Origin of the sequence: Comamonas composti DSM 21721 (assembly GCF_000429845.1) — a bacterium.
Classification (GTDB): domain Bacteria; phylum Pseudomonadota; class Gammaproteobacteria; order Burkholderiales; family Burkholderiaceae_C; genus Comamonas; species Comamonas composti.
Map to the genome: position 1 here is coordinate 230,378 of NZ_AUCQ01000003.1, position 57,671 is coordinate 288,048.

Genomic DNA, 57,671 nt, shown 5'->3' on the forward strand with positions numbered 1-57,671 from the left:
GAACTCATCCCGATTGCGCTCCAACGCGGCAGCGTAGAGATCGTAAACACGTTCTTAGGAAAATAAGAGCTGCTAGCGCGCGTCATATAAGGATTTCAGGTGCTTATTAGCCTGAAATCGATTGGTAGAAGGCGCTTGCAGCTATGAATTTTGAATCAGTTCAAGCTGAAAAGATGCGGCCTGCTCTCGCAGCCAGGCCTCGCTCTTGGCGCGCGTGCAGCGCTGCAGCTGCATGAGCAGCGCATGCCCGCAGGCCGCAAGCGCATGGCGTTGGCAAAGGTCTTGCTGCATGCGTGCGAGCAGGGCGGCCGTCACCTCGGCATCGGCCAGGGCGCGGTGGGCGCGGCCCGTGAACTCCAGCCCCAGGTGCTCGGCCAGCCGGCCCAGGCTGTGGCTGGGTGCTTCGGGGTAGATGCGGCGCGACAGCAGCACGGTGCAGGCAAAGGCCTGGGATGCAGGCAGGCCGGCCAGGGTCAGCTCGGACTGCCAGAACTTGCTGTCGAAGGCCGCGTTGTGAGCGACCATGGGCGCCTCGCCCACGAAGCGCAGGGCCTCGCGCATGACCTCGGCCGCAGGCATGGCATTGCTGATGCCCGTGAGCGCAATCACCATCGGCGGTATGCGCACGCCGCTGTGCATGAGGCTCTGGAAGCGGTCCACGATCCGCCCGCCCTGCAGCAGCACGATGCCGATTTCGGTCGCACGTGCGCCCTGGGCCGGGCTCATGCCCGTGGTCTCGAAGTCGATGACGGCAATGGTGGAAGACATGGCGGCATTGTGCCGCCTGTGCTCACTCGTCCTCGGCACAGCCCTCGGCCGGACCCAGGCGCTGCACTACCTGCTCCAGCAGGACATAGAGCTGCTCGACCTGTTCGTGGCCGACCAGCTTTTCGATCTCGGCATAGGTGGCGGAGAAGTCGGGCGCGATCTGGGTGCCGATCGCATGGCCGGCCTTGGTGAGCTCGAACTCGGCGCCGCGCAGATCGCTTGCATGGCGCGAGCGCGCAATCAGCTGGCGCCCCTCCAGGGTCTTGAGCAGGCGCGACAGGCTGGGCATGCTGATGTAGGTGAGCTGGGATAGCTCCACCGGACGCAGCTTGCCCCTGGAGGCAGCCATGGCACGCATCACGCGCCATTGCTGCTCGGTCAGCCCGTGGTTGCGCAGCAGCGGTCGAAAACGCACCATGACCGACTCGCGCGCGCGCATCAGGGCCATGGGCAGGGAGCGCGAGAAGGAGCGCAGCGGTTCCGAAGATGAAAGCGGTGTCTGGTACATGGTCGGCGGCTCAAAGGCGAAAAATTTTATGCCCTCCTGACTGGTAATCCGCCTTGGATGCGATGTATCAAGAAAGTGTGTAGTAACTATCAGTAAGTTTGGCCTTGAGGTGCAGGCGCCACGGCCTGCTTGAAGCGCGCGGCCAGAGCACTCGTGGCCTGCACGAGCAAACCGGTGTCCAAACCCACGGCCACAAAGGCACAGCCCTGCACCAGGTACTGGCGTGCCAGCGCTTCGTTGGGCGTGAGAATGCCTGCGGCTTTGCCCGCATAGCGTATGCGGGTAATCGCATCGGCAATCGCGGCCTGCACTTCGGGGTGGCCGGGATTGCCCACATGGCCCATGGAGGCCGAGAGGTCGGCCGGGCCGATGAAGACGCCGTCCACGCCCTCGGTGGCAGCGATGGCATCGAGCTGCTCCAGCGCCTGCACGGTCTCCACCTGCACCAGCACGCAGATCTGGGCATTTGCCTCGTGGTAATAGCTGGCGCGTCGGCCCCAGGCCGAGGCGCGAGCGCCGCCCATGCCGCGTATGCCGCCCTGGCCGTCGTTTTGCGGATAGCGCGTGGCACGCACGATGCGCGCGGCCTGCTCGGCCGTATCCACCATGGGCACGAGCAGGGTCTGCACGCCGATGTCCAGGTATTGCTTGATCAGCATCTCGCCGATCTCTCCATGCCCCATGGGGACGCGTGCGATCGGGTGGCTGCCGGGATAGGCGGCAATCGCCTGCAGCTGGGACAGCAGGGTGCGCGTGTCATTGGGCCCGTGCTCGCCATCGATGAGCAGCCAGTCAAAGCCTGCGCCTGCGCAGATCTCGGCCGTATACGGGCTGGCCAGGCCCAGCCACAGACCTATCTGTGCCTGGTTCGCCGAGATCGCAGCCTTGAAGGGGTTGATGGGGGTGTGCATGTTCTTTCCTTGTCTTTGAGCTATTCGTGATTTGGCAGACCGCGCAGGCAGGAGCCTGCCTGCGCCCCCATCCGGGGTTGATGGGCGCCAAATGAAAGCGCCAAATGCAAGCCCGAAATGGGGGCGTTAAGCGCAGGTGCTAAAGGCGGGCAGGGGGAATCAGTAGCCCATGCACAGGTACTTGCTGCTCAGGTACTCTTCCATGCCAGCGGCTCCGCCCTCGCGGCCCATGCCCGATTGCTTGACGCCGCCAAACGGGGCGACCGCGGTGCTGATGATGCCGCTGTTGATGCCGACCATGCCGTATTCCAGCGCATTGCCCACGCGCCAGACGCGACCCACATCGCGCGAGAAGAAGTAGGCAGCGAGGCCGAACTCGGTGTCGTTGGCCATGCGGATCGCCTCTTCCTCGGTCTGGAAGCGGAACACCGGAGCCACGGGGCCGAAGACTTCCTCGCGCGCAATGCGCGCCTGCAGCGGCACATCGCAGAGCAGGGTGGGCTCGTAGAAGGTTCCGCCCAGCGCATGGCGGCGTCCGCCCAGCACCAGGCGCGCACCGCTTTGCAGCGCGTCGTCCACAAGCTCCTGGACCTTCTCCACGGCAGCCGTATCGATCAGCGGGCCCTGGGTGGTGCCGTCATCCATGCCATTGCCCACGGCCAGCTTTTCCACGGCGGCCTGGAGCTTGGCCATGAACGCGTCATAGATGCCGTCCTGCACCAGCAGGCGGTTGGCGCAAACGCAGGTCTGGCCGGTGTTGCGGTACTTGGAGGCCATCGCCCCCTCCACCGCCGCGTCCAGATCGGCATCGTCAAAGACGATGAAGGGCGCATTGCCGCCGAGCTCCAGCGACATCTTCTTGAGCGTAGGCGCGCATTGCGCGGCCAGCACGCGACCGACCTCGGTGGAGCCCGTGAACGTGAGCTTGCGCACGACCATGCTCGCCGTGAGCACGCCGCCGATGGCGCGCGAGGAGCCCGTGAGCACGCTGAACACGCCTGCAGGCACGCCTGCACGCTGAGCCAGCTCGGCCAGCGCCAGGGCCGACAGCGGGGTCTGCTGGGCCGGCTTGACGATGATGGTGCAACCTGCGGCCAGGGCCGGAGCCACCTTGCGCGTGATCATGGCGGCAGGAAAGTTCCAGGGCGTGATCGCGGCGCACACGCCCACGGGCTCCTTGGTGACCACGATCTGCTTGCCGGCCCAGGGGGAGGGCACGGTCGAGCCATAGACGCGGCGCGCCTCCTCGGCAAACCACTGCACATAGGAGGCCGCATACGCGATCTCGCCGCGCGACTCGGCCAGGGGCTTGCCCTGCTCGGCCGTCATGATCAGGGCCAGGTCCTCCTGGTGCTCCATCATGAGCTCGAACCAGCGGTGCAGGACAGCGGCTCTGGCCTCGGCCGTCTGCAGCTTCCAGCTGGCAAAGGCCTGCCCGGCGCTGGCGATGCAGCGCTCGGTCTCTGCCTGGCCCATGTTGGGCACACTGGCCAGCAGCGCGCCCGTGGCGGGGTTGCACACATCCAGGCTGGTGCCGTCATCGGCAGCTTGCCATTGGCCGTCGATCAGGCAGTTTGTCTTGAGCAGGGCAGGGTCTCTGAGTGCGAGTGTCATGTGAAAACCAGCGTTGGCTGTGAATGGATTTTGTTAACTTGTTAAATATTAAATCAGCAAAAGCCAGAGTCAACCGGGCAGGGGCTTTTGCTTGCGGATCAAAAAAGCCAGCCGGGACGGGCCTGGCTGGCTGGTTGATGATGCAAGTGCGCCGTCGGCTTATGGGTACAGGCCGCGCATTTCGCGCGCATGCAAAATGCGCTGGCAGGCCACGATGAAGGTGGCCGTGCGCAGCGAGACCTTGTGCTCGTGTGCGACCTGCCAGACGCCTGCAAAGGCCTCTTGCATGATGCGCACCAGGCGGGCATTGATCTCGTCTTCGGTCCAGAAGAAGCTGGAGAAATCCTGCACCCATTCGAAGTAGGACACGGTCACGCCGCCGGCGTTGGCGATCACGTCGGGCAGCACCAGCACGCCCTTGTCGTTGAGGATGTCGTCGGCTTCGGGCGTGGTCGGGCCGTTGGCGCCTTCGATCACCATTTTGGCCTTGATCCTGCCGGCGTTGTCCTTGGTGATCTGGCCCTCCAGGGCCGCAGGGATCAGGATGTCGCAGTCCACGCCCCAGAAGTCGTCGCTGTCCATGACCTCGGCACCCGCAAAGCCGCCCACGCCGCCGCGCTCGGCCACATGGCTCAGCAGGGCCGCCACATCCAGGCCGCTGGCGTTGTGGATGGAGCCCGTGTGGTCCTGTACGGCCACGATCTTGGCGCCGGCATCGGCGAACAACTTGCCGGCCGTGCCGCCCACATTGCCAAAGCCCTGCACGGCAACGCGTGCGCCCTGCACCGGCAGGCCGGTGAGCTTGGCCGCTTCGACTCCCACGGTGAACACGCCGCGACCCGTGGCCTCGACACGGCCCAGCGAGCCGCCAAGGTCTATGGGCTTGCCCGTGACCACACCCGTGGCCGTGGCGCCCACGTTCATGGAGTAGGTATCCATCATCCAGGACATGATCTGGCCGTTGGTGTTCACGTCGGGAGCGGGAATGTCCTTGGTGGGACCGATCAGCAGGCCGATCTCGCTGGTGTAGCGGCGCGTGAGGCGCTCCAGCTCGCCGCGCGACAAGGTCTTGGGGTCCACGCGGATACCGCCCTTGGCACCGCCATAGGGCACGTTGACGGCCGCGTTCTTGACCGACATCCAGGCCGACAAGGCCATGACCTCGGACAGGGTCACATCCTGGTGGAAGCGCACGCCGCCTTTGCCCGGGCCACGGCTCAGGTTGTGCTGCACGCGGTAGCCCTCGAAGTGGGCAATGCGGCCGTCATCCATCTCGATGGGGACGTCCACGATCAGGATGCGCTTGGGACGCTTGAGCGTCTCAACCCAGCGTGCGAGGTGGCCGAGGTAGGGGGTGACGCGCTCCACCTGCTGCAGGTAAATGCCCCAGGGCCCCAGATGGTCGGCCTGCAGGTAGGAAGGAATGGCATGTTGGCCAGCGGTGGGAACAGGTGTTTGCATGGGAATCTGCGAGCAGAAATGAATCTAGAGATTTCAGCTTAGAGGCGGGCAAAAGTGCTGTCCAAGGCTGTATATGGCGCACCTTATGCAAATAAAGCATAGTGAGCTACTGCGCGCCCTGCAAGCCCGCTGAGGCCTGAAAAGGCCACTCATCCGAGTAGCTTTTTCAGGTTTTATTCGACCTGGATATCCTGCAGGTCCGGATCTCCGGGGGGGTAGCGCAGCTCCAGATTGCTCATGACCTCGCGCACCAGGGTGGCGATCATGAGGTTGCGGTGGGTCTTGGAGTCGGCCGGCACGATGGTCCAGGGTGCCCAGGGCTTGTGCGTGGCGCCCAGCAACTGGCCATAGGCCTGCTGATAGGCATCCCACTGGCTTCTGGCGCGCATGTCGCTGGCGTCGAACTTCCAGTGCTTGGCCGGATCGTCGAGCCGCTCCTGCAGGCGCTGGCGCTGCGTGTCCTTGCCGATGTGCAGCAGAAACTTGAGCACGATGGTGCCGGTCTCGCTGAGCATGCGCTCGAAGTCGTTGATATGGGCCAGGCGCTGCAGATGCTGCTCGGGTGTAATCCATTCGTTGACCACGGGCACGAGCACGTCCTCGTAATGGCTGCGGTTGAACAGCACGATCTCGCCGCTGCCCGGCACTTGCTGATGGATGCGCCACAGGTAGTCGTGGGCTTTTTCCTGTTCGGTTGGCGCCTTCCAGCCCACGGAGCGCAGGCCCAGGGGGCTCATGCCGCCGAACACGCCACGTATGGTGCCGTCCTTGCCCGAGGTGTCCGTACCCTGGAGGATGACGAGCAGCTTGTAGCGGCGGTCGGCATAGAACAGGTTTTGCAGGCCGTCGAGCTCCTGTGCCAGGGCCTCGACCAGCGCCTTGTCCTCGGCCTTGCCCTGGCCCTTGGAAAAGGGCTTGGCTGAATGATCGAAGTCCTTGAGTGCGATGGCCTGGTCATTTTCTTCGGGCCTGGGCTGCCACTGGCTCCACAAGGCCTGCAGGTCGGCATAGCGGCTAGAAAATGGCGTGGATGATGGTTCCATGGATTCTCCGATCAGGATGTCGCTCTTCTTTCGGGAGCTATTGGCGCTATTGCGGGAGCGATGGCAAGCGAGGGAATCTGCCTGCGTGTGGCAAGGCATTGTGCAGGAGCTTGCTACGGCGGGAGGGCTGGCTGGCATACAACTGCTTTCAATTTCCACCCAGCTGTCATGTGCCAGGCGGATTGGGTTTCATAAGCTTGGGCCTGGCCAAGACCTGCGGAGCAAGCTCCACCGCCATACCCATGATGACCCATCTCTTGCGTCTTTTGCTCTCCGGCTTCCGGGCCTTTCTGGCCATATGCTCATGTGCGGCCCTGACGGCCTGCGGCGGCGCGCAGAAGCTGGCTGGCCATGCCGGTGCGCACTATTTGACTCTGGATGGCAACGCGCCGCAGGTGATTGCCCACAGAGGTTTCTCGGGAAGATATCCGGAGCAGACGCAAATGGCCTACGAGGCGGCGGCCGATGCCGGGGCCGACATGCTGGAGTTGGACATGCACATGACGCGCGACTGCCAGTTGGTCGCTCGTCACAATGCCTGGCTCAGTGACAGCACCAACGTCGCCCGTGTGGCGGCGACCAACCCGGATGTCGCCCGCCGCCGACGCATGGCCGAGGGCATCTGGGTGAATGTGACGTATCCGGCCACGCCGGCGCACGGGCCCACTCAGTATCTGAGCGATCAGCTCGTTCCAGGCGACCCCCGCTCCGTGCTTCAGGCCCTGGTCGTGGATGGGGAGGATCACCGCAACGACTGGGCCATCAGCGACTTCAGCATGCAAGAGCTGCGAGATCTGCTGCGGGGCCGTATTCTGGACAATGCCGCGGACCGCTCCTCGGAATGGAATGACAAGCTGCCGTTGATCAGCGCCCAGGAGGTGCTCGACATCGCCGTCGCCAAGGGCAAGGCACAAGGCCGTGTGATTTTGGTCTATGCGGAAACCAAGAATCCTTACTGGAACAACCAGCAGGCGATTGCCAACGGCTGCGGCGTTCCGGGCTCACGCCCTTTCGAGCAGGCGGTGCTCCAGTTGCTGGGGCAAAACGGTCTCAATACGCCAGATTCGGCCATTTACATACAGAGCTTCGACCCCGACAGCCTGAGATACCTGCGCAGCGCCGGCATGAAGGCCAAAGCCGTGCAACTGATAGATGGCAATGACATCGACTACCGCGACGGCTCGGTGATCTACATCACGCAGGATGCCTCGACCTTTGTCAGCGGCCGGCCTTATAGCTGGACTCTGGCCGGTGATGCACGCAGCTTTGGGGCCATGCTCACCCCTGAGGGGCTGGCCGAGATCAAACGCTATGCGGATGGCATCGGCCCCTGGAAGCCCCAGGTGCTCGCGCATGCAGTGCGGCCTTACGTGCAAGGCTCTGGCTTGAAGGATGTCAATCAGCTCAAGGACACCGGCTTGATTGCCGCAGTGCACAAGGCGGGTCTTGTGGTGCACAGCTTCACTTTCCGCAACGAGCCTGCGCGCCTGGCCGGTATGTTCAACAACGATCCGCAGCAGGAGTACTTGGCTTATTACCGTCTGGGTATCGATGGGGTGTTCACCGACTTCACAGACACGGCATTGCAGACCCGCGCGACCTATGCGTGGGAGTTGAAGCGTTGACGAATCAGCGTGCTGCTCCACAGCGGGTCTTGGGCTGGCTCTCGCTGCGCCCAGAAGAGCGCTTCAGTCCAGCCAAAGCTCCAGGACTTCATCGCCCAGGCCATCGACCTCTCCCGTGGGCTTCCAGCCCAGGTGGCGGTAAAAGCCATGCGAGCGCACGCCGGGGTCGCTGGAGCAGCCCAGAAACAAACGCTTCAAACCCTGCTGGCGGAAGGCATCAACCATGTGCTGCAGCAAGGCCTTGCCGAGGCCCAGGCCCTCATGCTCAGGCAGCAGGGCCAGCACCACGATCTCTCCACTGTCGCGATCGCCAAAGCAATAGCCGGCCATATGCCCATCCATGCAGGCCACGACGCCTGGGAGGCTGCCGTCTGCAATGCCTGCGCTCCAGGACTCCTGGGTAATGCCCAGGGCTGCCAGCGCCTCGGCAGAGAACGCGTTCTCGCGCGTCATCCCGCGAATCCGGATGCACAGACTTGCGTCCTCCGGGATTGCGGGTCTGAGAGTCGGTGCTGCCATATCCTGGCTCAGCCGAGGTTGGGGGCAAGCAGGCGGCGCAGCTCTTCACGGTCCATGCCTCGGCGCGCGGCCATGTCTTCCAGCTGATCTTCGCCGATCTGACCCACGTTGAAATAGCTGGCCTCGGGATAGCCGATGTAAAAGCCGCTGACGCTGGAGGCCGGGTTCATGGCCAGGCTTTCCGTGAGGCTCATGCCGATCTCGCCGGCATCCAGCACGGCGAACAAATCGGTCTTGGCGCTGTGGTCGGGGCAGGCCGGGTAGCCGGGCGCGGGCCGTATGCCCTGGTATTGCTCCTTGATGAGTTCTTCGTTGCTGAGCTGCTCTGCGGTGGCATAGCCCCACAAGTCCTTGCGCACGCGTTCGTGCAGGCACTCGGCAAAGGCTTCGGCCAGGCGGTCGGCCAGGGCCTTGAACATGATGGAGCTGTAGTCGTCCAGAGCATCCTGGAACTCCTTGTCCTTCTTCTCGGCGCCAATGCCGGCGGTCACCGCAAACAGACCGGCGTAGTCCTTGATGCCCGAGTCCTTGGACGCCACAAAGTCGCTGAGGCAGCGGCTGGGGCGCATCACGCCATCGATCATCTGCTTTTCGGTCTGCTGGCGCATGCCGTACCAGGTCATGAGCACCTGGGTGCGCGACTCGTCGGCATAGAACTCTATGTCGTCGCCCACGCGATTCGCGGGAAACAGGCCCATTACGCCATTGGCCTGCAGCCAGCGGCCCGTGATGATCCTGCCCAGCATGGCCTGGCCGTCGGCCAGTACCTTGCGTGCTTCCACGCCCACGATCTCGTCGTCGAGTATGGCCGGATAGGGCCCGGCGAGATCCCAGGTCTGGAAGAACGGTCCCCAGTCTATGTAGCGCGCGATCTCGGCGAGGTCGAAGTTTTTGAAGATGCGCCGGCCCAGGGCGCGAGGCACCACGGGAGCGTGGGTGGAGAAATCCACAGGCGTGTCGTTGGCGCGTGCCTGCTCCAGGCTCCAGAGCACGGTCTTCTTCTTGTTCGCATGCTGGGTGCGCACCTTGTCGTAATCGGCCTGTACCTCGGCCAGATAGTTGCTCTTGTTCTCGCCCAGCAGGCTTTGCGCCACGCTCACGCTGCGCGAGGCGTCGGGCACATAGACCACCGGGCCTTCGTACTTGGGCGCGATCTTCACGGCCGTATGCACGCGTGAGCAGGTGGCGCCGCCGATCAGCAGAGGGATCTTCTTGATGCGGAAATACTCGTCCTTGTCCATCTCGCCGGCCACATACTGCATCTCCTCCAGGCTGGGCGTGATCAGGCCCGACAGGCCGATGATGTCCGCTCCCTCGGCCTTGGCACGTGCCAGGATCTCGTGGCAGGGCACCATCACTCCCATGTTGATGACCTCGAAGTTGTTGCACTGAAGCACCACGGTGACGATGTTCTTGCCGATGTCGTGCACATCGCCCTTGACCGTGGCGATCACGATCTTGCCCTTGCTGGACACGTCCAGACCCGCGGCCTCCTGGGCCTTTTTCTCTTCCTCGATATAGGGAATGAGATGGGCCACGGCCTGCTTCATCACGCGCGCGCTCTTGACCACCTGAGGCAGGAACATCTTGCCCGCGCCGAACAGGTCGCCGACCACATTCATGCCATCCATGAGCGGACCTTCGATCACATGCAGCGGACGTCCTCCACCCTGGACCACGATCTGCTGGTAGGCCTCCTCGGTGTCCTCGGTGATGAAGTCGGTAATGCCGTGCACCAGCGCATGCGACAGGCGCTGGCCCACGGAGACCGGCTTGTCGGGCGTGCCGCGCCACTCCAGCTTCTTGCTGTCATCCTTGGCCGCGCCCTTGGCTTCCTCGGCGACCTCCAGCAGGCGTTCGGCCGCATCGGGGCGGCGGTTGAGGACCACGTCCTCCACGCGCTCGCGCAGCCGGGGTTCGAGATCGTCGTACACGCCCACCATGCCGGCGTTGACGATGCCCATGTCCATGCCGGCCTTGATCGCGTGGTAGAGGAAGACCGTGTGTATGGCCTCGCGCACGGGGTCGTTGCCGCGAAAGCTGAACGACACGTTGGACACGCCGCCGCTGACCTTGGCTCCGGGCAGGTTCTGCTTGATCCAGCGCACGGACTCGATGAAGTCCACCGCATAGTTGTTGTGCTCTTCTATGCCCGTGGCCACCGCAAAGATGTTGGGGTCGAAGATGATGTCCTCGGGGGCAAAGCCCACCTCGTCCACGAGGATGCGGTAGGCGCGCTCGCAGATTTCTATCTTGCGCGCAAAGGTGTCGGCCTGGCCTTTCTCGTCGAAAGCCATGACCACGGCTGCGGCTCCATAGCGCTTGATGAGCTTGGCGTGGTGCTTGAACAGCTCCACGCCCTCCTTCATGGAGATGGAGTTGACGATGCCCTTGCCCTGCAGGCAGCGCAGGCCTGCCTCGATGACTTCCCATTTGGAGCTGTCCACCATGACCGGCACCTTGGCGATGTCGGGCTCGGAGGCGATCAGGTTCAGAAAGCGCACCATGGCTGCCTTGCTGTCCAGCATGGCCTCGTCCATGTTGACGTCGATCACCTGGGCGCCGTTCTCCACCTGCTGGCGCGCCACGGACAGTGCCTGCTCGTACTGCTCGTTGAGAACCATGCGCGCAAAGGCCTTGGAGCCCGTGACGTTGGTGCGCTCGCCCACGTTGACGAACAGACTGCCCTCGCCAATGAAGACGGGCTCCAGGCCCGACAGGCGCATGGGAGGAAGGTTTGCAGCCTTTGCTGCAGCAGCGGAAGTGGCTAGGGACATAGGCTCACCTGGGTTGGGGCAGCGCCGGACAAGTCCCTCATCGTGCAGACCGGTTCGGCGTCGCCTTCAAGGACGACGACAGGTGAGCGTCGTTGTACTGGCCGCAAGGCAAAATCCAGCATCCGAGCCTGACGGTCTGTTGGAGTTGACCGCTGCAACGCTCCTCGGAAAAATGGTGATTTTACCGGCCCCGGGCGCGATCGGATCGAAGCGCGCCCATGCATGGCCGGCTCCGGCGGCCAGGCTCACACCGAGAGATAGGCCTTGAGGCGCTGCACATCGGTATCGGCGCGCGCCGTTTCATGCATGAAACGGCCACCCTCGAGAACCAGCAGGCGGTCGGCCACGTCCAGCGCAAAGGACAGCACCTGCTCGCTGACGACAATGGTGATGCGCCCCATCTTGCGAGTCTCTTTGAGGGCGTGTGCTATGTCCTTGATGATGGACGGCTGAATGCCCTCGGTGGGCTCGTCCAGCAGCAAGACCGTGGGCCTGGTGACCAGAGCGCGGGCAATCGCCAACTGCTGTTGCTGGCCGCCCGAGAGGTTGCCGCCCTTGCGTTTTCGCATCTCCCAAAGCACTGGAAACAGAGTGTAGATTTCTTCGGGGACATGCGTGCTCGCCGAATGCTCCAGCCCGGTGCGGATGTTCTCTTCCACGCTCAGGCTGGAGAAGATCATGCGTCCCTGAGGGACATAGGCTAGCCCCTTGGTCACCCGCCTGAAGCTCTCGAGCTGGGTCAGCTCCTGCCCCTGCACCCTGATGCTGCCCCTTTGTGCTGGCAACATGCCTATCAGGCTTTTGAACAGCGTGGTCTTGCCCATGCCGTTGCGGCCCATGATGGCCAGGGTTTCGTTTTCCCCGGCCTGGAAGCTCAGCCCATGCAGGACCTGGCTCTGGCCGTAGGCCACGCATAAGTTCTCGACTTGCAGCATCTGCAACTCCATTCGCATGTGTTCAATGCCCTAGATAGACATCCACCACTCTGGGGTCGGCCTGCACCTTGCTCATGGAGCCCTCGGCGAGGACTTTTCCCTGGTGCATGACCGTGACCTTGTGGGCAATGCGGGCCACAAATTCCATGTCGTGCTCGATCACGATCACCGAGCGGTTCTTGCAGATACGCTGCAGCAACTCGGCCGTGAGCTCGCGTTCGCGCGCGCTCATCCCGGCAATGGGCTCGTCGAGCATCAGCAGCGCAGGGTCCTGGATGAGCAGCATGCCTATCTCCAGCCACTGCTTTTGACCATGGCTGAGCAGGCATGCATCCTGCTTCAGTTGCTCTTCCAGGCCTATTTCGTGGGCCACGGCATGCACTCGTGCGCCCACCTCCTGGGTGCGGCGGTAGCTCAGAGCTCCAAGAACCGAGCGGCCAGACGGATAGGAAACTTCAAGGTTCTGGAAGACCGACAGATTCTCGTAGATCGATGGGGTCTGGAACTTGCGCCCCATGCCCATGCGCACGCGCCGGTGCTCGGCAATGCGCGTGAGCTCCTGATTTCTGAACTTGATGCTGCCGCTGCTGGCGCGGATCTTGCCGCAGATCAGGTCCAGCAAAGTGGTCTTTCCAGCCCCGTTGGGGCCTATGACCACGCGCAGCTCGTTCTTGTCCACATACAGCGTCAGCGCGTCTATGGCCTTGAAGCCGTCAAAGGACACGCTCAGGTCTTCCACGGCAAGGATGAAATCGGTCTCGCTCATGACTTGCTCCAGGCCTGGACGTGCAAGGCATCGGGCATCGGGCGTGTCTTTCTTGGGGTTGGCTCGGGTGAGGATGTGTCTGGCCTGGAGGGTATTGCCGGCGGTGGGGCAATCCTTTGGCGCCAGCCGCGCCACCAGGGACGTGCATGGCTGTGCCAGAGGCCGGCAAGACCCATGGGAAAGAACAGGGTCACGCCGATGAACAAGGCAGCCATGAGGAAAAGCCAGAGCTCGGGCAGGCTCTCGGAGAAGTAGGTCTTGCCAGCATTGACCAAGAGCGTGCCGTACACGGCGCCAATGAGACTCATGCGCCCGCCGACCGCAGCAAAAACCACCATTTCTATCGAAGGCACAATGCCCACGAAGCTGGGCGACATGAAGCCGACCTGCAGTGTGAACAAGGCTCCGCCCAGGCCGGACAGGGCGGCGGCCAGGCAGAACACGAAGATCTTGAAGCTGGACACGTCATAGCCCGAAAAGCGCACGCGGTCTTCCTTGTCGCGCATGGCGAGCAGCAAGAGGCCCAGCTTGCCGGTCTGCACCCGGCGACACAGCCCGATGGAGACGAGCAGCAGGCTCACGCACAGGTAGTAGAGGAGGTATTTGGCGCTGTCGCTGCGTATGTCCCAGCCCCAGAGGGTCCTGAGGTCGGTGATGCCGTTGATCCCGCCCGTATAGCCCTGCTGGCCGATGATGAGCACCGAAAGAATCAGGGCTATGGCCTGGCTGATGATGGCAAAGTAGACCCCGCCCACGCGGCGTTTGAACAGCGCAAGACCCATGATCCAGGCCAGCAGCATGGGCATGGCGATGACGGCCAGCAGTGCAAATGGCAGGTGCTGAAACGGCTGCCAGAGCAGGGGCAGTTCTGTGAGCTGGTTCCAGTCCATGAAGTCGGGAATGCCTGGCGTGGACTGCATGCCGGTACTGGCCTTGTCCGAGGCTTCCAGCTTCAGGAACATGGCCATGGCATAGCCGCCCAGGCCGAAGAAAATGCCCTGCCCCAGGCTGAGCACGCCGCCATAGCCCCAGACCATGACCAGGCCTACGGCCACGAAGGCGTAGCAGAGATATTTGCCCACAAGATTGAGCCTGAAGATGTCGAGCCCCAGTGGAAGAACCAGCATCAGCAGGATGGCGAGCAGCAGCAGGCTGGCGAGCTGGTAGCGCCGGGCCCAGGCATAAAAGGCGTGCATGATTCAACTCCGGTGAACTGACAGAGGCTGTGGATGCGGCAAAGCGCAGAGACTGTCCCGTCTTCGCAAGGGGTTCAGCGTCTGAGCCTGGAGGCGAACAGGCCCTGGGGCCTGAGCATGAGAATGCAGACGATCAGAAAAAGCGTGAGCACTCTGGCCATGGAGCCGGCCAGAAAGAACTCGGCAATGGACTGCGCCTGGGCAATGCCAAAGGCCGATGCCACGGTCCCCAGCAGGCTGGTTGCGCCGCCAAAAGTCACGACCAGGAAAGAGTCCACGATGTAGAGCGAGCCCGTGGTCGGGCCCGTGGAGCCGATGGTGGTGAACGCGGCGCCAGCGACACCGGCAATGCCGCAGCCTATGGCAAATGTCAGCCGGTCGGTTTTGCGGGTGTTGATGCCTATGGCATTCGCCATGGGGCGGTTGTTGACCGTGGCCCGCACGCGCAGTCCCCAGCGGCTTTGATGCAAGGCCATGAGTACGGCGGCCGTGACCAGCAGCGTCAGCAGCAATACGAACAGCCCGTTGATGGGGATGTCCAGCCCCTGCGCCGGAGCCCATGAGCCCAGCAGCCATTCTGGTAAGACCGGGCTGACTTCCTTCGGGCCGATGAGGCTGCGAAAGCATTGCTGCAGGCCCAGGCTGAGCCCCCAGGTGGCCAGCAAGGTGTCCAGGGGACGCTGGTAAAGGTGGCGGATCAGCGCCCATTCCACAAGCCATCCGAGTGCAAATGCAAGCCCGAAGGCCGCTGCAATCGCCAGCGGGAAGTAGTAGGCCACAAGACCCGGGGTGTGCTGGCTGACGAAGGCCGAGCACAGATAGATGGCATAGGCCCCGAGGGTCATGAACTCGCCATGGGCCATATTGATCACGCCCATCTGACCAAAGATGATCGCCAGGCCCAGGCCCATGAGCAGCAGAACGGCAAACAGGCTCAGACCCGCAAAGCCCTGCATGAGGCCAATGTTCAGCATTTCGGAAAGCGTCATGCGAGAGCTCCTGCGTGCAAACCAGCCGGGAATCTGCCAGGTAGCCGAAAGGCCGCCTGGCAAGGAGTGCTTCAATACCCCTTGGGAAAAGGGTCGGGCCGTATGAGATCGGGTGACTCGGCCACCACCTTGAAGCTGCCGTCGGGCAAGCCCATGGCAATGCGCGACTTGCTCCACAGGTGGTGGTTGGCATCGAGCTTCACATAGCCTTCGGGTGCGATCTTGAGCTCCAGGCCGGGCGAGGCAAGCACGACCTTGTTCACATCGAAGCTGCCGGCCTTTTCGACAGCTGCCTTCCACAGCCAGGGAGAGAGGTAGCCCGACTGGGTGGTGTCGCCTATGACGGCCTTGGTGCCGTATCTGGCCTTGAAGGCTTTGACGAATTTCTTGTTGTTGGCGTTGTCCAGGGTCTGGAAATACTTCATGGAGGAGTAAAAGCCCGCGAAATTTTCTCCGCCTATGCCCGTCATCTCGTCTTCGGTGACTGCCCAGGTCAACAGCAACTGCTTGGCCGAGGTGATCCCGGCGGCCTTGAGTGCTTTGTAGAAAGCCACGGTAGAGCCACCGACCACGGCAATCAGCAGGCAGTCGGGCTTTTGCAGCTTGATCTTGTTCATCAGCGGGCCGAAGCTCGTGCTGTCCATCGGGTAGTACTCTTCGCCGACGATCCGGCCTTTTTGCACACCCTCTATGTGCTTGCGTGCAATCTTCATCACGGTGCGGGGCCAGATGTAGTCCGAGCCCACAAAGAAAAAATTCTTGGCGTTTTTTTCCTTCTTCGCCCAGTCCAGGCTGTAGAGGATTTGCTGGGTGGCTTCCTGGCCTGTATAGATCACGTTCTTCGACTGTTCGAGGCCCTCATAGAAAGTGGGGTAGTAGAGCAGGCCGTTTTCCTTCTCGAAGATCGGCAGCACGGCCTTGCGCGAAGCACTGGTCCAGCAGCCGAAGACGGCCGCGCAGCGGTCGTTGATCAGCAGCTTCTTGGACTTTTCGGCAAACGTGGGCCAGTCCGAGGCACCGTCCTCCTTGATGAGCCGGATCTTGCGGCCCAGAACGCCGCCTTGGGCGTTGATCTCTTCTATGGCCAACTGCTCGGCCTGCATGGCTCCGGTCTCGGAAATCGCCATAATGCCCGTGGCCGAGTGCAGTTGCCCCACCACTACCTCGGAGCTGCTCACGGCCAGCCCCGTGGTGTTGACCAAGGCCTCTGCCAAAGACCAGGCAGGGAAGCCGGCCATGGATGCGGCTCCCAGAGTCTGTAGCAGGCGGCGCCGATCACGGGCTGTGGCCTGCCCCGAGTCGAATTCGGATGGTTGCTTCATGAAACGCTCCTTGTACGAGTGGAGTTAATGCACTGCAGCAAGACTAGGTACAAGAAAGAAGGCTTCCCATACGTTAATTGCCGTAGCGGGCTCGGGCCGTGCATGCCCCGTGACTCTCCCCTGGCAGGAACGTTTTTTGCATGAGCGCCGGCATGATTTTCATCAAGGCTTCACATCGACTTACAGGCTGCCACTGACTTGGGCCGTATGCACAAGTCATAAGGAGAAGAGGGCGGGAGGCGGGATTCGGGCAGGAGTGCCCGCTCTTGGTGCCGACTGGCCAGTGTTCTGAGTATTTACTCCCCAATTGAGGGCAAAGAAGCCTTTCTGCCCTGTCCCTGCGCGTGAGGGCTGGAACAGGCTTGAAGGCACGTAGGTCATCACTTCAAACCTGAGTTTCTGGCCATGCAACTGCGTGAAAAATGCGAGTCATTTGCGCGAGCAACCGGAGTCCGAGTCATATGAACAGGCAATACAGCATTCTTGTGGTGGACCAGGCTGCGGAAAGCCTGCGCATGCTGGGCAATGCGCTCGGCGCCGACGGCCATGCGGTGATGGAAGCCAGGAGCGGGCAGGAGGCCCTGCAACTGCTCAAGCGCCGTGTGCCGGACGGGGTGCTGCTGGATGCCTGCATTCCCGGCATGGACGGCTTTGCGCTGTGCCGCGAGATCAGGTCCATGTCGCCCTGGTCCCAGGTGCCTGTGCTGTTCATGACCGATTCGCCGGATACCGAGCAGGTCCTCAAAGGCTTTGCGAGTGGAGGCGTCGACTATGTGCCCAAGCCCGTGCGCCTTCCAGAGGTCCTGGCCAGGCTCGCGACCCATTTGCGCAATGCGCAGGCCATCAGGTTGGCACGTGAAGCCGTGGACCTGGCGGGTCTGGGGGTCGTGGTACTGGATGCCCAGGGGCAGGTCGTCTGGCACTCTCCCCGGGCCGAGCGCTGGCTGACCCAGGCTTTCGAGCAGGATCAGGCCTCAAGCTGGCTGGTGCAGGCCTGGCAGCAAGGCCGGGCGGTGCTGCGGCTGGCGGACGGCAGGCAGTTGCAGGCGCAGTACATGGGGGATTGCGGCCAGGCCGAGCCCATGTTGCTGTTGAGCCTGGCTGATTCCGCAAATGCATCCTGGCTGGAGCAGGTGGCACTGACTCCGCGTGAGGCCGAGGTCCTGTCCTGGCTCAACAAGGGAAAGACCAACCGCGACATTGCGGACATTCTGGGCATGAGCCACCGCACGGTGAGCAAGCACCTCGAACACATCTTCGAGAAGCTGGGTGTCGAAACCCGCACTGCGGCAGCGGCCCTGGCAAGCCAGTTGCTCAAGGCCTGAACATGATTGCGAGCCTGCTTTTAGGCAGCAACAGACCTGGCCGAGGCCGGCAGCCCGAAAACACTGTCGAAGCCCCAGTTGAACACATAGGTGTAGGCCAGAAAGAACATCAGCAACCAGAGCTGCGTGACCATTGCCTCCCACAAGGAGATGCCAAACCACCAGGCCATGAGCGGGATCAACATCAGCGCCAGGCCACCTTCGAAGCCCAGGGCATGGATCACGCGGCGTAGCACGGAGCGGCCCTTGACGCTTTGGCGAGCCTCCCATTTTTCGAACAAATGGTTGAACGTCAGGTTCCAGATGATGGCCAATACAGATGCGGCCACTGCCATGGCGCCAGAGTGGCCGGCACTTTGGCCTATGGCGATGAACAGCAGGCTCGCGGCAATGATGGCAAACAGCTCATACAGGGAAACGAAGACGATTTTGCGCATGGGGCCTTGAAGCCCCTTGTTTTTTTGAAAAGTCATGGGCGCAGTGTATTTCCTTGAAATTGAACGTAAAAGTTATATTCTTTCAGTTTTATTGATAAATGAACTGCGGGCGTCATGGCTTTTCCTGTAGAGCAAGTTGCCTTGTTTCTGGCCGTTCTGGATACGGGCTCGTTTTCGGCCGCAGCCCGTAGGTTGGGGCGTGTGCCTTCGGCCGTGAGCATGGCTGTAGCCCAGCTTGAAGCCGAGCTCGACCTGCAGCTGTTTGATCGCAGCGGGCGCGAGCCCACAGCCACGGCTGAAGCCAGGGCGCTTGAGCCGCTTGCGAGGCAGCTGGCGGCCCAGCTTCAGCAGCTGAATACCCAGGCCCAGGCCTTGAGCCAGGGCCTGGAGACGCGATTGACTCTGGCGATCGCCCCCGAGCTGCTGTCCACGGCTTGGGCTGACGGGTTGTGTCCGCTGGTGGAGGAGTTCCCTGGCCTGACCGTCGAGGTGCTAGCAGCGCCTCAGGCCGATGCGCTGGAGTTGCTGCATGCGGGCCGTGCTCAGCTGGCTCTGGTGTTCGAGCGTCCGGCCTTGGATGGACGTGAGGACTTTCAGGAGATGGGGCAGGAAACCCTGGTGGCCGTGCTGTCGCCCCAGTTCCCGCCCTGGCGCGCGGGCTGCGTTGGCTCGAGTGCACCACGTCTGAGCGTGGACCAGCTGGCGGCTTCCCGCCAAGTGCTGGTTGCCAGCCGTGATCCTTTGCAGACCGATACCCGCTTCGTTTTCTCTCATCAGCAATGGCGCTGCGACAGCCATCAGGCAGCGCTTTCCATGATCAGTGCAGGCCTTGGCTGGGGCTGGCTGCCCAAGGGCCTGGTCGAGCCGCATATCGCAGCAGGCAGCCTGCTTGAGATCCCGCTGCAGAACATCAGCAACGGTACACGCCTGTTCGTCGACTGGGTCTGGTCCAAAGAAAGGCCTCTGGGGCTGGCCGCACAGCGCTTTGTGCAGTTGCTGGGTCATAAAGCACCTGACGGTGCAGGGGTTGCGAGGCGGCGCAAGACCTGAGCTGCGCGCGTTTTCTTGGCCTGTGAGCACGCTCCGGGGATGGGCCGAGCAGGCCCGGCTGTTGTACAAGCCATGTGGTTTGCAGGGTAATGAGATGCCGGCTTGCTCTGCTCAAGAGGGGCTGCAATAGTGGCACTGCACGTTCTGCTAGCTCAAAACAAGCTCTTTTGAAGAGCGAAAACTCAAAGGCGGCCTCATGCTTTTCCATCGTTTCCAGGGGGCGGTGAGCATCTTTTTTTTGTGTCTGTGTCTGTCGGCCTGCGGCGGTGGTGAAAACAGCAGCACTGTGGCGGGCTCCGGCGACGTGGTCAGCGTGTCGCTGGAGACGGCGTGCAGCGGCGATAACGGCGATTCATGCGGGGCTGCGGGTGCGACCAGCTATGCGGGCCAGGGTATCGGTGTGTGGAGCTACAGCAATACCTCGCAAAGCGAGCAATTGGTCTCGGTCTCGCTCAGTGGTTTGGGCAGCAAGCCGGTGACTCTTATCTACACCAATACCGGCGACAGCTATCAACCCATGCCAAGTCTGACGCTGACGCCTCTGTACACGCAGCGCAGCCAGAGTCAGCAGGAGCTGCCGGAAGCGCGGCCATCTGCAGCGGTCAACCGCATTCCTGCGCTGGTGCGCAATTTCAAGCCTCTCCTACCAGCCCTGACCACCGAAGGCGCTCGAAAGCAGGTTTTGGGCGATACGAGCGTCACTCCCCAAGCCATTGGAAGCGAGCGCAGCTGGTATGTCTCCGTTGACGACAACCTGATCCAGAGCCGGCAGGCCACCTTGCGCCGCCAGGCCACGGTGGGCGACCGCACCATCAACCTCTGGCTGGAAAACACCGAATACGGGGCTGACAAGGTCAGTGATGCCATGCTCGATACGCTGCTGGAAAAGGTGGCGAGCGGCAGCAATGCGGTCTATACCCAGGTCTCGGACCTCATCGGTCAGCCCTGGGGTGAGCATGCATACACCTCCTTGATCGCTCCCAGCCAGCCCCTGGATGTGGTTTTCGTCAACTTCGTGCCTGATGGCGCCGCATATGGCTTGTTGGGCTATTTCTGGTCTGCCAACAACTTCAAGAAGGATGCGCAGAACGACTTTCTCAAATACAGCAACGAGTCGCTGTCCGTGTTCATCGATACGGAAACTCTTTATCTGGTCGGTAGCCTGGGCATGACGGACCAGGTCAGCACACTGGCCCATGAGCTGGTTCATGCCGTCAACTTCTATCAGCGCAATGTGCGTCAAGGGTCGAGCTATGCATTCGAAACCTTTCTGGAGGAAATGAGCGCGGTCATGATCGAGGACATTCTTGCGCAGCGCATCACGCCGGGATCGAACTCCGTGAAGGACAGCCGCATCGCCGGCTGGTTCGCCAACCCCGGATTCAACTGCGACTTTGCTTTCTGGATCAACGATGCCGGTGCCCAATGTTTTGGCTACAACCAGGCGGGTAGTCTGGGAGCCTATCTGGTGCGTCAGCATGGTGTGGGCTTTTATCAGAAACTGCTGCAAAACACGTCTTCAAGCAATTCTCTGGACGTGCTGACCAATGCCATTGCGCAGGCTGGAGGGCCTTCGCTTGCGACCACGCTGGAGCGCTGGGCTGCCAACGCGGCCTTGTTGCCGCCTCAGGCGCCGGCCGGCTTTGGCTGGCCGGCGCGCACGGACCAGGGCATCAATCTCGAGGCCATCGATGGCCAGATTTATGCAAGCCTGCGCAATCTCCCGCTCACGGTGCCTAGCTCGCTTGCCCCGCATGGAGGAAGCTTTCCGTTTCAGCGCAGCCCCAACTGGCAAGGGGTCTATGAAGAGCAGTTCAGCCTGCCGCCCGGGGTTGCGCTGACGGCCGTGGTGCAATGATGCACGGGCGGACATGGGTACCGGCCTGGCTGGCGCTCTGGGCCCTGCTTGGTCTTTCAGCGGTCTGTGGTGCATGCAGCAGCCCGCAGCAGCCGGCACAGCAGGACATTCTTTTGCAAGGCCAGGTCTTGCTGCGTGGAAGCGAGCCCCACATCCAGGCCCTGCTGCAGACCCCTGATGGCCAGCTGTGGACGTTGCGCGGCCTGAGCACGGCACAGGCTCTGCAATGGCAGAGGCAAAGCGTTCTGGTTAAGGGGCGGCGACTGGAGGGGAGCGCTCCCAGTAAAGAGCCTGTTGCGGAACCTGCATGGCTGCAGGTGGAGTCGATCCGTGCGCTGGATTGAGGCGCTCACAGCCTGCGGCCGACCCGGTCCGCCCTTTTCATGACCAGGCACGCGATGCCGCGCCTACGAAACGCAGGTCGCACAGCGTGCCCGCAAAGTCGGGGCCTGGGCGGGCTCAGTCGGTGTTGCCTTCAATTCCCAGCACCTTGGCCACGTAGTCGGCATCCTTGTCGCCACGGCCCGAGAGGTTGACGAGGATGTGCTGTTCCCGCGGCAGCCTGGGTGCAGCACGCATGGCCCAGGCCACGGCATGGGCGCTTTCCAGCGCCGGGATGATGCCTTCCACACGTGAGAGCTGCATGAAGGCATCCAGGCACTCCTGGTCGGTCACGGTGTCATAGTCCACGCGCCCCAGGTCCTTGAGATAGCTGTGCTGCGGCCCCACGCCAGGGTAGTCCAGGCCCGAGGCAATGCTGTGCACGGCGGCGGGCACGCCCTCGGCCTCTTCGAGCACATAGCACTTCATACCGTGGATTTCTCCGGGCTTGCCCATGGTCAGCGTGGCTGCATGACGGCCAGGGACATGCGTGCCTTCGCCCGAAGGCTCAACACCCACGAGGCGTACGGATGCATCATCGAGAAAGGCCGTGAACATGCCCATGGCATTGCTGCCGCCACCCACGCAGGCCACCACCTGCTCTGGCAGGCGGCCGTGCCGTGCCTGAAACTGCTCACGCGCCTCGCGGCCTATGACGGACTGGAAGTCGCGCACCATCATGGGAAATGGATGAGGGCCGACCACCGAGCCTATGGCGTAGATGTAGTCCACAGGGTTGGTCAGATATTCTTCAAAGGCGCTGTCCACGGCTTCTTTAAGCGTGGCTGCACCACGTGTCACTGGTACGAGCTTGCAGCCCAGAATGCGCATCTTGGTGACGTTCGGATGCTCTTTTTCCATGTCCACCCGGCCCATGTGGATTTCGCAAGGAATGCCCACCAGGGCGCAGGCCGTGGCCAGGGCCACGCCATGCTGGCCGGCACCGGTCTCGGCAATCACCTTCTTCTTACCCATGAACTTGGCAAGCAGCGCTTCGCCCAGGCAGTGGTTGATCTTGTGTGCTCCAGTGTGGTTGAGATCCTCGCGTTTCAGGTGGATCTGGGCGCCGCCCAGTTGTGAGGACAGGCGCCGGGCATGAAAGATGGGGCTGGGCCGGCCCACATAATCGGCAAACAACTGGGCCAGCTCGTCCTGGAAGTCCTGACGTTGGGCAATCTCCGCATAGGCGGCCGCAATCTCGTCCATGGCCTGCTTGAGATGCGGGGGGACGAGCTGTCCGCCATAAGGACCAAAAAAGCCGTTCGCATCGGGCATGGCGGTTGGGGGCAAGGGCATGGAAGTCTCCGGTTTATGGTTATGAGAAAACAGCGTTCATACCACAAGGCTGGTGCAGTTTCGTGCAGCGCACTCTGGCGTTTGCTTCAAAGGCTGCAGCCTTTTCCAGAGAGCCGACCTGAGGCCTGCATCGGCGCGACGCAGAGTCGGTCATCAACATGTTCCGGAGCGCGTTGCAGAGCAAGACCTTCTGGCAACTCATGAAAAGCAGCCTCGGGATGACTCCTCAATTGCCGAGGGGCCCGCCTTATGTCCGGCCGGACTGCTGCAGCAGTGGGTCTCTGCTTTAATCGAAACACAAATGCAAATCGTTTTCGATTGTGGCGCAAACATCTGCGCGGCTGGCGCAAACCACAGAGAGGGAGGCAGGTGCTGGAATCGACGGTTGTCATGCCGGGCCGTGGTGGCCCGGCGCACTCATGGCCTGGAGTGGGGCCATGCAACAGCGCGTGGAACAGCTATGCAAGCAAAGAAAAAAACGGCAGCGACAGCTGCCTGGGGTCTGAGGGTCGGAGCGGTGACCTTGGCGGGAGCCGCAACAGCGGCATGGGGGCAGCAGGCGCCGCAGGCCGATGCCCAGCTGGAGGCCGTGGTGGTCACGGCCAGCGGGGTGCAGCAGCGCATCAAGGATGCGCCGGCCTCGATCAGCGTGCTCACCCAGGAAGACCTGCAAAAGGGCAACTACCAGTCGGTGGCCGATGCCGTGCGCCATGTGGAGGGCGTGGCCGTGGTCGGGGACGGACCCAACAGCACGGACATCATGATCCGCGGCCTGCCCGGCGAATACACGCTGATCCTCATCGACGGCCAACGCCAGAACACGCGCGAGACCATGAACCGTGGCACCACGGGCGTGCAGGCCAATCTGCTGCCGCCGCTGTCGGCCATCGAGCGCATCGAGGTGGTGCGCGGCCCCATGTCTTCGCTCTATGGTGCCGATGCCATGGGCGGTGTGATCAACATCATCACCAAGAAAGTGCCTGCGCGCTGGAGCGGCAGCGTGGGCGGCTCCGTGACGCTGCAGGGCGACCATGACTACGGCAACACCCGTGCTGGCGAGTTCTGGCTGGGTGGCCCCATCCAAAGCGATGTGCTGGGCCTGCAGGTTTGGGGCAAGACCGAAAACCGCACCGAGGCCGGCAACCATTACCCGGCGGCCGAGAGCGCCTTTGGCCGCGAAAATCGCAGCCTGGGCGCCAAGCTCACGGCGCGGCCCGACAGCCGCCAGGAAATCGTGCTCGACGTGGGTACCGAAGACACCACCACCGAAACCACACCGGGCCGCTCCATCCTGCCCAGCCAGAGCTGGAGCAAGACGCGCCATACGCGCGAGCACTACGGCATCACCCACAACGGACGCTGGAGTTTTGGCCAGAGCAAGCTGGCGCTGTACCGCGAAGTGGGCAAGAACGAGAGCTGGCCCCAAGACCAGAACTACAGCCAGCGCGAGGTGACCAACACCACCCTGGATGGCAATCTGACCCTGCCCGTGTCCAACCACCTGGTGCGGCTGGGCGGGCAGTACCAGCGCGTGGCCCTGGATGGCATCCGCAACGAGGCCACGGTGGGCGGCTACCCGGTCAACCTCAACAGCGTGACGCTGAACAACTATGCGCTGTTCCTGGAAGACGACTGGCTGCTGACCGAGCGCCTGACCCTCACCGGCGGCGTGCGCATGGACGATGACGAACGCCACGGTCGTCACTGGTCACCGCGCCTGTATGGCGTCTACCATGCCAGCGATGCGCTCACGCTGCGCGGTGGCGTGACCACGGGCTTCAAGGCCCCCTCCATACGCCAGAGCACGGCCGGCTATTGCATGAGCACGGGTGGTAACTCGGGCTTCCGTGGCCCGCTGTGCGGCAACCCCGACCTCAAGCCCGAAACCAGCACCACCCAGGAGCTGGGCCTGGGCTATGAATGGGCGCCGGCCAGCCGTTTCACGGCCACGCTGTTCAACACCAATTTCAAAAACAAGGTGGTGAGCTTCGACACCGGCAAGCCCGATCCTCTGAATCCCAACGTCGCCAACCAGCATCTCTATGTCTACGACAATGTGGACAAGGTGCGCATACGCGGCCTGGAAATGGGCCTGCAGCTGCCACTGGCCAAGACCTTGAGCCTCAACGCCAACTACACCTACACCCAGTCGCGCCGCAAGGGCGGCACGGAGACGGCGTTCGACGGCTCCTCGCTGGACGGCAAGCCGCTGGAAAAAACGCCCAAGCACATGCTCAACGCCCAGCTGGACTGGCAGGCCACGGAACGCCTGACCACCTTTGCGCGTCTGAACTTCATGGGCAAGGCCTCTTACGCGGGTTTCCGCAACGGCGCACGCGGCGTACGTGAGCGCGGCAGCTCGGCCACGCTGGACCTGGGCGGCAGCTACCAACTGGTCAAGGATGTGTCGCTGCGCTTTGCCCTGCTCAACCTCACGGATCGCAAGGTGCCGGTGGACCTGCGCGAGCGCAACACCGGCCTGAGCGGCAACTGGATGGCGGATGAGGGCCGACGCCTGTGGGTCGGCGTCAACGCCAGCTTCTAAGAACGTGTTTACGATCTCCTCGGTGCCGCGCCAGTGTCTGTGCGGGATGGGATACAAGGCGCGATACCGCAGCAATAGCCGTGCTATTGCGAGGATTCGCAACGCTGTAGACCACCCGCAAAGACACTGCCCCAAAGGGTTGGAGCGAAATCGGGCTATTTTCTAGCGCTGTGGCTTGCTTGCACCCCGGTGCAAGCTGCGCCCCATCGCTTTGAGCTCATCCCGATTGCGCTCCAACGCGGCAGCGTAGAGATCGTAAACACGTTCTAAGCCATCCCAATCTATGGAGAAAGAATGGAAACGACATTGCTGAAAGCCCAGACCGTGGTGCTGCAGGAAAGCGCCGGGCAGGTCCTGGCGCATATCGTGGAACACATGCAAGAGCACGACCTGGCCGTACGCCAGGAGGGCGAGCTCTGGCTGGTGGACTACGAGCAGGGCCAAGGCATTCTGTGGCACGAAGCAGACGGTGTGCATGCGATTGCCAAGGCGCCCAGCATGGAGGCTTTGCAGGACATGAAGCTCATGCTGGCCCACCTGATTTTGGAGGCCTCGGGCGCTGCCGACGAGTCGCTGGCATGGGAAGGTGATGGCGCGGCCCTGCAACGCCCGCCGGCCTTCAGGCTGCTCACGGTGCTGCAGGTGCGTGACCTGACCCCGCATATGCGGCGCGTGCGCTTTGGCTGCGACGACCTGGCGCGCTATGCCCAGGACGCCAACATCCACTGCAAGCTGTTGTTTCCCCAGCCGGGCGAGCAAGCGCCCGAATGGCCCACGCTGTCGGCCAGCGGCATGCTCAAGCTGCCCCAGGGCAGCAAGCGCCTGGACATGCGCACCTACACCATACGGGCCATCGATGGCGCTGCGGGCTGGCTGGATGTGGACTTTGTGCTGCACGAAGACGCCGGCCCCGGATCGGCCTGGGCTGCCAACGCCCAGCCAGGGCAGCTGGTGGGCATGAGCGGTCCGGGCGGCCGCACGGCCACACCTGCCGACTGGATGCTGCTGGCCGCCGACGATACCGGCCTGCCCGCCATGCTGCGTGTGGCCGCCAGCCTGCCGGCCCATGTCTGCGGCCATGTGTTTGCGGAAGTGCAGGACGGGCGCGACGAGCAAGCCGTTGTCGCCCCTCCAGGCCTGCAATGGCACTGGCTGCACCGTGGCCAGGCCAGGGCCGGCTCATTGCTGCTGCCCGCGCTGCGCAGCGTGGCCTGGCCCGCCCAAGGAGAGGGTGAAGGTCACAGCCGCTTTGTCTGGGCCGCAGGCGAGTTCGAGGCCGCCCAATCCATACGCCAATGGGCGCGTGATGAGTGCGGCCTCGAAAAAGGGGAGCAACTGGTCGTCGCGTACTGGCGCCAGGGGATGAGCGAGGCAGAGTTCAAGCAGGGCTCATGAGCTGCGGCCTGGCATGGGCGTTGAAAACAAGGCGGCCCGTGCTTTTCAGCACGGGCCGCCGGCTTTCTTCAGAGAGCCGGCGGCAGTAGCCGGCTCTTTTGCATCGATCCTCAGGGCTGGGAGCGGGCCTCGGGCAGCTCGATCTTGACCTCGAGCACTTCGAGGTTGTCCTGGCGTTCGAGCTGGACCTTGATGTCATCGGGATTGATATCCACATATTTGGAGATTACCGCCATCAGCTCTTTTTGCAGAGCCGGCAGGTAGTCGGGGCTGCCGAGATTGCCCACGCGCTCGCGCGCCAGAATGATCTGCAGACGCTCCTTGGCCACAGAGGCCGTCTTCTTTTTTTCTCCCAGCAGAAAAGACAACATGGACATGGGCACTTACCTCCCGCCGAAGATGCGCTTGAAGAAGCCGGGTTTCTGGGCTTCGGTGAAGCGCATGGGCTTTTCTTCACCAAGAAAGCGGGCCACCACATCGTCATAGGCCTCGGCTACGTCCGATCCCTCCATGTGGATGGCGGGAATGCCCTGGTTCGAGGCCTGGAGCACGGTTTCGGATTCTGGGATCACGCCAATCAGCGGGATCCGCAGGATGTCCTGGATATCCTCCAGCGACAGCATTTGCCCGTCCTGAACACGGTTCGGGTTGTAGCGCGTGATCAGCAAATGCTCCTTGATGGAGCCCTCACCGGCGATGGCGCGTGCGGTCTTGGAACTCAGCATGCCCAGGATACGATCCGAGTCGCGCACCGAGGACACTTCAGGGTTGGTCACCACCAGGGCCTCGTCGGCAAAGTGCATGGCCACCAGGGCCCCGCTCTCTATGCCGGCGGGGGAGTCGCAGATGATGTATTCGAAGTCCATGGCTGCGAGGTCGTCGAGGATCTTCTTCACGCCCTCCTGGGTCAGGGCTTCCTTGTCCCGTGTCTGCGAGGCTGCCAGAACGAACAGGTTCTCGCACTGCTTGTCCTTGATCAGGGCCTGGTGCAGGTTGGCCTCGCCCTGTATGACGTTGATGAGGTCGTAGACCACGCGGCGTTCGCAGCCCATGATCAGATCCAGATTGCGCAGGCCCACGTCGAAATCGATAACAGCGGTCTTGTGTCCGCGCAGGGCCAGGCCCGAGGCGAAGCTGGCACTGGTGGTGGTCTTTCCCACACCTCCCTTGCCGGAGGTCACGACGACGATTTTGGCCATGTTTGCAGGGTTCCTTAAAGGCTTTACAGGGGTTGTTCGGTGCCGGTTCACACCGGCTCGATGAGGATCTTCTCGCCATCGAGCCTGACCTTGGCGGCCTTGCCCGCGAGCTCCGGGGGCAGGTCGGTCTCGATTGTGCGATAGATCCCCGCAATGGACAGAAGCTGCGGTTGCATGCAGGTGCTGAAGATGCGCGCCTCGGTATTGCCGCGCGCCCCGGCCACGGCCCTGCCGCGCAGTGGGGCGTACACATGCACATTCCCGTCGGCGATGACTTCTGCCCCATAGCTGACCATGGCAAGCACCACGATGTCGGTACCGCGCGCATAAACGCGCTGGCCGGAGCGCAATGGCTTGTCTACGATGAGTGCATCGGCCGGGGGGGCCGAAACTTCGCGCACCACCTCGATCTCGCGCACCACTTCCTGCACCTCGGGTGCGGGCCGTGCGGCGGGCGCCTGAGGCACGCTGGTGAGCCCTGCTGCGCGGGCGGCCTGCATTTGCGCAAGGCTTCCTCCGCGTACGGCCACGGGCACGGTGTGGTGAAGGCGCAGCGCATCCACAAGCACCGCAAAGTCTATGTCCTCCTCGGCTTCGCTGACATGACTCAGATCTATCAGGACCGGATCGTTGTCGAAGAAGTCCGGGTCATCGGCAAGTCGCTGGGCCAGGTCGGCGACGAGTACGCGCACGTCCGTATCCCGCAGCGTCACGGCCAGAACGGGCAGTTGCGCGCTCTTGAGGTCAAAGCTGGGGCGCGTCGCGCCGGTCTGATCAAAAGCCATGGGTGGACAAAGGCGCTTTGAGGGCGCTCGATAAAGATCGGCAAAGTGTACCCGCCTCGGCCAAGGCCGCTGCTCCAGGCGGGTACCGCAGCTGGTCGTGGCTGCACCATTCAGATGTTCGCGCAGGCGGGGCTGGCGCAGGCCCGCGCCTGAGGCAAGAGGGCGCGGGCAGGAGGCTGGCCTCTTCTTGCCCGCAGCGTGCGGCGTCTCAGGCTGAGGCCGCCTTATCCCTGCGCTGCTGGTGGGCTTGAGCAAAGCCCTGGTACCAGTCCAGGCAGCCGGGGTTGGCCATGGCCTCCTTGTTCACGACCTTGTCCAGCGGCTGGCCGAGCATGAGCTTCTTGATCGGCAGCTCCTGCTTCTTGCCGCTGAGCGTGCGCGGGATCTCCGCCACTTGGACGATCTCGTCGGGCACGAAGCGCGGCGACAAGGCTTGGCGTATGGCTGCGTTGAGGCGCGCGCGCAAGCCTTCGTCGAGCTCGAAGCCCGGGCGCAGCACCACGAACAAGGGCATATAGCTTTCGCGCCCCAGGTATTCGAGGTCAACGACCATGGAATCCAGCACCTCGGGCAGGCCTTCGACGGCGCTGTAGATCTCGCTGGTGCCCATGCGCAGACCATGGCGGTTGATGGTGGCGTCGCTGCGGCCGTAGATGATGCAGCCGCCGTCGGGCAGGACGCGTATCCAGTCGCCATGGCGCCAGACCGGACCCATCTCGGGGCCGGCATCTCCGCCGCCGGGCTTTCTGCCATGGCCTGCGGGGTACATGTCAAAGTAGCTGGACAGATAGCGCTTGCCGTCGGCATCGCCCCACAGGAACAGGGGCATGGAGGGGATGGGCTGGGTGCAGACCAGCTCGCCCACTTCATCGATCACGCTCTCGCCCTTGTCGTTCCAGGCCTCCACGGCTGCTCCCAACTGGCGGCACTGCATGATGCCGGGCCGTTGTGGCAGCTCGCGGTGGCCACCGATGAAGGCGCCTGCAAAGTCGGTTCCGCCGGAGAGGTTGTTCCACCAGATGTCCTGGCCAGCCCGAATTTTTCTGAATTGCAGCGTGCCCCATTCCTGGACTTCGGGCGACAGTGGCGAGCCCGTACTTCCCAGGCCGCGTATGCGCGAAAGGTCGCCGCAACTGCTGAGGTCCAGGCCGGCCTTCATGCAGCCTGCATAAAAGGCTGCGCCCGAGCCAAAGCTGGTCACGCCGGTCTCGGCCGCCATGCGCCACAGCACGCCCCAGTCGGGCTTTTCCTTGCTGCCGCCGGGACTGCCGTCGAAGATCACGCAGGTCGTGCCGCCCAGAAGACCCGAGACCTGGGCATTCCACATCACCCAGCCCGTGGAGCTGTACCAGTGGTAGCGCTCCCCCCAACTGTTGGGGTCGTAGCTGCAGCCCACGTCGTTGTGCAGCGCCTTGAGCTCCAGGGCCACGAGCACCATGCCGCCATGGCCGTGGACGATGGGCTTGGGCAGGCCCGTGGTGCCGCTGGAGTAGACGATCCACAGCGGGTGGTCGAACGGCAGCCAATCGGGCTCGAAGGCCGAAACATCGGCATCATTTCTGGCTGTAACGCTTGTGTAGTCAGCGGTATCAGCTATCTTTTTGGATGCATCGAGGTTGTTTACCTGCACCACGTGTTCGAGGCTGGGCAGGCCGGAGCGCAGCTCGGCGAGCACGCTGCTGCGGTCGAGGTCGCGCCATGCATAGTGCACGCCATCGACGGCGATCAAGGCCTTGGGCGCTATCTGGCGGAAGCGGTCGAGAACGGCATTCGTGCCCATGTCGGGGGCGCAGACGCTCCAAACTGCACCCAGGCTGGCCGTGGCCAGAAAGGCGACCATGGTCTCTGGAATATTCGGCATGTAGGCGGCCACTCGGTCACCCCGGCCCACACCCTGGGCACGCAGATGCAGGGCCAGGGCTGCGACCTGGCGGCGCAGCTCGGGCCAGGAGAGCTCGCGGTGCAGACCTTGCTCGTTGCGGCTGATCACGGCCGGCATGCCCGCTGCATGGGCGGGGTCTACATGGCGCAGCACCTGGCGTGCGTAGTTCACCTGAGCGCCGGGGAACCACTGTGCGCCGGGCATGGTATTGCGCGCCAGCACGGCCGTATGCGGCGTGGGCGACTGCATGTTGTTGTAGTCCCAGATGCTTTGCCAGAAGGCATCGAGATCGGTGACCGACCAGCGCCACAGCGCGTCGTAGCTGTCGAAGGTCAGGCCATGCTTTTCACGCAGCCAGTCCTGGTAGAGGCGGATTTGAGGAATGTAGGCAGGAGTAGAGCTCATGGGCGGCCACGGTACGCTCAAGCGGCACGTCAGCCCAGAGGGGAAAGCCATTAGGCAGCCACCTTGGCGACAATGAGGTGCTCGCTTGAGCCAGTGCAAGCCCCGGTGGCCGGGCCGGCGTCACAATGGCCGCAGCCTTTTGTACTCGACCTCTCTTGTTCTCTACCAATGCCCATGCACGCTGATGTCCTCATCGTGGGCGCGGGGCCCGCAGGGCTTTCGCTTGCCATCTCCCTGGCCCAGGCCGGACTCCAGGTCACCGTGATCGAGCAGCAGTCTCTTGAGGCGTTGCAGCAGCCCCGGCCCGACGGACGGGAGATCGCCCTGACCCATCCCAGCGTGCAGACGCTGGAGCGTTTGGGCAGTTGGCAAGGGCTGCAGACCCATGAGGTGAGCCGCATCCGCGAGGCCCAGGTCCACGACGGTCCCGTCGGCCAGCGTCCGATGCTGGCCATCGAGGCCACGGGCAGCGGCCTCGCGCAACTCGGCTATATCGTGCCCAACCATGCGTTGCGCCGCACGGCCTGGGAGGTGGCCAGCCGCACACCGGGCGTGCAGATCGTGACCGGGGCCCAGGTTACGGGCGTGAGCCTCCACTCCTCCCATGGCGAGGTGCGCCATGCGCGCACCGATCAGCATGGCAGGCGTAGCGAAGCCGCGCCGCTGAAGGCTGCGCTGGTGGTGGCTGCGGACAGCCGCTTTTCCGCCATGCGCCGCATGCTGGGCGTGGGGGCGCAGATGACGGATTTCGGCCGCACGGTCATCGTCTGCCGTCTCTCGCACAGCCTGGCTTTGCAGGACGTGGCTCATGAGTGCTTTGGCTACGAACGCACCCTGGCCATACTGCCGGTCCAGCCCGACCTCGCTACCGGGGAGCTGCTGTGCTCGGCCGTGATCACCACCGACTCGGCCGATGCCCAGCAACTGCTGGAACTCGCTCCCGAGGAGTTCGCAGCCCACGTGGAGCGTGAGTTCCGCGGGCGTCTTGGTCCCATGGCCCTGGTCGGCGAGCGCCACAGCTACCCGCTGGTCGCCACCTACGCCCATCGTTTCAGCGGAGCGCGCTGGGCCTTGTTGGGCGATGCCGCCGTGGGCATGCACCCGGTCACGGCCCATGGCTTCAACCTGGGCCTGTCCGGGGTGGAGCGTCTGACTGCTGCAGTGCAGGCTGCGCGCCAGGCCGGTCAGGACTGGAGCAGCGCTCCGGTGCTGGAGCGCTATGCCCGGGACCATCATCGCCATGCCTTGCCGATTTTTGCAGGCACGAATGCCGTGGTGAAGCTCTATACCGATGCCCGGCCCCTGCCCAGGCTGGCACGCCAGGCCGTGCTGCAGGTCTCGCGTCACCTGCCGCCGCTCAAGGCTGCGATTGCAGCCCAGCTCACGGGGCGCAGCCCCTGGCCCATGATGCGAGCGCAACTGCCAGGGGCATTGGGCAAGACCATGTCCTCAAATGGAAAGTGCTGAGCGTCGACCATCCTCAAACCCACTAATATCGCGCTAATTTTTTGAGGAGCGCTTCCAAATGGGGTTTTTTCAATGGACGGAGAAGTCCGCCGACCAGTTGCAGTCGGGCGGCGTCATAGGGCCGGACGAGCGTCTGCCCTGGCCGCAGACCGGACTCATGGGCATACAGCACGTGATCGCCATGTTCGGCTCCACGGTGCTGGCGCCGATTCTCATGGGCTTCGACCCCAACGTGGCCGTGCTCATGAGCGGCATAGGTACGCTGATCTTTTTTCTGATCACCGGCGGCAAGGTGCCCAGCTATCTGGGCTCGTCCTTTGCGTTCATCGGCGTGGTGATCGCGGCCACGGCCTATGGTGGCACGGGCCCCAACACCAACATTCCCGTGGCCCTGGGCGGCATCATCGCCTGCGGCGCGGTCTACATGCTGATCGGCTTCATCGTGCAGGTCGTGGGCACAGGCTGGATAGAGCGCTTCATGCCGCCCGTGGTCACGGGGGCCGTGGTGGCCGTGATCGGCCTGAACCTGGCTGCCATTCCCGTGAAGAACATGGCTGCCAATAACTTCGAGGCCTGGATGCAGGCCCTGACCTTTGTCTGTGTGGGCCTGGTGGCCGTGCTCACGCGCGGCATGGTGCAGCGTCTGCTGATTCTCGTCGGTCTGGTCGTGGCCAGCCTGCTCTATGCGCTGTTCACCAATGGCCTGGGCTGGGGCAAGGCCGTGGATCTGGCGGGCGTGATGAATGCACCCTGGTTCGGCCTGCCCCAGTTCCATGCCCCGGTGTTCAGCGCGCCGGCCATGGTGCTGATCGTGCCCGTGGTCATCATTCTCGTGGCCGAGAACCTGGGCCACATCAAGGCCGTGACGGCCATGACGGGCAAGAACCTGGACCAGTACATGGGCCGAGCCTTCATCGGCGACGGCGTGGCCACCATGGTCAGTGGTGCAGCTGGCGGCACGGGCGTCACCACCTATGCCGAGAACATCGGCGTGATGGCCGCCACGCGCATTTATTCGACGGCCGTCTTCCTCGTGGCCGCCGTGCTGGCCGTGCTGCTGGGCTTTTCACCCAAGTTCGGCGAGCTCATCAAGGCCATTCCCCTGCCCGTGATGGGCGGCGTCTCCATCGTGGTCTTCGGGCTGATTGCCGTGGCTGGCGCCAAGATCTGGGTCGACAACAAGGTCGATTTTTCGCAGAACAAGAACCTCATCGTGGCCGCCATCACGCTGATCCTGGGAACGGGAGACTTCACGCTCAAGTTCGGCGACTTTGCGCTGGGCGGTATCGGAACCGCGACCTTTGGCGCCATCATCCTGTATGCCTTGCTCAATCGCCCGGGTGAAGATGGCCCTTCGCAAGCCGGGCATTGATTTTTGACCAGGGGAAAACCCTTTACGGGAAAACCCGTGATCTTGTTTCGAGGCTGTTACCATTGCGGCCCGGAGAAATACACCGCCTTTCGGGGCGGTTTTTTTTAGACCCGGTCGCCATGCATGGATGCCGGGCCCTCAGTCGGAGTCTTCCATGTCCCTTGCAGACCGCGTACGTTTTCCCGAGTTTCTGTCCCGTGCCATGACGGCCCAGCAGGCCGCCGCCCTGATTCCTCATGGCGTCAATGTGGGCATGAGCGGCTTTACCGGGGCAGGTTATCCCAAGGCCTTGCCTCAGGCCATTGCCGAGCATGCGAGGCAGGAGCATGCCCAGGGGCGGCCCTACAAGATCAATGTCTGGACCGGGGCTTCGACTGCGGCCGAGTGCGACGGCGTGCTGGCCGAAGCGCAGGCCGTCGCCCAGCGTCTGCCCTTCAATACCGACCCCAAGGCCCGTCAGGCGGTGAATGCCGGCGAGATCGACTTCATCGACATGCACCTGTCGCATGTGGCCCAGCATGCCTGGTTCGGCTTTTTGGGACCGATGAACGTGGCCGTGATCGAGGTGCTGGGTGTGACGGCCGACGGCCTGCTGATTCCCTCCACGGCCGTGGGCAACAACAAGACCTGGCTGGAGATTGCGGACAAGGTCATCCTCGAGGTCAACACCAAGCCGCCGGGCAAGATGGAGGGCATGCACGACATCTACTACGGCACGGCGATTCCGCCGCGGCGCATGCCCATCAACATGACCCATGCGGATGACCGCATCGGCGATGCCTATCTCAAGGTCGATCCGGCCAAGGTGATTGCCGTGGTCGAGACCCACAAGGGCGACCGCGACAACGTGTTTGCGGTGCCCGACGAGAACTCCAACAGGATTGCGGCCTACATCATTGATTTTCTCTCCCACGAGATGAGGATGGGCCGTCTGCCCAAGGACATGCTGCCGATTCAGTCGGGTGTGGGCAATGTGGCCAATGCGGTGCTCGCAGGTCTTTTGACCGGGCCGTTCGAGAACCTGCTGGGCTTTACCGAAGTGCTGCAGGACGGCATGCTGGACCTGCTGCGCGCGGGCAAGATGCGCAAGGCCTCGGCCACGTCGATCTCGCTGTCTGCCCCTGCCTACAAGGACTTCGAGGACAACATCGACTTCTATCGCGAGCGCATCATCCTGCGCCCCCAGGAGATCAGCAACCATCCCGAGCTTGTACGGCGTCTGGGCGTGATCGCCATGAACTCCATGATCGAAGCCGACATTTACGGCAACATCAACTCCACCCACCTCATGGGCTCGGCCATGATGAATGGCATAGGCGGCTCGGGCGACTTTGCGCGCAACGGCTATCTGTCCTTCTTTGTTACCCCCTCGGTGGCCAAGAATGGCGCCATCAGCTGCATCGTGCCCATGTGCTCGCATGTGGACCACACCGAACACGATACGCAGATCATCGTCACCGAGCAGGGGCTGGCGGATCTGCGCGGCCTGGCGCCGCGCCAGCGGGCCAGGGTCATCATCGAGCGCTGTGCCCACCCGGATTACCGGCCCATGCTTGAGGACTATCTGGAGCGCGCCCAGCGCAAGGGCCCGCAGCATACCCCGCATATCCTGACCGAGGCCCTGAGCTGGCATCAGCGGTTTGTGGATACGGGGAGCATGAAAGCCCCCTGAGTCGCTTCGCGCCTTCCCCCGCTCTCTTCGGGCGGGGGGACAGCAGCCTCGCGGCGGGGCGGCCCTTGCTCGCTGCCTCTGGTGTTGCGGCGCGCCAGTTTTTGAGGCAGCGCGCAGCTATGTCCGACCGGGGACAAGCCTTTCCCCCGTGGGTACGCGACGCTGACACCCCTGGCTGGCCTGCTTCTTGGGCCTGCCATTCCACGTTGTGGGACGGTGAGGCTGTCGCCTGTGCGCTGCGCGGGGATCTGCAAACCGGGCATGATGCCTTGATTGCTCCCAACGAATCCGTTTTATGTCGATCTGGAAAAAGCCCATCAGCGTGGAGGCGCTCAACGCCCATAGCGCCAATACCGCCGTCAGCCATCTTGGCATCGAGATCACCGAAATCGGTGACGACTTTGTCTGCGGCCGCGTACCTGTGGACGAGCGCACACGCCAGCCGTTCGGCCTGCTGCACGGCGGCGTCAGCGTCGTGCTGGCCGAGACCCTGGGCTCGCTGGGCGCCTACTATTCAAGTCCCGAAGGCCATACGGCCGTGGGTCTGGACATCAATGCCAACCATTTGCGCTCGGCGCGCAGCGGCTGGGTCACGGCCAAGGCAAGTGCCGTGCACATAGGGCGCACCACCCAGGTCTGGCAGATCGACATGAGCAACGAGGCTGGTGAGCTGACCTGTGTCTCGCGCATCACGATGGCGGTTCTCGCCCCCCGATAGCCGCAAGGCATTTACCCGGGCGGCTCCATCTTGCCGGCCTCTTGCAGCAGCCAGCTTCTGAGTGCCCTGGCCAGCAGGCCGCTGCGCTGGCCGCGCGGGCGCAGCAGCCAGTAGCTGCGCGCCGTATACAGAGGACGCTCAAAAGGGCGCACCAGGGCACCCGTCTGCAGCTCGTCCTGCAGAAAATGCCATTGGCCCATGGCCACGCCCAGGCCGTGCACGGCAGCCTGCCAGGTCAGCATGGAAGCATTGAACACCATGCGCTCGGCCTGCTCTGCCTGGTTCTGCAAGTCGTTGGACTGCAGCCAGTCATCCCAATCGTGGGCATGGTATTTGGAGACCAGCAATCGCTGGCCGAGCAGCTCGGTGGCCGGCCTGCCTGCGGAGCGCAGGCGCTCGAGCAGCACGGGTGAGCAAACGGGATCCAGGCATTCGGCAAACAGGGCATCGGCATGCAGGCCCGGTTGGCGCAGGACTTCGTCACCGGCCAGTTGTATGGCCATGTCCACGGGATCGCGCTCGAAGTTCACGGCCGGCACCAGGCGATGAATGCGCACATCCTTGCCAGGATGGCGTGCGAGAAACTGCGGCAGGCGCGGAATCAGCCACTTGGCCGAGAAGGTGGAGTACACACCCACGCGCACCACTTCTTCATCGGGCTTGTGCCACAACTGCTCGGTGGCTGTGGCAATGGCGGCAAATGCAGGCACGATCTGCGCGGCATAGCGCTGGCCGACCTCGGTCAGGGAGACGCCCTGGCGCTCGCGCACAAACAACTCCACCCCGAAGTACTCCTCGAGTGCCGTGATCTGGCGGCTCACGGCTGACTGGGTCACATGCAACTGCGCCGCTGCCGCAGTCAGGTTTCCCGTGCGGGCCACGACCTCGAAGGTGTGCAGGGGATTGAGGGGAGGGATGCGCCGCGCCAAACCGAAGTCCTGTGATGAGAGCTGCCGGCACGGCCTGGGGCACATCGCTGCCCTGCTTGGCGGTCAAGCAGTACCGTCAAGCAGGGCGTCTTGTCCTCGTCGTAAACCTGGGGGTTTATCTCGCCGTGTCAGCCGCCTGGTCAGACGCTGTCGAGCGCTGCCCTGCTTGCTGTGGTGTCAGACCAGGTATGCGCTTTGCTCATGCCTGGAACTCAAATGGAAGTTTACCCATTGGGCAAGCCTTCCCACAATCCACACATCCCAGCCACTCGGGCTTTGTTTTTCGCTTCTGCTTTTTTGCACATGTCTCATCTCGAACCATCCTTTATGTCTTCAGGCAATGTCATTGCGGCCTTGCAAGTCGCACTGCCCGCTGACCGCATACGCCTGGGTGCAGAGATCGGAGAGCGTCACCACACGGACTGGACGCGTATGGATCCGCAGTGCCCGAGGGCACTGCTGCTGCCTCGCGCGACCGAGGAGGTCTCGACCATGCTGCGCATCTGCCATGCCTATGGTCAGCCCGTGGTGCCTCAGGGCGGTCTGACGGGCCTGGTCGGGGGGGCTCATCCACAAGCCCAGGAGGTTGCGCTGTCGCTGGAGCGCATGAATGCGATCGGCGAGGTGGACTGCAGCGGTGGCACGATCACCGTTGAGGCAGGAGCCATTCTGGAGAATGTGCAGCAGGCCGCCCTGGCTGCGGATTTCGTCTGCGGGCTGGACATCGGCGCGCGGGGCTCTTGCACGCTGGGCGGAAATATCGCCACCAATGCCGGTGGCAACCACGTGGTGCGCTATGGCATGGCCCGCGACAATGTCCTGGGCCTGGAGGTGGTGCTGGCCGATGGCAGCATCGTGAGCTCGCTCAACAAGATGATCAAGAACAACAGCGGCTATGACCTCAAGCACTTGTTCATAGGCAGCGAAGGTACGCTGGGCGTCATCACCCGCGCCGTGCTCAAGCTGCACCCGCAGTCGCGCAGCACGCAGTGTGCATTGCTGGCCCTGCCCGGATTGGATGCGGCCCTGCAGGTGCTGCGTCAAGCCAAGGCCCATCTGGGCGGAGGCCTCTCGGCCTTCGAGGTGATGTGGCCCAGCTTCTATCACTTCGTGACCCGGTTGCCTGGCGTGGACTCGCCGCTGTCCGGCGATCACGGCCTGTACCTGCTGCTCGAGGCCCAGGGCAGTGACGAGGCCCAGGATGCCGAGCGCTTCGAGCAGTTGCTGTCGGGCTGGCTGGAGCAGGGCCTGCTTGAAGATGCGGCCCTGGCCCAGTCTGTCGAGGACAGGAAGCGCTTTTGGCATCTGCGTGATGCCGTGGCCGAGTTCCCGGTGTTTTTGCCCAAGCGCTCGACCTTCGATGTGAGCTTTCCTCTGGACGGCATGGCACAGGCCATTGCGCAAATCGAGCACAAGGCCGAGGCCAACTGGCCTGGCTGCACCAGGCTTTATTTCGGGCACCTGGGGGACAACAACCTGCACATCGTGATCGATGTTCCGGGAACTCAGGGGGCATATGCCGAATCCATAGAGGAGCTGGTCTACGACTGTGTGGGCGCCCTGCAGGGCGCAGTCTCTGCCGAACACGGCATCGGTCGCAAGAAGCGCCAGCACCTGGGGCGCTCGCGCAGCCTCGAGGAAATCACCCTCATGCACACGCTCAAGCGGGCCCTGGATCCGCTGGGCATCCTCAATCCCGGCAAGGTGCTTTAACGCGCCTTCCCCCTCTTTCTTCATCTTGCTCAGGAGACTGTTATGAAACACCGCTTTGCTCGCCGCACCCTGCTGGCCTCCGTTGGCGCTGCCATCCTGTCCATGGGGCCGGCTCTGGCCCAGGCCGACACCTATCCCACCCGTCCCGTAAAGATCGTCGTGCCCTTCACTCCTGGCGGTACGACCGACCTCGTGGCTCGCCTCATGGCCCAGCAATTGCAGGAACGCACGGGCGGTACCTTCATCGTGGAGAACAAGGCGGGCGCTGGCGGCAACATCGGCGCCGATGCCGTGGCCAAGGCGCCGGCCGATGGCTATACGCTGCTGCTGGTCTCCAGCAACATCCTGGCCATCAACCCACTGGTCTACAAGAAGCTGCCCTTTGATCCGGCCACGGCCTTCGCCCCTGTGAGCAATGTGGTCACGGTGACCAATGTCTTTCTGGCCAATCCCAACAACCGCCTGGGCATTCGCTCCATGGCTGACCTGCTGGCAGCGGCCAAGCAAAAGCAGTCCAGCGGCGGGCTCAACTTCGGCTCCACGGGAAATGCTTCGCTCACGCATCTGATCGGCTCGGTATTCTCGGCCACAGCCGGACTCAAGCTCCAGCACGTGCCCTACAAGGGCTCGGCACCCATGCTGCAGGCTTTGTATTCAGGCGAGGTGGATTTTGCGATCGACAACCTGCCGGCCCCCCTGCCGCACATCACTTCCGAGCGCCTTCTGCCTCTGGCCGTCACGGGAGCCAAGCGCAGTGCTCAACTGCCCAAGGTGCCCACGGTGGCCGAATCTGGCTTCCCCAACTTCAATCTGACCTCGTGGTTTGGCCTGCTGGCGCCCGCAGGAACGGACGCTGCCGTGGTGAACATGCTCAACCGCCATATCACCGAAATCCTTCAGGACAAGAGCGTGCAGTCCAAGCTCATCAGCATGGGCACCCAGCCTGCACCGGGAACGCCTGCCGAGTTCGGCAGCTTCATTCGCAGCGAAGTCGCGCGCTGGGCTCCTATCGTCAAGGAGTCTGGGGCGAGTATTGATTGATACCCCCTGAGCGGCTGCGCGGCTTCCCCCTGGAGGGGGGCGACAGCCTCACTGCGGGGCGGCCCTTGTTCTCGCTGTCCCTAGGCCCGGGCCGCGCCAGTTTTGCGCGCTGCGCCCGGGCTTGCTCCCTCGCCCCCTTGGGGAGACGGTTGGGGTGAGGGCTCCCCTGCAAAACCCTGAGCTCCCCGCAAAGCCCTGCTTTTCCCCGCCTCACAATGATCACACTACCTTTGCAAGACCCTGGCCTGCTGCGCCAGCACAACTATCTGGCCGGATCCTGGGTTGAGTCCCATGGAGGCCAGGCCCTGGACGTGCTCAACCCTGCTACGGGAGAGCTGCTGGCCAGGATCGCCAAAGCGGGTGTCCACGATACTGAACAAGCCATTGCTGCAGCCGAGCAGGCCTTGCCGGCCTGGCGTGCACTCACGGCAGAAGCACGTGCGACTTGTCTGCGCCGCTGGCATCAACTGGTGCTCGAGCATGAGCAGGATCTGGCGCTGATTTTGACCAGCGAGCAAGGCAAACCCCTGGCCGAAGCGCGCGGCGAGATTGCCTATGCGGCTTCATACATCGAGTGGTTTGCCGAGGAGGCGCGCCGTGTCTATGGCGAGGTCGTGCCCTCGCCCTGGGCCGACAAGCAGATCCTGGTCACCAAGGAGCCCGTTGGCATTTGCGCGGCCATCACGCCCTGGAACTTTCCCGCAGCAATGATTGCACGCAAGCTGGCGCCGGCCCTGGCCGCAGGTTGCGTGATGATCGTCAAGCCTGCCGAGCAGACACCGCTGACGGCGCTTGCACTGGCCGAACTGGCCCACAGGGCGGGACTGCCTGCCGGAGTGCTCAGCGTGCTGTGCGGCGACCCCCGTGCCATAGGCGGTGTGCTCACGGCCAGCGACAAGGTGCGCAAGCTCAGCTTCACGGGCTCCACGGCCACAGGGCGTTTGCTGGCTGCACAATGCGCGCCTACGCTCAAAAAAATGTCGCTGGAGCTGGGGGGCAATGCGCCCTTTATCGTGTTCGATGATGCCGACCTGGACGCTGCCGTCGAGGCTGCCATGGCTTCCAAATACCGCAACTCGGGTCAGACCTGTGTCTGCACCAATCGACTGCTGGTCCAGGATGGCATCTACGAGGCCTTTGTGCAGCGCCTGGCCCAGGCCGTGGCCGGGCTGCGTGTAGGCAATGGCCTGGAGCCCCAGATCGAACTCGGCCCGCTCATCGATGATGCGGCCTTGAGCAAGGCCGAGGAGCTCGTGGCCGACGCCATGGAGCACGGGGCTCGCCTGGTCCAGGGCGGCCGGCGCCATGCGCTGGGCCGCAGCTTTTACGAACCCACGGTGCTGGCCGATGTGCCCGTGCGGGCGCGTATCGCACGTGAAGAAGTCTTCGGCCCTGTGGCCCCGGTGTTCCGCTTCAGTACCGAGGAGCAGGCAGTGCAAATGGCCAATGACACCGAATACGGTCTGGCTGCCTACTTCTTCTCGCGCGATGTGGGCCGTGTCTGGCGCATGAGCCAGGCGCTCGAATACGGCATGGTCGGCATCAATACCGGCATCATCAGCACGGCCGTGGCGCCATTTGGCGGTATCAAGCAGTCGGGCATGGGCCGCGAAGGCGGTGCTGCAGGCATAGAGGAATATCTGCAGTCCAAGTACCTGTGCATGGCCTGACTGTCAGCTCTGGCTTGCCTGGTTGCGCGCCAGGCGCTCACTTTTCCAGTAGATGTCATCGCCGCCGTCCATGCGGTTGAGGACCCGGGCCAGCACGAACAGCAGATCGGACAGGCGGTTCAGATACTGGCGTGGCGCCGCGCGCATGGACTCGCCTTGCTCCAGCGCGACCACCTGACGCTCGGCGCGCCGCGCCACGGTGCGGCAGATATGGGCCTGGGCTGCGGCACGTGTGCCCGCCGGCAGAATGAATTCCAGCAGCCTGGGCAGTTGGGAGTTGTAGCGCGCAATGGCCTGATCGAGCTGCTCCAGCGCATCGCTCTTGAGCAGCTCGTAACCGGGCATGGACAGTTCGCCGCCCAGGTTGAACAACTGGTGCTGAATGTCGATGAGCAGCTCACTTACCGCCTCAGGCAAGGGTTCGCACAGCAGCAGGCCTATGTGCGAATTGAGTTCATCCACGTCTCCCATGGCATGGGGTCGGCCACTGTTTTTCGAGACCCGTGTGTTGTCGCCCAGGCCGGTGGTGCCGTCATCTCCTGTACGCGTGGAGATTTGCGTCAAACGATTGCCCATGGCTTGCTCCTCACTGATTTGACTTAAGCCGGCAGCATTGTGCTTTACAAAAAGCTCATAGATGTAGTCCTGGGCAACAACGGGCAAAACTGCTGGATATTGCAGGGCAATCAGGGTGCAATGGCGGCGTGTTTCTCGCAAGACTGGAGTATGTGCTCATGAAGACCTCTGCACCTCGCAATGTCTCGGGCTTTGAAGTTCGCAGCGTTTTATTGTTTGCCGCGCTAACCCTTGGCGGCACGGCAGCCCTGGCATCGGGCGAATCCAGGTCTGCGGCCCAGCTTCTCATGCGTTCAGCCGCCAGCAGCTCCCAGGTAGCCTCCCCTGGGCTCAGCGCACAAGCCTCTGGCACACGGCCGCAGCCGTAGCCACAGCGATGATTGGCAACGCGGCATGGCCAAGATATTCGGGAGGTGGGCTCAACGAGTTACTGTTAGAACGTGTTTACGATCTCCTCGGTGCCGCGCCAGTGTCTGTGCGGGATGGGATGCAAGGCGCGATACTGCAGCAATAGCCGTGCTATTGCGAGGATTCGCAACGCTGTAGACCGCCCGCAAAGGCACTGTCCCGAAGGGTTGGAGCGAAATCGGGCGATTTCCTAGCGCTGTGGCTTGCTTGCACCCCGGTGCAAGCTGCGCCCCATCGCTTTGAACTCATCCCAATTGCGCTCCAACGCGGCAGCGTAGAGATCGTAAACACGTTCTTACGGCACATTGGATCCACCTGCAATGGCCTGCAAGGCGTTCTTGAGGGTGTCGGGGTGGGGTAGGGTGGCAGTCTCGGAAGGCGCGCAGCTGGACCACATGAATCGATCTTTGTGGACCAATTCCAAAAGGCTTGCCCAGCTCGGCCGAGCAAGCCTGCGCAGGCTTGGAGCACCTGTTTTTCGCTCTGCCTGATGGTATTCTTTGGGCCCCAAGGAGAATCCCATGAATGCCCCAGCCGCCTCCGGCAGCTTGCTGCCTGAATTCGCGCAGCGCCCCATCCCCCCTGAGTTCTTGCAAGCCCTGAGCCAGCGCTTTGGTGCTCAATGCTCCACAGCCATGGCCGTGCGCGAACAACATGGCCGCGACGAAGGCTCTATCGCCGCACCGCCGCCGTCTGCCGTGGTGTTTGCAGAGTCGACCCGGGACGTGCAGGACGCGATTGCGCTGGCCAGCCAGTATGCAGTCCCTGTCATACCCTATGGCGCAGGCTCTTCGCTGGAAGGCCATCTGCTGGCGGTCCAGGGTGGTATCAGTCTCGATGTCAGCCGCATGAACCGCATCCTGTCCGTGAATACTGAAGATCTCACGGTCACGGTGCAGCCAGGCATTACGCGCAAGCAGCTCAATGAGGCCATCAAGGACACCGGTTTTTTCTTTCCCATAGACCCGGGAGCCGATGCATCCATCGGCGGCATGACGGCTACGCGTGCCAGTGGTACGAACGCCGTGCGCTACGGCACCATGCGTGAAAACGTGCTGGCGCTGGAGCTGGTCACGGCCAGCGGTGACGTGATTCGTACGGGCACACGCGCCAAGAAGAGCAGCGCCGGCTACGACCTCACGCGCCTCATCGTCGGCAGCGAAGGCACACTGGGCGTGGCCACCGAGATCACGTTGAAGCTGTATCCGCTGCCCGAGGCCGTGAGTGCGGCCATTTGCTCCTTTCCGAGCATAGAAGCTGCGGTGCGCACGGTGATCCAGACCATACAGATAGGCGTGCCGATTGCGCGGGTGGAGCTCATCGACGTGAACTCGGTACGCATGGTCAACACCTACAGCAAGCTTGAGCTGCGTGAGGAGCCCATGCTGCTCATGGAGTTCCATGGCTCGCCCACGGGAGTCAAGGAGCAGGCCGAGATGGTGCAGGATATCGCAGGCGAATTTGGCGGCAATGCCTTTGAATGGGCGGAGCGTCCCGAAGACCGCACTCGCCTGTTCACCGCGCGACACAACGCCTACTTTGCAGCCGTGGCCAGCAGGCCTGGCTGCCGCTGCATCACCACCGATGCCTGCGTGCCTATCAGCCGCCTGGCCGATGCGCTGCTGGACTCGGTGCGCGAGGCCGATGAGAGTGCCATTCCCTATTTCCTCGTAGGCCATGTGGGGGATGGGAACTTCCACTTCGGCTATCTCATAGATCCTGAAAGCAGCGATGAACGCGAGCGTGCAGAACGCCTCAACCATCAGCTTGTGGAGCGTGCCATCGGCGTGGGCGGCACCTGCACCGGAGAGCATGGCGTAGGCATACACAAGATGCAGTTTCTGCGTGATGAAACCGGGGACGGTGCGGTGGAGATGATGCGTGCCATCAAGCGAGCGCTCGATCCCAAGAACATCCTCAATCCGGGCAAGATCTTCGCGCTCTGAGCCTTGCGGCCCCTTCGGTACCGCCAGCACAATGCCCGGATGTGTCGCGCATCCGGGGCAGCAAGCTGCTCCTCGTGGCTGCGGCAATATACCCGTGGGCGAGCCAGGAGAAGGTTTTTTTAATGCCTGGGCTCGGCTTGTCAAACCAGACTGACAGGTCAGGTCGATGGGCCTCTGCACAATAGGGGGATGTTTTCTCCGACTTCCTCCTGGGGCGTGCGCGCTCGGCAACTGTTGAGCCCCTTGCAATCCCTGATTGATGCCTTGCGCCTGTGGCTGGCGGCCGATGGTCTGCGCATGAGTGCGGCCATGTCGTTTTACGGCATTCTGAGCCTGGCGCCGCTGCTGCTGTTGATTGTTGGTCTGCTGGGCTGGTGGGTGGACCGCAGCTATGTGGAGCACACGCTCATAGAGCAGATCCAGTCAGTGATTGGTGAGCGTGGTGCCCAGGTCGTGAGTGGTGCGCTGGAAAGCGCCCAGCGCCCGGCAGAAGGGCGGCTGGCTTCGATCTTCGGCTTGATCATGCTGATGTCAGGTGCCACGGGCGTGTTCGTCGAGCTGCAGTCTTCCTTGGAGAAACTCTGGATTTCGGATGGCACGCCCACGCCGCCCAAAGCTGCGTGGTGGCGTCTGGCCGTGCTCAGGCTGCGGGGCCTGAGCTATGTGCTGGTGCTGGGCTTCCTGTTCATGGTCTCCATGCTCATGTCCACCGCGTTGCAGCTGCTCACGCATTGGGCGGGGGCCTTGCTGCAGATGGAACCTTTTCTGCCCCTGGTTCGTTTGATCAACGAGGCCGCTTCGTTCGCCATCGTGAGTCTGCTTTTTGTCGGGCTGATGCGTGTGGGGACCGGCCCCAAGCCGGCACTGAGACATCTGATCTGGGGCGGTGCCTTCGGCGCCCTGCTGTTTTCTCTGGGCCGGCAGGCCATGGCCTGGTATCTGTCCACGGCGGCCGTGGTTTCCGCCTATGGAGCTGCAGGCTCCCTGGTGGTGTTGCTGATGTGGATTTATTTCTCGTCTGCGATCTTGCTGCTTGCCGCTGCCATGGCCAAGGCCTTGAGCAACCGCGCGCAGTGCAAGCGATAGACGTATGGATAGATTGCAAAGCATGCGCGCATTTCAAGCCGTGGCCGACGAGGCCGGCTTTTCTGCGGCAGCGCGTCAGCTGGACCTGTCCGTGCCCACGGTCACACGGCTTGTGGCCGATCTGGAAAGGCATCTGAGTACCCGGCTATTGCAGCGCACCACGCGCAGCGTGACCTTGACCGAAGCCGGTGAAGCCTATCTGGAGCGTGTGCGCGTCATTCTCGCGGATGTGGATCAGGCCTTCGATCTGGCCCAAAGCCACACCCAGGAGGTGGCCGGTATCGTGCGCCTTTTTTCTCCCTCGGTTTTTGCCGAGCATGTGCTGGCCCCGCTGCTGTCCGAATTCCATCAGCGCTATCCCCATGTCAGCATAGAGCTGATCGTGGGAATAGCCGAAGACACGGCCGCAGGTGAATACGATATTGCCTTGCTCGGGGGCAAGGAGATCTTCGACGCCAGCGTGGTGGCGCGTCCTTTGATCACGACCTGCGGCCTGGTCTGCGCCTCCCCCGGGTATCTTGCACGCAATGGCGAGCCCAGGCTGCCTGCGGATCTGGAGCAGCATCAATGCCTGATAAGGCACAGGTCCAGGGACAGGGCCGATGTGCTGCGCATGCAGCACACCGATGGATCCGAGGCCGAGGTCAGGATCAAGCCCTTGATGACCGCCAACCATGCGGGCATCTTGTTGCGCGCCGCGCTCGATGGCGCAGGCATTTGCATACAGCCCCTGGAGCTGGTGGCGCGCTATATGCACCAAGGCCTGTTGCGTCAGGTGTTGCCAGGGTGGTCCACGGAGCGCTTCACGCTGTATGCGACCTATCCCACACGCAAATACATGCCGGTGCGCGTGCGCCATTTTCTGGATTTCCTGACCGAGCGAACCACCCAATCCTGGCAAGCCCAGGGGGATGGCTGATTTGCCGATTGACCCTAAGAGCGTGTTTACGATCTCCTCGCGGCGCGCCAGCGTAGAGATCGTGAACACGCTCTAAGCCCTTTCAATTTCGGGTGAATTCCGCTCTGCGGAATCTCAAGGCATGGGGCAAGCATTTGTGACCTTAAGCTTTGCGCATCGACAAAGTTTGAGTGAGAAGTTGCTGCTCTGAAACAAGACCACCATTTTCTTGCACAGCTTTTTGCAGAGGCCAATCACCATGCATTGGGATTGTGTTTTGGCGTCCTGGGCTGGAGGCGGTTTTCAACGCTTTTTGATTCTGGGCGCTCTGGTTTCGGGCTGAGCGTGCGCAGCCCTTTGAGGCGCACTGCGGGGGCGGTGCGCCTCTTTTTTTAAGCACTGCCAGATAAAAAAGAGTTCAAACGTTTGGGACACATCTGCTCTCGGGCCTTGCCACAGGACGTACTGAAGGAGATGGCCGAGACGGGCCAGTTGCTAGGCACCGCATCGTGGCGAGCTTGGTGCACGGGTATGGCGAAAACGCAGCAGTCCGGGAGCGAGGCCGGGACAGTGGCTGCGTTGTCGCGCATACTGTGCTGCACCCTGCTTGTCGTGAGGTGCTCATGAGTCTGGCCTTGGTTCAAAGTCGTGCTCTGCTCGGGCTTGATGCGCCGCAAGTCACGGTGGAAGTCCATCTGGCCAACGGCCTGCCCTCGTTTACCCTCGTAGGTCTGGCTGAGGTGGAAGTCAAGGAAGCGCGTGAGCGCGTGCGCTCGGCCTTGCAGAACTCGGGCCTGGAATTCCCCAGCAACAAGCGCATCACCGTCAACCTTGCTCCGGCCGATCTGCCCAAGGATTCGGGGCGCTTCGATCTGCCGATTGCGTTGGGCATTCTTGCAGCCAGCGGACAAATCCAGGCCCATGCACTGGCGGGTTACGAGTTCGCTGGCGAGCTGTCTTTATCGGGTGCTCTCAGGCCGGTGCGCGGAGCGTTGGCCACGGCGCTGGCCCTGCATCGTCAGAAACATGTGGTGCGCCTGGTCTTGCCACCTGGTAGCGCCCAGGAGGCAGCTCTTGTGCCCTCGGCCCAGGTGTTCTGTGCCCATCACCTGCTGGATGTGGCGCGTGAATTCATGGCCAGGGCCGAGGGCCTCGACACCGCTGCGGAGCCGGCCGATGCCCTGGCCGCCACAGAGCCCGCGGCGGATGCGGCCTGCTTGGGTAGCGGCTGGCATACGGTGCATGTACAGCCCGCCCCTGCAGCGCGGCAGACCGAGGATTTGCGCGATGTGCGTGGCCAGGCCCAGGCCAAGAGGGCTTTGGAGATCGCTGCAGCTGGCGGCCATGGGCTGCTGCTCGTCGGCCCTCCTGGGTCGGGCAAGTCCATGCTGGCTCAGCGCTTTGCGGGCCTGCTGCCTCCCATGAGCGACGAAGAGGCGCTCGAAAGCGCGGCCATCGCGAGCCTGAATCAGCGCTTTGCCCTGGAACGCTGGCGCCAGCGGCCTACGGCAGGCCCCCACCATACGGCCAGCTCAGTGGCCTTGGTCGGAGGTGGTTCGCCGCCGAGGCCCGGGGAGATTTCCCAGGCGCACAACGGCGTGCTGTTTCTTGATGAGCTGCCTGAATTTGCGCGCAGTGCGCTGGAGGCTCTGCGCGAGCCGCTGGAGAGCGGCCGCATCACCATAGCGCGCGCCACGCAAAGCTGTGAATTCCCCGCGAGGTTTCAGCTGGTTGCGGCCATGAATCCATGCCCTTGTGGCTATGCGGGCTCGACCCAGCGCAGCTGTCGCTGCTCTCCCGACCAGGTGGCGCGCTACCAGGCTCGCATCAGCGGCCCGTTGCTGGACCGGATCGATCTGCACGTGGAGGTAGCGGCCCTTCCGGCCGAGGAATTGCTGGCCCAGCCTGCAGGCGAATCGAGCCACAGCGTGTGCGAGCGCGTGGCGCTGGCGCGCGATCTGGCCCTGCAGCGCCAAGGTTGCTCCAACCAATTGCTGAAGGGCGAAGCCCTGGACAGGCATTTGCTGCTCGAGGACCAGGCCTTGGCCTTTGCGAACAAGGCCGCCACGCGCCTGGGCTGGTCGGCTCGCAGCACCCACCGAGCACTCAAGGTGGCGCGCACGATTGCCGATATGGCCGGCTGCTCGCATATCGGTGCCGAGCATGTGGCCGAAGCCATGCAATACCGGCGTGCGTTGCTGCAGCAGCGCTGAACTTGGGCCGCGGACAGGTTCTACTTGCTGAAGCGCCGCATCAACTCCAGCGCCTGCTGCATGTTGGAGAAGTCCGGCGCCGTCGTCAGCGGCCTGTAGTGCTTGTCCACATGCTGGTACTGGCCGACGGAGCCCACTTCGACGATGTCGTTCTTGGTCAGCACTGCATATTGGCTATAGCCCGAGGCCAGCAGCCAGGCGCGGTCCACAGGCGAGCCCAGCAGATCGACGCCGGTGGAGTAGTCGGACAAGGGGCTTTCCACGCCCAGGTAGTTCTTCATCAGGGTCGGGACCAGGTCCGCATGGCTGCTGAAACTGTCCTGCCAGGGCGAGCCCGGGGCAATGCCCGGGCCGGCGAGCACGAAGGGCACCTGGACCTGCACATCGGAGAAATTGCTGTTGTGTCCCCAGTAGTTCAAGCCGTTGTCGTTGATCTCTTCGCCGTGGTCGCCGGTGATCACGACCACGGTGTTCCCGAGCTCTCCTGAGGCCTTGATTTGGTCCAGAACCTGTTTGGCCAGGCTGTCCGTGAAGTGCACGCTGGTCTTGTAGCGGTTGAGCCAGGGGATGGGGTCGGTGTTCTTGTTGCGCTGCAGGTAGTTGGCTTCCTCCAGCAAGGGCTCGTAGCGGTGCGGGTAGTCCTGCGGGAATTCGTAGCCATGGGGGGCGTCGTAGAAAAGAAAGGAAAACGAGGGCCGCTGCCTGTCGCGGGCTTGGAACCACTGCAGCCACTCGGCCGTGATTTCCCTGTCCCGTTCCACCGTGGTCTCGCCCTTGGACCTTTCGCGCAGATCTGCAACCTTGGAGAACACCGTCTGGTGGAATTCGGGCTTTTTCAGCTGGGCCGATGCAAAAATTCCCAACTGATAGTCGAGCTCCTGCAAGCGGTCCATGAACAAGGGGCTGATGCTGTTGTCGATCACGCTGTGCCAGTAGTTGCCGGGCAGGCTGTAGAACAGGCCGAAAATGCCGATGCGGGTCGCATTCCCCGTGGAGATGTGCTTGTTGAAGACCATGCCGGATTGGGCAAAGCGCCAGAGACTGGGCGTGTTGTCCGCATTGAAGGTGTCGGCTCGCCAGGAGTCGATGACGAGAAACACGATATTCACGGGCTTTTCAACCGCCTTTTTCTGCAGCGGAGCCAAGGGATAGCTCAAGTCGCTGGTCTGCTTGTTGAGCGTCAGCAGCTTTTGCCTTTCCAGAGCCTCCTCATTGATCCAGCCGTTCTTGCGCATCATGCTGTTTGCGGTCGCCGGGTAGAACAGGGGCAGATAGCGCTTGACCTGGGTGATCGACTGATAGACATGGGCCGATGCCCAGACATTCATCACATTGGTGGCGATGAAGGCCCCCAGCGCGCCCAGCGCAAACCAGCGCCCTATCTTCAGGCCCCTGGGCCTGGCGCGGGACTCCAGCCACAGAAGCAGGCCAAACTCCAGTAACCAGACCAGCAAGGCCCCACCGATGACGGCCAGCCACATGCTCAGGGGAAAGCTCACGATCTGCCCGGCCATGATGAGTTCCAGCACCACGGCATTGATATGAAAGCGGTACTGGGCAAAGACAACGGTGTCCACGAGCAGCAAGAGAATGGCCAGAGCCGCCCCGGCGGAAATCAGCCACCGGCGTGCCCGGGCTGGAAGCCAGAGCAGGGGCAGGAGGAGCAAGCCCATGGCGGCGGACAGCAGCGCCATCTGGGAAAACGTGGACAGCAGCAGAAAGACCCGGCCCGGGCCATCGCCAGGCAGCTCGGGCAAAAGCATGAAGTAGCGGCAGCTGAGCAGCATGGCCACTACGGCGTTCACCATGATGAAGCGGCCGTAGCTTGAATATTTATAGTTATCCGACATAAGCTGTTTTATGTTTCTTGTGTAAACAGTCTTATGTTGTCACGAAAATGTAGCCAATCCCTGATAAAGGGATGACTTCGTGCCGGGCCATCCGTGTCCGTGCGTGCCCTTCAGCTTTGTGCCGCTGGTCCGGTCGGCTGATCTTCGGGCCCGGTCGTTGCCTGGCCCTGCAGATCCAGGAGCTCTGCAAAGGCGCGCAGTGCAGGCGACCAGCCCGGGGCCGACCCGGCGACAAAACAGGTGTCGACCCAGGCCAGGTCCTGGGGGAGGCTTGTGCAGTGCACGGCGAAGCGCTGCTGCTGGGCTTCGACCAGTGCGCGTGACAGCAGTGCATAGCCCATGCCAGCGGCCACGCAGCCCAGAATGGTGTCCAGCATGCCCAGCTCCATGATGCGTACGGCGGATACGCCCCGAGAGGCCATGAGCAGCTCTATGCGCTGGCGGTAGCTGCAGCCCTGCTTGAACGCCAGAAAGACGCTGGCACTGAACTCCTCGGCCGTGGGCAGGCCTGGCAAAGGCTGGCTGCTCACCAGCACCAGCTCCTCACGGAACACCTTCCAGGAGCGCAGATGAGGGTCGGGTGCCGTCCCGTTGATGAAGGCGCAGTCGATGTTGCCCGCCCTGAGCTCGGCGAGCAGGACGGCCGTCGGCTGGGCGCTGAGCTCCAGGTCCAGCCCGGGCTGCCGGGCGCGCAGCCGGGTCAGCAGATAGGGAAGGCGCAGTGCGGCCGTGGTCTCCATGGAGCCTATGCGCAGCTTGCCCACGACCTGGCCGGGCGCAAGACGAGGTGCCTGCAACTGGGCCAGGGCCTGGTCGTGGGCCTGCAGCATCTGTCTTGCGTAGTGGCGCAGCGTCTGGCCGGCCGAAGTCGGATAGACGGGGCTGGTGCGCTCAAGCAGCAAGCTGCCTATTTCGTCTTCCAGCTTCTTGATGTGGGCCGTTACGTTGGACTGCACGGTGTGCAACGACTGAGCGGCAGCGCCAAAGCTGCGGCTCTCGCATACGGCCTCGAAAATGCGCAGGGATCTGAGTTGCATGGCGGGCTTTGTGAGGAATGGCGGTATGAATCACCAAAGATGATTGCAACCATCTTTATAAATCGTTAGACATGATGTGTTACATGACGTAGTCTGCCCCGCATTCGCCGACTCTTCCGCAAGGTCTTACGTGATCCAACGCAATGAATATCCGCTGCTGCTGACCGGCTTCATGGCCACGCTCAGCGGCGTGGGCCTGGCCCGTTTTGCCTATACGGCCCTGATGCCGCAGATGGTGCTGGCCGGCTGGTTTGGCGGCGAGCAGGTGGCCTATCTGGGCGCAGCCAACCTGCTCGGCTATCTGATTGGCGCGCTGGCTGCAGCGCCCCTGGCCGAGCGCCTGGGCGCTGCACGCGTTCTGTGCTGGTGCTGGATTGCGGTGGCCTTGAGTTTTGCGGCCTGTGCCTGGCCTTTGCCCATGGCCTGGTTTTCTCTCTGGCGCTGTGTCTCCGGCATCGGCGGTGCGATTCTCATGGTGCTCGGCCCTTCGCTGGCCATGTCGGCCGCACCGCTGGAGCGGCGTCCGGCTCTGGGGCCGCTGATGTTTTGCGGCATAGGCGCGGGCGCCCTGCTGTCGGCAACCATGATTCCCGTGCTCGCCCGCCAAAGCCTGGGGGCGGTCTGGTGGGCACTGGCGATTGCCTGTGCGGGCGCGGCCTTCATCGGTGTGCGGCAGACGCACAAGCTTCCCCGGGCCACGATCCATCCCGCCGGGTCTGCGGCCCCGGTCCCGGGGGGGAGTTTGCGCAGTCCACAGACCCTGTGGACCCTGCCCGTAATCCTCGTCCTGCTGGCCTATACGAGCGATGCCTTTGGCTTTGTGCCCCATACCGTGTTCTGGGTCGATTACCTGGCGCGTGAGCTGCAATTGGGGGCGGCCTATGCCTCGACCCAGTGGGCGCTGTTCGGCCTGGGGGCGATCTGCGGGCCCCTGGCCGTGGCCTTTTGCGCCACACGCTTTGGCTGGTGGGGAACGACGGCGGGAGCCTATGTGCTCAAAACCACGGCCGTCGCCATGCCGCTGTTCTGGGCGGGGTTTGCCGCCCATGGCCTGTCGTCCTTTCTGGTCGGCGCCCTTTCTCCGGGCATAGCAGCCATTACGTCGGGCTATCTGATGCAGCTCATAGGCCCGCTGCAGCACAAGAGGATGTGGGGCTATGCGACAGCGGCCTTTGCCCTGCTGCAGGCCGTCTCGGGCTACTTCATGGCCTGGAGCTATGCGGGCAGCGGCAGCTACCGGCAGTTGTTCGTCTATGGCACGGCCAGCCTGCTGGCCGGCAGCCTCATGGTTTTATTCAGCCGCCGCACGCGCTAGCAGACGCGCTCGGCCTGAGATCGTGAACACGCTCTGAGTCCTTTGTACATTCCTGATGACTATGAAACTTTTTCTCAACGCCACCTCTCCTTTTGCCCGCCTGGTCCGCGTGGCCGCCCTGGAAAAAAATCTGCAGGCCTCGCTGGAGCTGGTCTGGTGCGATCCCTGGGCGAATGCCGCTGAGCTGCTGGCCGTTCACCCCCAGGCCAGAATCCCGGTGCTCGTGACCGAGGACGGCCAGGCCATTGCCGAGTCTTTGCTGATTGCCCAGTACCTGGACGCCCTCGACGCCGCGCCCAGCCTGGTGCCTGCGAGCGAGGCTGCAGCCGTGCTCGCCGAGACCAGCCTTGGCTATGGCCTCATGGAGGCGGCCTTCGGGACCACGATTGCGCGCAAGCACGAAGGCCGCGCCGCCGACCAGGGCCTGATGGGTCAGCGCCGGCTGGCGGCCATGGACCGGGCCCTGAGGCTGCTGGAGCAAAAGGCCGTAGCCTGGCGCGTGCCCGAAGCCGGTCAGGCCGCGTTGCGGCTGGATCAGATCACCGTGGCCGTGGCCCTGGAATATGTGGGCTTTCGCCTGCCCGAGCTGCTGCCTGCAGGTGCCTATCCTGGGCTGGAAGCCTGGCTGCAGGCCATGCGCCAGCGGCCCAGCCTCGTCGCTACGGCATTTGCCTGAGCCGGCGGCTGTGCTTGAGCACTATACTTTTAATAGCTGCAAGCGCCTGATGGTATTGGGCTGCATGCCAAAAAGACTTGAACTCCTGAGCATCGATGCACGCTGAGATCAAGCGCAGCATCTGAGGCAGGGCGCCCGGCCTGTGGCCCCACGCGTCATGGCATGAGGGCGGCTTTCCTTTTGAGGGCGAGACGAGCCTGCAGGGTCTGTGCAAACCCCGAAATTCCCTGGGGAAAAAGCAGAACCAGCACCAGCATGATGCCGCCCATGAGGGCACGCCAGTAATCGGTGTGGCGTGCCACGCTGTCGTGCAGCCAGGTGAAGACCGCTGCACCGGTCACGGGGCCGGCCAGGGTCTGCACGCCGCCCAGCAGCACCATGACCAGGGCATCCACGGATCTGGTCACGGACAGGCCGTCGGGCGAGATACCGCCCTTGGAGAAGGCAAACAGGCCGCCGGCCAGACCTGCGAAAAGGCCAGCGATCACAAAGCCTGTCCATTGCACCTGGGCAGGGCTCAGCCCTATGGCCTGGGCGCGCAGGGGCGAGTCGCGCACCGCGCGCAGCGCCTGGCCGAAGGGCGAGAACAGCAGGCGCCGCAGCGTGTAGATGCCGGCTGCGCAAAGCCCCAGGCTCAGCCAGTAGAAATGCCCGCTCCGGGCCGCCCAGTCCGAGGGCCAGATGCCGGTCAGGCCATTGCTGCCGCCCGTGAAGTCGTCCCACTGGAAGACGATGGCCCAGGTGATCTGCGCAAAGGCCAGGGTCAGCATGGTCAGATAAACCCCCGACAGGCGCACGCAGAACCAGCCATAGACCAGAGCGGCGGCGGCGGCCAGCAAGGGGGCGGCGACGAGCGCAGCCTCCATCGGCCAGCCGAGCAGGCGCACCCCGAGGGCAGCGCCGTAGGCGCCCAGGCCGAAGTAGGCTGCATGGCCGAACGAGTGCATGCCTGCGGGGCCGACGATGAAGTGCAGGCTGGCAGCAAACAGCGCGGCGATGAAGATGTCGGTGAGCAGTACCAGGACATAGCTCTCGCCTGCGGCCAGGGGCAGCAGGCCCAGGCCCAACAGCAGGGCCAGCCAGGCGGCGCGCGCGAGCGTTCCCGCAGGAACCAGGGGCGGCTCGGTCTGGCCGGCGGTGCGGCTCTGGGCCCGTCCCAGAAGCCCCCACGGGCGCCAGACCAGGACCACGGCCATGATCAGGAACTCCACGATCAGTGTCAGCTTGGAAAACGAAATTTCCATGCCGCCGATCTCCTGCACGCCCAGCCAGATGCAGACAGCCTTGAGCTCGGCCACCAGCAGGGCTGCAACAAAGGCGCCGGGGATCGACCCCATGCCGCCCACGACCACGACCACAAAGGCAGCGCCGATGCTGAGCATGTCCATTTCGAGGTTTGCGGGCTCGCGCGGCAGTTGCAGGGCTCCGCCCAGGCCGGCCAGCAGCGTGCCCAGCGCGAACACGGCCGTGAACAGCCAGGCCTGGTTGACGCCGAGCGCACCCACCATTTCGCGGTCCTGGGTGGCCGCGCGCACCAGCGTGCCCCAGCGTGTGCGGGTGAGCAGCAGGTGCAGTCCCAGCAGCACCAGAGGTCCGATGGCGATGAGCAGCAGGTCGTAGCTCGGGAACTGGCGCCCGAGCACGCTGACCGAGCCTTCAAAGCCCGTGGCGCGTGGACCGAACAACTCCTCAGGGCCCCAGAGCCACAAGGCCGCATCCTTGATGACCAGCACCAGCGCAAACGTGGCCAGCAGCTGGAACAGCTCGGGCGAGCGGTAGATGCGGCGCAGCAGCGCGATCTCGGTGAGCGCGCCCAGCAGGCCGCAGGCCAGGGGCGCAAGCAGCAGGGCCGGCCAAAAGCCCAGTACGGGTGCGAGTTGCTCCACGCTGGAGTAGGCGATGAAGGCCCCCAGCATGTAGAACGAGCCGTGGGCGAAGTTGATGGTGCGCGTCACGCCGAAGATCAGCGACAGGCCCACGGACACCAGAAACAGCGAGGATGCGCTGGCCAGGCCGTTGAGCAACTGCACCACGAGGCCGGAGCCGCTCATGGCCGCTCCTTCGGGAAGGTGCGGGACGGGGCTGCGGCAACGGCGGCATGCATGAACAGAGTCTTCATGGCAGGGGGACGGTGGGCGAGCCGGCTCGGGGCCGGCTGCCAGGAAGCACAGGGGGCAGGGCTGATGGTTACTGGGCCGAGGCGGGACGCAGCTTTTTCACTTCGTCGTCGCCGGGCTGAAAGTTCTTGCCGTCGGCATAGTGGTAGTCGACGAGCACGCCGCGCCCCAGCTTCTCGTCGTAGGCGGTTTTGCCTATGTAGGCACCCATGGTCGATTGCTGATCCTGGGTGCGATAGTGGATGCGCCCGAATGGCGTATCCACCTCCAGCCCCTTGAAGGCCGCGATCAGCTGCTCCGTATCGGCGCTGCCATTCGTCTTGCGCAAGCCTGCGGCCAGGGACTGGATGGCGTTGTAGCCGACGATGGTGCCCAGGCGCGGATAGTCCTTGAAGCGCTGCTGGTAGGCCGCCAGAAAGCGCTTGTGCTCGGGCGTGGCGATCGAGTACCAGGGATAGCCGGTCACGGTCCAGCCCAGGGGAGCCTCCTTCTTGAGCGGGTCCAGGTATTCGGGCTCGGCCGTGAGCAGGCCCACGACGGCGCGCTGCTTGAACAGGCCGCGCGTATTGCCTTCGCGCACGAACTTGCCGAGGTCGGCCGCGAACAGCACATTGAAGATCGCATCGGGCTTGGCGTCCTGCAGGGCCTGGACCACGGAGCCTGCATCAACCTTTCCCAGAGGAGGGGCTTGCTCGGCCACGAACTCGATGTCGGGCTGCTGCTCCTTCATGAGCTTCTTGAACGTGGCCACGGCCGACTGGCCGTATTCGTAGTTCGGATAGACGATGGCCCAGCGCTTTTTCTGGAGCTTGACGGCTTCGGGCACCAGCATGGCCACCTGCATGTAGGTGGAAGCGCGCAGGCGGAAGGTGTAGCGGTTGCCCTGCTGCCAGACGATCTTGTCGGTCAGGGGCTCGGAGGCCAGGAAGAAGCGCTTCTTCTGCTGGGCGTAGTCCGTGAGCGCCAGACCCACATGGGACAGAAAGCTGCCCGTGAGCACGTCGATCTTCTCGCGCGTGTAGAGCTCCTCGGCCGCACGCACGGCATCGCCAGGATTGCCGTTGTCATCACGCACCACAAGCTGCAGTTTTTTACCAGCGATACCGCCCGAAGCATTGACCTGCTCCACGGCCAGTTCCATGCCCTTTTTATAGGGCTCGAGAAAGGCCGGCTGAGCCTTGTAGCTGTTGATCTCGCCGATCTTGATCACGCCCTGAGCCCAGGCCGGCGCCGCTGCCACGACGGCCGACATCGAGGCCAGGCGCAGGCTCCAGTGCAGATATCGCAATCCCATCATCATTCTCCTTATTGCTAATCCATCTCAAGACAAATGCGCGCACTTTACCCTTTGACGACTATTTGCCGGACAATACGGGCCTCGCCCTGTCCGGCCTCGGCTAGCCACGGAGCAGCAAGGCCCGTGCCCCCGCGCATTCTTTGTCTTGCCAGCCTCCAAGCCACCACTGGTTTGCAAGCCAGCCTCTTCCTGAGCCGCAATCCGGCAGGCCCTGCCTGTTTGAATACCTAGTCTTTGCCATCATGAGTGCTTTTCTAGAAGAACGCGTGCTGTCGGTGCACCACTGGACCGATCGTCTTTTCTCCTTCACCACGACCCGTGATACGGCGCTGCGTTTTTCGAACGGCCACTTCACGATGATCGGTCTCAAGGTCGGTGACAAGAACCTGTTGCGCGCCTATTCGATTGCAAGCCCCAACTACGAGGAGCATCTGGAGTTCCTGTCGATCAAGGTGCCCGACGGTCCATTGACCTCGCGCCTGCAGAACATCCAGGTCGGCGACACCATCATCGTGGGCAAGAAGCCCACGGGCACGCTGCTCATCGACTATCTGCTGCCCGGCAAGAACCTCTACATGATAGGTACGGGAACGGGCCTTGCGCCCTGGCTGGCCGTGGCGCGCGACCCCGAGACCTATGAGCACTTCGAGAAGGTGGTGGTCGTGCACGGCGTGCGCC

45 protein-coding genes and 1 riboswitch (1 of these 46 cut by a window edge) are annotated in these 57,671 nt (G+C 63.1%); of the genes, 20 read left to right on the forward strand and 25 right to left on the reverse strand.

Annotated features, from left to right (window positions below; translation table 11 throughout):
- Nucleotides 1-141: 141 nt before the first annotated feature.
- The 6 genes from G486_RS0104390 to G486_RS0104415 form a co-directional block, all read right to left on the reverse strand.
- Complete coding sequence (locus tag G486_RS0104390) at nucleotides 142-768, reverse strand: 3'-5' exonuclease (RefSeq protein ID WP_027014440.1); 627 nt, start codon at nucleotides 766-768, stop codon at nucleotides 142-144.
- A 22-nt stretch (nucleotides 769-790) separates the two neighbouring features.
- Nucleotides 791-1,276, reverse strand: coding sequence for a homoprotocatechuate degradation operon regulator HpaR (gene hpaR / locus G486_RS0104395; protein WP_027014441.1), 486 nt, complete (start codon nucleotides 1,274-1,276; stop codon nucleotides 791-793).
- Between the two features lie 89 nt (nucleotides 1,277-1,365).
- Nucleotides 1,366-2,187 carry an aldolase/citrate lyase family protein gene (locus G486_RS0104400; RefSeq protein WP_027014442.1) on the reverse strand — a complete coding sequence of 274 codons (822 nt, stop codon included), beginning with the start codon at nucleotides 2,185-2,187 and terminating at the stop codon, nucleotides 1,366-1,368.
- 159 nt (nucleotides 2,188-2,346) lie between these two features.
- A complete protein-coding gene (locus G486_RS0104405) occupies nucleotides 2,347-3,801 on the reverse strand; it encodes an NAD-dependent succinate-semialdehyde dehydrogenase (RefSeq protein ID WP_027014443.1) in 1,455 nt (484 codons plus the stop codon).
- A 159-nt stretch (nucleotides 3,802-3,960) separates the two neighbouring features.
- Nucleotides 3,961-5,262, reverse strand: coding sequence for a Glu/Leu/Phe/Val family dehydrogenase (locus G486_RS0104410; protein ID WP_027014444.1), 1,302 nt, complete (start codon nucleotides 5,260-5,262; stop codon nucleotides 3,961-3,963).
- A gap of 173 nt (nucleotides 5,263-5,435) precedes the next feature.
- On the reverse strand, nucleotides 5,436-6,305 hold the full coding sequence (locus tag G486_RS0104415) for a PPK2 family polyphosphate kinase (protein WP_027014445.1): 870 nt from the start codon (nucleotides 6,303-6,305) through the stop codon (nucleotides 5,436-5,438).
- Nucleotides 6,306-6,550: 245 nt separating this feature from the next.
- On the opposite strand from G486_RS0104415, the gene G486_RS0104420 reads away from it, so the two are divergent.
- On the forward strand, nucleotides 6,551-7,930 hold the full coding sequence (locus G486_RS0104420; RefSeq protein WP_051303150.1) for a glycerophosphodiester phosphodiesterase family protein: 1,380 nt from the start codon (nucleotides 6,551-6,553) through the stop codon (nucleotides 7,928-7,930).
- A gap of 63 nt (nucleotides 7,931-7,993) precedes the next feature.
- On the opposite strand, the gene G486_RS0104425 is transcribed toward G486_RS0104420, so the two are convergent.
- The 7 genes from G486_RS0104425 to G486_RS0104455 all read right to left on the reverse strand — a co-directional run bounded on the left by G486_RS0104425 (nucleotide 7,994) and on the right by G486_RS0104455 (nucleotide 16,434).
- The gene (locus G486_RS0104425) at nucleotides 7,994-8,449 is read right to left on the reverse strand and encodes a GNAT family N-acetyltransferase (RefSeq protein WP_027014447.1); all 456 of its coding nucleotides are present in this window, start codon (nucleotides 8,447-8,449) and stop codon (nucleotides 7,994-7,996) included.
- An 8-nt stretch (nucleotides 8,450-8,457) separates the two neighbouring features.
- Nucleotides 8,458-11,226 (reverse strand): methionine synthase, encoded by a 2,769-nt coding sequence (metH, locus tag G486_RS21525; RefSeq protein ID WP_211233747.1) that lies wholly within the window; start codon nucleotides 11,224-11,226, stop codon nucleotides 8,458-8,460.
- 77 nt (nucleotides 11,227-11,303) lie between these two features.
- Nucleotides 11,304-11,398, reverse strand: a riboswitch (S-adenosyl-L-homocysteine riboswitch).
- 73 nt (nucleotides 11,399-11,471) lie between these two features.
- A complete protein-coding gene (gene urtE, locus G486_RS0104435) occupies nucleotides 11,472-12,161 on the reverse strand; it encodes an urea ABC transporter ATP-binding subunit UrtE (protein WP_027014448.1) in 690 nt (229 codons plus the stop codon).
- Between the two features lie 22 nt (nucleotides 12,162-12,183).
- Entirely contained in the window at nucleotides 12,184-12,927 is a 744-nt protein-coding gene (gene urtD / locus G486_RS0104440; protein WP_027014449.1) for an urea ABC transporter ATP-binding protein UrtD, read from the reverse strand.
- Nucleotides 12,924-14,123 (reverse strand): urea ABC transporter permease subunit UrtC, encoded by a 1,200-nt coding sequence (urtC, locus tag G486_RS21530; protein WP_051303122.1) that lies wholly within the window; start codon nucleotides 14,121-14,123, stop codon nucleotides 12,924-12,926. Before urtC ends, urtD begins: the two co-directional genes overlap by 4 nt.
- Nucleotides 14,124-14,197: 74 nt before the next feature.
- Nucleotides 14,198-15,112 (reverse strand): urea ABC transporter permease subunit UrtB, encoded by a 915-nt coding sequence (gene urtB, locus G486_RS0104450; protein ID WP_027014450.1) that lies wholly within the window; start codon nucleotides 15,110-15,112, stop codon nucleotides 14,198-14,200.
- Nucleotides 15,113-15,183: 71 nt separating this feature from the next.
- Complete coding sequence (locus G486_RS0104455; protein ID WP_027014451.1) at nucleotides 15,184-16,434, reverse strand: transporter substrate-binding protein; 1,251 nt, start codon at nucleotides 16,432-16,434, stop codon at nucleotides 15,184-15,186.
- Nucleotides 16,435-16,856: 422 nt separating this feature from the next.
- Here G486_RS0104455 and G486_RS0104460 point away from each other — a divergent pair, with 422 nt between their 5' ends.
- Complete coding sequence (locus G486_RS0104460) at nucleotides 16,857-17,759, forward strand: response regulator (RefSeq protein WP_027014452.1); 903 nt, start codon at nucleotides 16,857-16,859, stop codon at nucleotides 17,757-17,759.
- A 20-nt stretch (nucleotides 17,760-17,779) separates the two neighbouring features.
- Here the strand turns inward: G486_RS0104460 and G486_RS0104465 are convergent, their stop codons facing one another.
- Nucleotides 17,780-18,232 carry a PACE efflux transporter gene (locus G486_RS0104465; RefSeq protein WP_027014453.1) on the reverse strand — a complete coding sequence of 151 codons (453 nt, stop codon included), beginning with the start codon at nucleotides 18,230-18,232 and terminating at the stop codon, nucleotides 17,780-17,782.
- A 78-nt stretch (nucleotides 18,233-18,310) separates the two neighbouring features.
- Between G486_RS0104465 and G486_RS0104470 the strand changes: the two genes are divergently transcribed.
- Entirely contained in the window at nucleotides 18,311-19,246 is a 936-nt protein-coding gene (locus G486_RS0104470; RefSeq protein ID WP_027014454.1) for a LysR family transcriptional regulator, read from the forward strand.
- 196 nt (nucleotides 19,247-19,442) lie between these two features.
- Nucleotides 19,443-21,104: a M30 family zinc metallopeptidase gene (locus G486_RS0104475; RefSeq protein WP_027014455.1), complete on the forward strand. Its 1,662-nt coding sequence runs from the start codon at nucleotides 19,443-19,445 to the stop codon at nucleotides 21,102-21,104.
- Nucleotides 21,105-21,563: 459 nt separating this feature from the next.
- Here the strand turns inward: G486_RS0104475 and trpB are convergent, their stop codons facing one another.
- Nucleotides 21,564-22,781: a tryptophan synthase subunit beta gene (gene trpB, locus G486_RS0104485; RefSeq protein ID WP_027014456.1), complete on the reverse strand. Its 1,218-nt coding sequence runs from the start codon at nucleotides 22,779-22,781 to the stop codon at nucleotides 21,564-21,566.
- Between the two features lie 523 nt (nucleotides 22,782-23,304).
- Between trpB and G486_RS21535 the strand changes: the two genes are divergently transcribed.
- Together G486_RS21535 and G486_RS0104495 are read left to right on the forward strand one after the other, a co-directional pair.
- Nucleotides 23,305-25,326, forward strand: coding sequence for a TonB-dependent receptor domain-containing protein (locus G486_RS21535; protein ID WP_034386680.1), 2,022 nt, complete (start codon nucleotides 23,305-23,307; stop codon nucleotides 25,324-25,326).
- A 294-nt stretch (nucleotides 25,327-25,620) separates the two neighbouring features.
- A complete protein-coding gene (locus G486_RS0104495; RefSeq protein ID WP_034386607.1) occupies nucleotides 25,621-26,721 on the forward strand; it encodes a siderophore-interacting protein in 1,101 nt (366 codons plus the stop codon).
- A gap of 110 nt (nucleotides 26,722-26,831) precedes the next feature.
- On the opposite strand, the gene minE is transcribed toward G486_RS0104495, so the two are convergent.
- From minE to G486_RS0104515, 4 genes are all read right to left on the reverse strand, one after another.
- Complete coding sequence (gene minE / locus G486_RS0104500) at nucleotides 26,832-27,098, reverse strand: cell division topological specificity factor MinE (RefSeq protein WP_027014458.1); 267 nt, start codon at nucleotides 27,096-27,098, stop codon at nucleotides 26,832-26,834.
- 6 nt (nucleotides 27,099-27,104) lie between these two features.
- A complete protein-coding gene (gene minD / locus G486_RS0104505; RefSeq protein WP_027014459.1) occupies nucleotides 27,105-27,920 on the reverse strand; it encodes a septum site-determining protein MinD in 816 nt (271 codons plus the stop codon).
- 47 nt (nucleotides 27,921-27,967) lie between these two features.
- Nucleotides 27,968-28,705: a septum site-determining protein MinC gene (gene minC, locus G486_RS0104510; RefSeq protein WP_027014460.1), complete on the reverse strand. Its 738-nt coding sequence runs from the start codon at nucleotides 28,703-28,705 to the stop codon at nucleotides 27,968-27,970.
- A gap of 208 nt (nucleotides 28,706-28,913) precedes the next feature.
- Nucleotides 28,914-30,992, reverse strand: a complete 2,079-nt coding sequence (locus G486_RS0104515) for an acetoacetate--CoA ligase (RefSeq protein ID WP_027014461.1) — start codon at nucleotides 30,990-30,992, stop codon at nucleotides 28,914-28,916.
- Between the two features lie 168 nt (nucleotides 30,993-31,160).
- Between G486_RS0104515 and ubiM the strand changes: the two genes are divergently transcribed.
- The 4 genes from ubiM to G486_RS0104535 all read left to right on the forward strand — a co-directional run bounded on the left by ubiM (nucleotide 31,161) and on the right by G486_RS0104535 (nucleotide 36,221).
- Nucleotides 31,161-32,459 carry a 5-demethoxyubiquinol-8 5-hydroxylase UbiM gene (gene ubiM / locus G486_RS21540; protein ID WP_051303124.1) on the forward strand — a complete coding sequence of 433 codons (1,299 nt, stop codon included), beginning with the start codon at nucleotides 31,161-31,163 and terminating at the stop codon, nucleotides 32,457-32,459.
- 58 nt (nucleotides 32,460-32,517) lie between these two features.
- The gene (locus G486_RS0104525) at nucleotides 32,518-33,831 is read left to right on the forward strand and encodes a solute carrier family 23 protein (RefSeq protein WP_027014462.1); all 1,314 of its coding nucleotides are present in this window, start codon (nucleotides 32,518-32,520) and stop codon (nucleotides 33,829-33,831) included.
- 154 nt (nucleotides 33,832-33,985) lie between these two features.
- Entirely contained in the window at nucleotides 33,986-35,503 is a 1,518-nt protein-coding gene (locus tag G486_RS0104530) for an acetyl-CoA hydrolase/transferase family protein (protein ID WP_027014463.1), read from the forward strand.
- 295 nt (nucleotides 35,504-35,798) lie between these two features.
- Complete coding sequence (locus G486_RS0104535) at nucleotides 35,799-36,221, forward strand: hotdog fold thioesterase (protein ID WP_027014464.1); 423 nt, start codon at nucleotides 35,799-35,801, stop codon at nucleotides 36,219-36,221.
- 11 nt (nucleotides 36,222-36,232) lie between these two features.
- Here the strand turns inward: G486_RS0104535 and G486_RS0104540 are convergent, their stop codons facing one another.
- Complete coding sequence (locus tag G486_RS0104540; protein WP_027014465.1) at nucleotides 36,233-37,150, reverse strand: LysR substrate-binding domain-containing protein; 918 nt, start codon at nucleotides 37,148-37,150, stop codon at nucleotides 36,233-36,235.
- Between the two features lie 327 nt (nucleotides 37,151-37,477).
- Between G486_RS0104540 and G486_RS0104545 the strand changes: the two genes are divergently transcribed.
- The 3 genes from G486_RS0104545 (at nucleotide 37,478) to G486_RS0104555 (ending at nucleotide 41,574) form a co-directional block, all read left to right on the forward strand.
- The gene (locus G486_RS0104545; protein ID WP_027014466.1) at nucleotides 37,478-38,863 is read left to right on the forward strand and encodes an FAD-binding oxidoreductase; all 1,386 of its coding nucleotides are present in this window, start codon (nucleotides 37,478-37,480) and stop codon (nucleotides 38,861-38,863) included.
- A gap of 42 nt (nucleotides 38,864-38,905) precedes the next feature.
- Nucleotides 38,906-39,904 carry a Bug family tripartite tricarboxylate transporter substrate binding protein gene (locus tag G486_RS0104550; protein ID WP_027014467.1) on the forward strand — a complete coding sequence of 333 codons (999 nt, stop codon included), beginning with the start codon at nucleotides 38,906-38,908 and terminating at the stop codon, nucleotides 39,902-39,904.
- Nucleotides 39,905-40,119: 215 nt separating this feature from the next.
- Entirely contained in the window at nucleotides 40,120-41,574 is a 1,455-nt protein-coding gene (locus G486_RS0104555; protein WP_211233748.1) for an NAD-dependent succinate-semialdehyde dehydrogenase, read from the forward strand.
- Between the two features lie 3 nt (nucleotides 41,575-41,577).
- On the opposite strand, the gene G486_RS0104560 is transcribed toward G486_RS0104555, so the two are convergent.
- The gene (locus tag G486_RS0104560; protein ID WP_027014469.1) at nucleotides 41,578-42,150 is read right to left on the reverse strand and encodes a cob(I)yrinic acid a,c-diamide adenosyltransferase; all 573 of its coding nucleotides are present in this window, start codon (nucleotides 42,148-42,150) and stop codon (nucleotides 41,578-41,580) included.
- A 929-nt stretch (nucleotides 42,151-43,079) separates the two neighbouring features.
- On the opposite strand from G486_RS0104560, the gene G486_RS0104565 reads away from it, so the two are divergent.
- From G486_RS0104565 to G486_RS0104590, 4 genes are all read left to right on the forward strand, one after another.
- Complete coding sequence (locus tag G486_RS0104565) at nucleotides 43,080-44,504, forward strand: FAD-binding oxidoreductase (protein WP_027014470.1); 1,425 nt, start codon at nucleotides 43,080-43,082, stop codon at nucleotides 44,502-44,504.
- Nucleotides 44,505-44,693: 189 nt separating this feature from the next.
- Nucleotides 44,694-45,590: a YihY/virulence factor BrkB family protein gene (locus tag G486_RS21545; RefSeq protein WP_051303127.1), complete on the forward strand. Its 897-nt coding sequence runs from the start codon at nucleotides 44,694-44,696 to the stop codon at nucleotides 45,588-45,590.
- 22 nt (nucleotides 45,591-45,612) lie between these two features.
- Nucleotides 45,613-46,509 carry a LysR family transcriptional regulator gene (locus G486_RS0104575; RefSeq protein ID WP_342667321.1) on the forward strand — a complete coding sequence of 299 codons (897 nt, stop codon included), beginning with the start codon at nucleotides 45,613-45,615 and terminating at the stop codon, nucleotides 46,507-46,509.
- Between the two features lie 602 nt (nucleotides 46,510-47,111).
- Complete coding sequence (locus tag G486_RS0104590; RefSeq protein WP_027014472.1) at nucleotides 47,112-48,701, forward strand: YifB family Mg chelatase-like AAA ATPase; 1,590 nt, start codon at nucleotides 47,112-47,114, stop codon at nucleotides 48,699-48,701.
- 20 nt (nucleotides 48,702-48,721) lie between these two features.
- On the opposite strand, the gene G486_RS0104595 is transcribed toward G486_RS0104590, so the two are convergent.
- Nucleotides 48,722-50,551 (reverse strand): DUF3413 domain-containing protein, encoded by a 1,830-nt coding sequence (locus G486_RS0104595; protein ID WP_027014473.1) that lies wholly within the window; start codon nucleotides 50,549-50,551, stop codon nucleotides 48,722-48,724.
- Between the two features lie 110 nt (nucleotides 50,552-50,661).
- Nucleotides 50,662-51,588 (reverse strand): LysR family transcriptional regulator, encoded by a 927-nt coding sequence (locus G486_RS21550; RefSeq protein ID WP_051303129.1) that lies wholly within the window; start codon nucleotides 51,586-51,588, stop codon nucleotides 50,662-50,664.
- A 130-nt stretch (nucleotides 51,589-51,718) separates the two neighbouring features.
- Here G486_RS21550 and G486_RS0104605 point away from each other — a divergent pair, with 130 nt between their 5' ends.
- Together G486_RS0104605 and G486_RS0104610 are read left to right on the forward strand one after the other, a co-directional pair.
- Entirely contained in the window at nucleotides 51,719-52,903 is a 1,185-nt protein-coding gene (locus tag G486_RS0104605; protein ID WP_027014474.1) for a YbfB/YjiJ family MFS transporter, read from the forward strand.
- 61 nt (nucleotides 52,904-52,964) lie between these two features.
- Nucleotides 52,965-53,579: a glutathione S-transferase family protein gene (locus G486_RS0104610; RefSeq protein WP_027014475.1), complete on the forward strand. Its 615-nt coding sequence runs from the start codon at nucleotides 52,965-52,967 to the stop codon at nucleotides 53,577-53,579.
- Nucleotides 53,580-53,734: 155 nt separating this feature from the next.
- Here G486_RS0104610 and G486_RS0104615 read toward each other — a convergent pair whose 3' ends face one another.
- Together G486_RS0104615 and G486_RS0104620 are read right to left on the reverse strand one after the other, a co-directional pair.
- A complete protein-coding gene (locus G486_RS0104615) occupies nucleotides 53,735-55,630 on the reverse strand; it encodes an ABC transporter permease (RefSeq protein ID WP_027014476.1) in 1,896 nt (631 codons plus the stop codon).
- A 136-nt stretch (nucleotides 55,631-55,766) separates the two neighbouring features.
- Nucleotides 55,767-56,948: an ABC transporter substrate-binding protein gene (locus G486_RS0104620; protein WP_034386691.1), complete on the reverse strand. Its 1,182-nt coding sequence runs from the start codon at nucleotides 56,946-56,948 to the stop codon at nucleotides 55,767-55,769.
- A gap of 287 nt (nucleotides 56,949-57,235) precedes the next feature.
- Between G486_RS0104620 and G486_RS0104625 the strand changes: the two genes are divergently transcribed.
- Nucleotides 57,236-57,671, forward strand: partial view of a ferredoxin--NADP reductase gene (locus G486_RS0104625; protein WP_027014478.1) — the 5' portion only. It continues 338 nt past the right edge of the window; 436 of the gene's 774 nt are visible here — the first part of the coding sequence; its start codon is at nucleotides 57,236-57,238; its stop codon lies beyond the right edge, outside the window.

Bases quoted from the DNA above. Each gene is read 5' to 3' on its own strand.
- G486_RS0104390 (WP_027014440.1), bottom strand. From the start codon at position 768: ATGTCTTCCACCATTGCCGTCATCGACTTCGAGACCACGGGCATGAGC.
- hpaR (WP_027014441.1), bottom strand. From the start codon at position 1,276: ATGTACCAGACACCGCTTTCATCTTCGGAACCGCTGCGCTCCTTCTCG.
- G486_RS0104400 (WP_027014442.1), bottom strand. From the start codon at position 2,187: ATGCACACCCCCATCAACCCCTTCAAGGCTGCGATCTCGGCGAACCAG.
- G486_RS0104405 (WP_027014443.1), bottom strand. From the start codon at position 3,801: ATGACACTCGCACTCAGAGACCCTGCCCTGCTCAAGACAAACTGCCTG.
- G486_RS0104410 (WP_027014444.1), bottom strand. From the start codon at position 5,262: ATGCAAACACCTGTTCCCACCGCTGGCCAACATGCCATTCCTTCCTAC.
- G486_RS0104415 (WP_027014445.1), bottom strand. From the start codon at position 6,305: ATGGAACCATCATCCACGCCATTTTCTAGCCGCTATGCCGACCTGCAG.
- G486_RS0104420 (WP_051303150.1), top strand. From the start codon at position 6,551: ATGACCCATCTCTTGCGTCTTTTGCTCTCCGGCTTCCGGGCCTTTCTG.
- G486_RS0104425 (WP_027014447.1), bottom strand. From the start codon at position 8,449: ATGGCAGCACCGACTCTCAGACCCGCAATCCCGGAGGACGCAAGTCTG.
- metH (WP_211233747.1), bottom strand. From the start codon at position 11,226: ATGTCCCTAGCCACTTCCGCTGCTGCAGCAAAGGCTGCAAACCTTCCT.
- urtE (WP_027014448.1), bottom strand. From the start codon at position 12,161: ATGCTGCAAGTCGAGAACTTATGCGTGGCCTACGGCCAGAGCCAGGTC.
- urtD (WP_027014449.1), bottom strand. From the start codon at position 12,927: ATGAGCGAGACCGATTTCATCCTTGCCGTGGAAGACCTGAGCGTGTCC.
- urtC (WP_051303122.1), bottom strand. From the start codon at position 14,123: ATGCACGCCTTTTATGCCTGGGCCCGGCGCTACCAGCTCGCCAGCCTG.
- urtB (WP_027014450.1), bottom strand. From the start codon at position 15,112: ATGACGCTTTCCGAAATGCTGAACATTGGCCTCATGCAGGGCTTTGCG.
- G486_RS0104455 (WP_027014451.1), bottom strand. From the start codon at position 16,434: ATGAAGCAACCATCCGAATTCGACTCGGGGCAGGCCACAGCCCGTGAT.
- G486_RS0104460 (WP_027014452.1), top strand. From the start codon at position 16,857: ATGCGAGTCATTTGCGCGAGCAACCGGAGTCCGAGTCATATGAACAGG.
- G486_RS0104465 (WP_027014453.1), bottom strand. From the start codon at position 18,232: ATGACTTTTCAAAAAAACAAGGGGCTTCAAGGCCCCATGCGCAAAATC.
- G486_RS0104470 (WP_027014454.1), top strand. From the start codon at position 18,311: ATGGCTTTTCCTGTAGAGCAAGTTGCCTTGTTTCTGGCCGTTCTGGAT.
- G486_RS0104475 (WP_027014455.1), top strand. From the start codon at position 19,443: ATGCTTTTCCATCGTTTCCAGGGGGCGGTGAGCATCTTTTTTTTGTGT.
- trpB (WP_027014456.1), bottom strand. From the start codon at position 22,781: ATGCCCTTGCCCCCAACCGCCATGCCCGATGCGAACGGCTTTTTTGGT.
- G486_RS0104495 (WP_034386607.1), top strand. From the start codon at position 25,621: ATGGAAACGACATTGCTGAAAGCCCAGACCGTGGTGCTGCAGGAAAGC.
- minE (WP_027014458.1), bottom strand. From the start codon at position 27,098: ATGTCCATGTTGTCTTTTCTGCTGGGAGAAAAAAAGAAGACGGCCTCT.
- minD (WP_027014459.1), bottom strand. From the start codon at position 27,920: ATGGCCAAAATCGTCGTCGTGACCTCCGGCAAGGGAGGTGTGGGAAAG.
- minC (WP_027014460.1), bottom strand. From the start codon at position 28,705: ATGGCTTTTGATCAGACCGGCGCGACGCGCCCCAGCTTTGACCTCAAG.
- G486_RS0104515 (WP_027014461.1), bottom strand. From the start codon at position 30,992: ATGAGCTCTACTCCTGCCTACATTCCTCAAATCCGCCTCTACCAGGAC.
- ubiM (WP_051303124.1), top strand. From the start codon at position 31,161: ATGCCCATGCACGCTGATGTCCTCATCGTGGGCGCGGGGCCCGCAGGG.
- G486_RS0104525 (WP_027014462.1), top strand. From the start codon at position 32,518: ATGGGGTTTTTTCAATGGACGGAGAAGTCCGCCGACCAGTTGCAGTCG.
- G486_RS0104530 (WP_027014463.1), top strand. From the start codon at position 33,986: ATGTCCCTTGCAGACCGCGTACGTTTTCCCGAGTTTCTGTCCCGTGCC.
- G486_RS0104535 (WP_027014464.1), top strand. From the start codon at position 35,799: ATGTCGATCTGGAAAAAGCCCATCAGCGTGGAGGCGCTCAACGCCCAT.
- G486_RS0104545 (WP_027014466.1), top strand. From the start codon at position 37,478: ATGTCTTCAGGCAATGTCATTGCGGCCTTGCAAGTCGCACTGCCCGCT.
- G486_RS0104550 (WP_027014467.1), top strand. From the start codon at position 38,906: ATGAAACACCGCTTTGCTCGCCGCACCCTGCTGGCCTCCGTTGGCGCT.
- G486_RS0104555 (WP_211233748.1), top strand. From the start codon at position 40,120: ATGATCACACTACCTTTGCAAGACCCTGGCCTGCTGCGCCAGCACAAC.
- G486_RS0104560 (WP_027014469.1), bottom strand. From the start codon at position 42,150: ATGGGCAATCGTTTGACGCAAATCTCCACGCGTACAGGAGATGACGGC.
- G486_RS0104565 (WP_027014470.1), top strand. From the start codon at position 43,080: ATGAATGCCCCAGCCGCCTCCGGCAGCTTGCTGCCTGAATTCGCGCAG.
- G486_RS21545 (WP_051303127.1), top strand. From the start codon at position 44,694: ATGTTTTCTCCGACTTCCTCCTGGGGCGTGCGCGCTCGGCAACTGTTG.
- G486_RS0104575 (WP_342667321.1), top strand. From the start codon at position 45,613: ATGCGCGCATTTCAAGCCGTGGCCGACGAGGCCGGCTTTTCTGCGGCA.
- G486_RS0104590 (WP_027014472.1), top strand. From the start codon at position 47,112: ATGAGTCTGGCCTTGGTTCAAAGTCGTGCTCTGCTCGGGCTTGATGCG.
- G486_RS0104595 (WP_027014473.1), bottom strand. From the start codon at position 50,551: ATGTCGGATAACTATAAATATTCAAGCTACGGCCGCTTCATCATGGTG.
- G486_RS21550 (WP_051303129.1), bottom strand. From the start codon at position 51,588: ATGCAACTCAGATCCCTGCGCATTTTCGAGGCCGTATGCGAGAGCCGC.
- G486_RS0104610 (WP_027014475.1), top strand. From the start codon at position 52,965: ATGAAACTTTTTCTCAACGCCACCTCTCCTTTTGCCCGCCTGGTCCGC.
- G486_RS0104615 (WP_027014476.1), bottom strand. From the start codon at position 55,630: ATGAGCGGCTCCGGCCTCGTGGTGCAGTTGCTCAACGGCCTGGCCAGC.
- G486_RS0104620 (WP_034386691.1), bottom strand. From the start codon at position 56,948: ATGTCGGCCGTCGTGGCAGCGGCGCCGGCCTGGGCTCAGGGCGTGATC.